The organism is Micromonospora sp. NPDC049101 (genome assembly GCF_040648675.1).
Lineage (GTDB): Bacteria > Actinomycetota > Actinomycetes > Mycobacteriales > Micromonosporaceae > Micromonospora.
Genome location: NZ_JBEZED010000021.1, coordinates 1 through 56,431, shown reverse-complemented (window position 1 = coordinate 56,431; position 56,431 = coordinate 1). Strand labels below are relative to the sequence as shown.

General features: G+C 72.4%; 53 protein-coding genes (1 of these 53 cut by a window edge). 28 read left to right on the top strand and 25 right to left on the bottom strand.

All coding sequences use genetic code 11. From position 1 onward, the window contains the following. Together coxB and AB0B57_RS25785 are read left to right on the top strand one after the other, a co-directional pair. A protein-coding gene (gene coxB, locus AB0B57_RS25790) for a cytochrome c oxidase subunit II (protein WP_357074832.1) crosses the window boundary here: on the top strand, positions 1 to 171 show its 3' end. The gene continues 801 nt to the left of window position 1, outside the view; 171 of the gene's 972 nt are visible here — the last part of the coding sequence; its start codon lies beyond the left edge, outside the window; it ends in the stop codon at positions 169 to 171. Positions 172 to 180: 9 nt separating this feature from the next. Then, positions 181 to 606, top strand: coding sequence for a cytochrome c oxidase subunit 4 (locus tag AB0B57_RS25785; protein WP_354942519.1), 426 nt, complete (start codon positions 181 to 183; stop codon positions 604 to 606). A 135-nt stretch (positions 607 to 741) separates the two neighbouring features. Here AB0B57_RS25785 and AB0B57_RS25780 read toward each other — a convergent pair whose 3' ends face one another. The 4 genes from AB0B57_RS25780 to AB0B57_RS25765 form a co-directional block, all read right to left on the bottom strand. Further along, a complete protein-coding gene (locus AB0B57_RS25780; protein WP_357074828.1) occupies positions 742 to 948 on the bottom strand; it encodes a hypothetical protein in 207 nt (68 codons plus the stop codon). Between the two features lie 892 nt (positions 949 to 1,840). Beyond that, positions 1,841 to 2,902, bottom strand: a complete 1,062-nt coding sequence (gene trpD, locus AB0B57_RS25775; RefSeq protein ID WP_357074825.1) for an anthranilate phosphoribosyltransferase — start codon at positions 2,900 to 2,902, stop codon at positions 1,841 to 1,843. A gap of 89 nt (positions 2,903 to 2,991) precedes the next feature. Then, positions 2,992 to 3,387, bottom strand: a complete 396-nt coding sequence (locus tag AB0B57_RS25770) for a hypothetical protein (RefSeq protein ID WP_088988339.1) — start codon at positions 3,385 to 3,387, stop codon at positions 2,992 to 2,994. A gap of 263 nt (positions 3,388 to 3,650) precedes the next feature. Then, entirely contained in the window at positions 3,651 to 4,580 is a 930-nt protein-coding gene (locus tag AB0B57_RS25765) for a cytochrome c oxidase assembly protein (protein ID WP_357074973.1), read from the bottom strand. A 99-nt stretch (positions 4,581 to 4,679) separates the two neighbouring features. Between AB0B57_RS25765 and AB0B57_RS25760 the strand changes: the two genes are divergently transcribed. The 5 genes from AB0B57_RS25760 (at position 4,680) to AB0B57_RS25740 (ending at position 9,856) form a co-directional block, all read left to right on the top strand. Beyond that, positions 4,680 to 5,279, top strand: a complete 600-nt coding sequence (locus tag AB0B57_RS25760) for a heme-copper oxidase subunit III (protein WP_124820713.1) — start codon at positions 4,680 to 4,682, stop codon at positions 5,277 to 5,279. 70 nt (positions 5,280 to 5,349) lie between these two features. Further along, on the top strand, positions 5,350 to 6,186 hold the full coding sequence (locus tag AB0B57_RS25755; protein ID WP_357074821.1) for a cytochrome c: 837 nt from the start codon (positions 5,350 to 5,352) through the stop codon (positions 6,184 to 6,186). 64 nt (positions 6,187 to 6,250) lie between these two features. After that, positions 6,251 to 7,345, top strand: a complete 1,095-nt coding sequence (locus AB0B57_RS25750; protein WP_357074818.1) for a Rieske 2Fe-2S domain-containing protein — start codon at positions 6,251 to 6,253, stop codon at positions 7,343 to 7,345. Beyond that, positions 7,342 to 8,973, top strand: a complete 1,632-nt coding sequence (locus AB0B57_RS25745) for a cytochrome b N-terminal domain-containing protein (RefSeq protein ID WP_357074816.1) — start codon at positions 7,342 to 7,344, stop codon at positions 8,971 to 8,973. The genes AB0B57_RS25750 and AB0B57_RS25745 overlap by 4 nt, the downstream gene beginning before the upstream one ends. Positions 8,974 to 9,166: 193 nt before the next feature. After that, positions 9,167 to 9,856, top strand: a complete 690-nt coding sequence (locus AB0B57_RS25740; protein WP_357074813.1) for a DUF4142 domain-containing protein — start codon at positions 9,167 to 9,169, stop codon at positions 9,854 to 9,856. 62 nt (positions 9,857 to 9,918) lie between these two features. Here AB0B57_RS25740 and AB0B57_RS25735 read toward each other — a convergent pair whose 3' ends face one another. From AB0B57_RS25735 to AB0B57_RS25715, 5 genes are all read right to left on the bottom strand, one after another. Continuing rightward, the gene (locus AB0B57_RS25735; protein ID WP_357074810.1) at positions 9,919 to 10,206 is read right to left on the bottom strand and encodes an Lrp/AsnC ligand binding domain-containing protein; all 288 of its coding nucleotides are present in this window, start codon (positions 10,204 to 10,206) and stop codon (positions 9,919 to 9,921) included. 138 nt (positions 10,207 to 10,344) lie between these two features. Continuing rightward, positions 10,345 to 11,214 carry a sugar phosphate nucleotidyltransferase gene (locus tag AB0B57_RS25730; RefSeq protein WP_357074807.1) on the bottom strand — a complete coding sequence of 290 codons (870 nt, stop codon included), beginning with the start codon at positions 11,212 to 11,214 and terminating at the stop codon, positions 10,345 to 10,347. Next, positions 11,211 to 11,753, bottom strand: coding sequence for an NUDIX domain-containing protein (locus AB0B57_RS25725; RefSeq protein WP_357074804.1), 543 nt, complete (start codon positions 11,751 to 11,753; stop codon positions 11,211 to 11,213). Before AB0B57_RS25725 ends, AB0B57_RS25730 begins: the two co-directional genes overlap by 4 nt. A gap of 52 nt (positions 11,754 to 11,805) precedes the next feature. Then, entirely contained in the window at positions 11,806 to 13,599 is a 1,794-nt protein-coding gene (locus AB0B57_RS25720; protein ID WP_357074971.1) for an HD domain-containing protein, read from the bottom strand. A 128-nt stretch (positions 13,600 to 13,727) separates the two neighbouring features. Continuing rightward, entirely contained in the window at positions 13,728 to 15,482 is a 1,755-nt protein-coding gene (locus AB0B57_RS25715; protein ID WP_357074802.1) for a DEDD exonuclease domain-containing protein, read from the bottom strand. Between the two features lie 127 nt (positions 15,483 to 15,609). Here AB0B57_RS25715 and AB0B57_RS25710 point away from each other — a divergent pair, with 127 nt between their 5' ends. From AB0B57_RS25710 to AB0B57_RS25695, 4 genes are all read left to right on the top strand, one after another. Next, entirely contained in the window at positions 15,610 to 17,064 is a 1,455-nt protein-coding gene (locus AB0B57_RS25710) for an NYN domain-containing protein (RefSeq protein WP_357074799.1), read from the top strand. A 223-nt stretch (positions 17,065 to 17,287) separates the two neighbouring features. Next, complete coding sequence (locus AB0B57_RS25705) at positions 17,288 to 17,506, top strand: hypothetical protein (RefSeq protein WP_357074796.1); 219 nt, start codon at positions 17,288 to 17,290, stop codon at positions 17,504 to 17,506. A gap of 102 nt (positions 17,507 to 17,608) precedes the next feature. Beyond that, positions 17,609 to 18,868 (top strand): M48 family metallopeptidase, encoded by a 1,260-nt coding sequence (locus AB0B57_RS25700; RefSeq protein WP_357074793.1) that lies wholly within the window; start codon positions 17,609 to 17,611, stop codon positions 18,866 to 18,868. After that, complete coding sequence (locus AB0B57_RS25695; RefSeq protein ID WP_357074790.1) at positions 18,865 to 19,989, top strand: glycosyltransferase family 4 protein; 1,125 nt, start codon at positions 18,865 to 18,867, stop codon at positions 19,987 to 19,989. The genes AB0B57_RS25700 and AB0B57_RS25695 overlap by 4 nt, the downstream gene beginning before the upstream one ends. A gap of 7 nt (positions 19,990 to 19,996) precedes the next feature. Here AB0B57_RS25695 and AB0B57_RS25690 read toward each other — a convergent pair whose 3' ends face one another. The 7 genes from AB0B57_RS25690 to AB0B57_RS25660 all read right to left on the bottom strand — a co-directional run bounded on the left by AB0B57_RS25690 (position 19,997) and on the right by AB0B57_RS25660 (position 28,362). Then, complete coding sequence (locus tag AB0B57_RS25690; RefSeq protein WP_357074787.1) at positions 19,997 to 20,659, bottom strand: lysophospholipid acyltransferase family protein; 663 nt, start codon at positions 20,657 to 20,659, stop codon at positions 19,997 to 19,999. Positions 20,660 to 20,679: 20 nt separating this feature from the next. Continuing rightward, positions 20,680 to 21,264, bottom strand: coding sequence for a TetR/AcrR family transcriptional regulator (locus AB0B57_RS25685; RefSeq protein ID WP_357074785.1), 585 nt, complete (start codon positions 21,262 to 21,264; stop codon positions 20,680 to 20,682). A 169-nt stretch (positions 21,265 to 21,433) separates the two neighbouring features. Beyond that, complete coding sequence (locus AB0B57_RS25680; protein WP_357074968.1) at positions 21,434 to 23,092, bottom strand: bifunctional diguanylate cyclase/phosphodiesterase; 1,659 nt, start codon at positions 23,090 to 23,092, stop codon at positions 21,434 to 21,436. A gap of 79 nt (positions 23,093 to 23,171) precedes the next feature. After that, positions 23,172 to 23,981, bottom strand: a complete 810-nt coding sequence (locus AB0B57_RS25675) for an SAM-dependent methyltransferase (protein ID WP_357074782.1) — start codon at positions 23,979 to 23,981, stop codon at positions 23,172 to 23,174. Positions 23,982 to 24,168: 187 nt separating this feature from the next. Continuing rightward, positions 24,169 to 24,837: a response regulator transcription factor gene (locus tag AB0B57_RS25670; RefSeq protein WP_007072219.1), complete on the bottom strand. Its 669-nt coding sequence runs from the start codon at positions 24,835 to 24,837 to the stop codon at positions 24,169 to 24,171. 7 nt (positions 24,838 to 24,844) lie between these two features. Then, entirely contained in the window at positions 24,845 to 26,533 is a 1,689-nt protein-coding gene (locus AB0B57_RS25665; protein WP_357074779.1) for a GAF domain-containing sensor histidine kinase, read from the bottom strand. Between the two features lie 14 nt (positions 26,534 to 26,547). Continuing rightward, positions 26,548 to 28,362 carry a long-chain fatty acid--CoA ligase gene (locus AB0B57_RS25660; protein WP_357074776.1) on the bottom strand — a complete coding sequence of 605 codons (1,815 nt, stop codon included), beginning with the start codon at positions 28,360 to 28,362 and terminating at the stop codon, positions 26,548 to 26,550. Positions 28,363 to 28,481: 119 nt separating this feature from the next. Between AB0B57_RS25660 and AB0B57_RS25655 the strand changes: the two genes are divergently transcribed. The 6 genes from AB0B57_RS25655 (at position 28,482) to AB0B57_RS25630 (ending at position 33,851) form a co-directional block, all read left to right on the top strand. Beyond that, positions 28,482 to 28,937 (top strand): SRPBCC family protein, encoded by a 456-nt coding sequence (locus AB0B57_RS25655; RefSeq protein ID WP_357074773.1) that lies wholly within the window; start codon positions 28,482 to 28,484, stop codon positions 28,935 to 28,937. A gap of 31 nt (positions 28,938 to 28,968) precedes the next feature. Beyond that, the gene (locus AB0B57_RS25650; protein ID WP_357074770.1) at positions 28,969 to 29,673 is read left to right on the top strand and encodes a hypothetical protein; all 705 of its coding nucleotides are present in this window, start codon (positions 28,969 to 28,971) and stop codon (positions 29,671 to 29,673) included. Positions 29,674 to 29,744: 71 nt separating this feature from the next. After that, positions 29,745 to 30,692 carry an ROK family glucokinase gene (locus tag AB0B57_RS25645; protein ID WP_357074767.1) on the top strand — a complete coding sequence of 316 codons (948 nt, stop codon included), beginning with the start codon at positions 29,745 to 29,747 and terminating at the stop codon, positions 30,690 to 30,692. Positions 30,693 to 30,703: 11 nt separating this feature from the next. Continuing rightward, on the top strand, positions 30,704 to 31,396 hold the full coding sequence (locus tag AB0B57_RS25640) for an endonuclease/exonuclease/phosphatase family protein (protein WP_357074765.1): 693 nt from the start codon (positions 30,704 to 30,706) through the stop codon (positions 31,394 to 31,396). Between the two features lie 115 nt (positions 31,397 to 31,511). Further along, complete coding sequence (locus AB0B57_RS25635) at positions 31,512 to 32,921, top strand: NAD(P)-binding domain-containing protein (protein WP_357074762.1); 1,410 nt, start codon at positions 31,512 to 31,514, stop codon at positions 32,919 to 32,921. Positions 32,922 to 33,056: 135 nt separating this feature from the next. Beyond that, the gene (locus AB0B57_RS25630; protein ID WP_357074965.1) at positions 33,057 to 33,851 is read left to right on the top strand and encodes an alpha/beta fold hydrolase; all 795 of its coding nucleotides are present in this window, start codon (positions 33,057 to 33,059) and stop codon (positions 33,849 to 33,851) included. A gap of 86 nt (positions 33,852 to 33,937) precedes the next feature. On the opposite strand, the gene AB0B57_RS25625 is transcribed toward AB0B57_RS25630, so the two are convergent. The 3 genes from AB0B57_RS25625 to AB0B57_RS25615 form a co-directional block, all read right to left on the bottom strand. Then, positions 33,938 to 35,461, bottom strand: coding sequence for a trehalose-6-phosphate synthase (locus tag AB0B57_RS25625; RefSeq protein WP_357074758.1), 1,524 nt, complete (start codon positions 35,459 to 35,461; stop codon positions 33,938 to 33,940). A 164-nt stretch (positions 35,462 to 35,625) separates the two neighbouring features. Beyond that, positions 35,626 to 36,486: a DUF308 domain-containing protein gene (locus tag AB0B57_RS25620; protein WP_357074755.1), complete on the bottom strand. Its 861-nt coding sequence runs from the start codon at positions 36,484 to 36,486 to the stop codon at positions 35,626 to 35,628. Between the two features lie 250 nt (positions 36,487 to 36,736). Further along, positions 36,737 to 40,264: an adenylate/guanylate cyclase domain-containing protein gene (locus tag AB0B57_RS25615; RefSeq protein WP_357074962.1), complete on the bottom strand. Its 3,528-nt coding sequence runs from the start codon at positions 40,262 to 40,264 to the stop codon at positions 36,737 to 36,739. Positions 40,265 to 40,401: 137 nt separating this feature from the next. Between AB0B57_RS25615 and AB0B57_RS25610 the strand changes: the two genes are divergently transcribed. Further along, complete coding sequence (locus AB0B57_RS25610; RefSeq protein WP_357074752.1) at positions 40,402 to 40,659, top strand: hypothetical protein; 258 nt, start codon at positions 40,402 to 40,404, stop codon at positions 40,657 to 40,659. Between the two features lie 107 nt (positions 40,660 to 40,766). On the opposite strand, the gene AB0B57_RS25605 is transcribed toward AB0B57_RS25610, so the two are convergent. Continuing rightward, on the bottom strand, positions 40,767 to 41,459 hold the full coding sequence (locus AB0B57_RS25605) for a Crp/Fnr family transcriptional regulator (RefSeq protein ID WP_007463121.1): 693 nt from the start codon (positions 41,457 to 41,459) through the stop codon (positions 40,767 to 40,769). Positions 41,460 to 41,729: 270 nt separating this feature from the next. Here AB0B57_RS25605 and AB0B57_RS25600 point away from each other — a divergent pair, with 270 nt between their 5' ends. The 5 genes from AB0B57_RS25600 (at position 41,730) to AB0B57_RS25580 (ending at position 45,418) form a co-directional block, all read left to right on the top strand. Beyond that, positions 41,730 to 42,227 (top strand): polyadenylate-specific 3'-exoribonuclease AS, encoded by a 498-nt coding sequence (locus tag AB0B57_RS25600; protein WP_357074959.1) that lies wholly within the window; start codon positions 41,730 to 41,732, stop codon positions 42,225 to 42,227. A gap of 78 nt (positions 42,228 to 42,305) precedes the next feature. After that, on the top strand, positions 42,306 to 42,809 hold the full coding sequence (locus tag AB0B57_RS25595) for a pyridoxamine 5'-phosphate oxidase family protein (protein ID WP_357074749.1): 504 nt from the start codon (positions 42,306 to 42,308) through the stop codon (positions 42,807 to 42,809). 172 nt (positions 42,810 to 42,981) lie between these two features. Continuing rightward, complete coding sequence (locus tag AB0B57_RS25590) at positions 42,982 to 44,010, top strand: 6-phosphofructokinase (RefSeq protein WP_357074956.1); 1,029 nt, start codon at positions 42,982 to 42,984, stop codon at positions 44,008 to 44,010. A 74-nt stretch (positions 44,011 to 44,084) separates the two neighbouring features. Then, on the top strand, positions 44,085 to 44,903 hold the full coding sequence (gene proC, locus AB0B57_RS25585) for a pyrroline-5-carboxylate reductase (RefSeq protein WP_357074746.1): 819 nt from the start codon (positions 44,085 to 44,087) through the stop codon (positions 44,901 to 44,903). Between the two features lie 164 nt (positions 44,904 to 45,067). Continuing rightward, entirely contained in the window at positions 45,068 to 45,418 is a 351-nt protein-coding gene (locus tag AB0B57_RS25580; RefSeq protein WP_357074743.1) for a DUF2203 domain-containing protein, read from the top strand. 115 nt (positions 45,419 to 45,533) lie between these two features. Here the strand turns inward: AB0B57_RS25580 and AB0B57_RS25575 are convergent, their stop codons facing one another. The 3 genes from AB0B57_RS25575 to AB0B57_RS25565 form a co-directional block, all read right to left on the bottom strand. Beyond that, positions 45,534 to 46,211, bottom strand: coding sequence for a class F sortase (locus tag AB0B57_RS25575; protein WP_357074740.1), 678 nt, complete (start codon positions 46,209 to 46,211; stop codon positions 45,534 to 45,536). Next, entirely contained in the window at positions 46,208 to 47,077 is an 870-nt protein-coding gene (locus tag AB0B57_RS25570) for a DUF4397 domain-containing protein (protein WP_357074736.1), read from the bottom strand. The genes AB0B57_RS25575 and AB0B57_RS25570 overlap by 4 nt, the downstream gene beginning before the upstream one ends. Positions 47,078 to 47,224: 147 nt before the next feature. After that, positions 47,225 to 47,896 (bottom strand): methyltransferase domain-containing protein, encoded by a 672-nt coding sequence (locus tag AB0B57_RS25565; RefSeq protein WP_357074733.1) that lies wholly within the window; start codon positions 47,894 to 47,896, stop codon positions 47,225 to 47,227. Between the two features lie 117 nt (positions 47,897 to 48,013). Between AB0B57_RS25565 and AB0B57_RS25560 the strand changes: the two genes are divergently transcribed. Further along, positions 48,014 to 49,615, top strand: a complete 1,602-nt coding sequence (locus AB0B57_RS25560; RefSeq protein ID WP_357074731.1) for a glycosyltransferase 87 family protein — start codon at positions 48,014 to 48,016, stop codon at positions 49,613 to 49,615. Positions 49,616 to 49,642: 27 nt separating this feature from the next. On the opposite strand, the gene AB0B57_RS25555 is transcribed toward AB0B57_RS25560, so the two are convergent. Next, a complete protein-coding gene (locus AB0B57_RS25555; protein WP_357074728.1) occupies positions 49,643 to 50,317 on the bottom strand; it encodes an NADPH-dependent F420 reductase in 675 nt (224 codons plus the stop codon). Positions 50,318 to 50,676: 359 nt separating this feature from the next. Further along, positions 50,677 to 51,165 (bottom strand): glutathione peroxidase, encoded by a 489-nt coding sequence (locus tag AB0B57_RS25550; protein ID WP_357074725.1) that lies wholly within the window; start codon positions 51,163 to 51,165, stop codon positions 50,677 to 50,679. Between the two features lie 169 nt (positions 51,166 to 51,334). On the opposite strand from AB0B57_RS25550, the gene AB0B57_RS25545 reads away from it, so the two are divergent. The 4 genes from AB0B57_RS25545 to AB0B57_RS25530 all read left to right on the top strand — a co-directional run bounded on the left by AB0B57_RS25545 (position 51,335) and on the right by AB0B57_RS25530 (position 56,245). Continuing rightward, on the top strand, positions 51,335 to 52,966 hold the full coding sequence (locus tag AB0B57_RS25545) for a glycosyl hydrolase family 18 protein (RefSeq protein WP_357074723.1): 1,632 nt from the start codon (positions 51,335 to 51,337) through the stop codon (positions 52,964 to 52,966). A gap of 182 nt (positions 52,967 to 53,148) precedes the next feature. Further along, positions 53,149 to 53,691: a nuclear transport factor 2 family protein gene (locus AB0B57_RS25540; protein WP_357074720.1), complete on the top strand. Its 543-nt coding sequence runs from the start codon at positions 53,149 to 53,151 to the stop codon at positions 53,689 to 53,691. A gap of 68 nt (positions 53,692 to 53,759) precedes the next feature. Further along, positions 53,760 to 55,166, top strand: coding sequence for a class II 3-deoxy-7-phosphoheptulonate synthase (locus tag AB0B57_RS25535; protein ID WP_124853452.1), 1,407 nt, complete (start codon positions 53,760 to 53,762; stop codon positions 55,164 to 55,166). Between the two features lie 50 nt (positions 55,167 to 55,216). Then, the gene (locus AB0B57_RS25530) at positions 55,217 to 56,245 is read left to right on the top strand and encodes a GntG family PLP-dependent aldolase (RefSeq protein ID WP_357074716.1); all 1,029 of its coding nucleotides are present in this window, start codon (positions 55,217 to 55,219) and stop codon (positions 56,243 to 56,245) included. Positions 56,246 to 56,431 lie beyond the last annotated feature (186 nt).

Sequence of the window (56,431 nt, the reverse complement as noted above, 5' to 3'; positions counted from 1 at the left end):
CCGGAGAAGTACGACCAGTTCCTGGCCGCCAAGCAGAGCGGCAAGTCGACCCAGGACGCGCTGACCCAGATCGGCGAGCAGCCGTACGCGACGACCACGCAGCCGTTCGAGACCCGGCGGACGCAGGACAACTTCAACCCGGACAAAGCTCCGGCCCGCACGGGAAGCTGAGGCAGCCGCATGAAGACCGAGTGGCGTATCTTCCTGATCATTGCCGGGTTCCTCGCCGGTGCCACCATCCTCTACGGCGCGTGGACGCACGGAGAGTCGGGCGGCGTCGAGTGGGTTGGCACCGTCGCCCTGCTGCTGTCGTTCCTGCTCTGCTCGATGTGCGGTGGCTTCTTCTGGTTCGTCTCCCGCCGCATCGACCTGCGCCCGGAGGACCGTCCCGACGCCGAGATCGCCGACGGCGCCGGTGAGGTCGGCTTCTTCAGCCCGGGCAGCTACTGGCCGTTCGGTCTGGCACTGGCCGCCGCGATCGCCGCGCTCGGCATGGTGTTCTGGCAGTACTGGCTGATCGGCGCCGGTCTGTTGGCGGTCGTCTTCTCCGCCTGCGGGCTGCTGTTCGAGTACTACAGCGGCACCCGGCGCACCGCCGAGCACTGATCCACCCGGTCGCCGTCACGGCCGACCCGTACGTCACGAAGGCCCGCATCCCCCTGGGAGCGGGCCTTCGTCGTAGCCCGACCCGGGCGGTGCGGGGTGGTGCTGGTCGGGGCGGTGCTGGTCGGGGCGGTGCGTTCAGGCGGCGCGGCGATGGGCGGGCTGGTGGCGTCGGCGCTCGGCCAGCCGGGTGACCGGAAAGGCGACCGTGGCGATCACCACGGCGGCGCCGCAGCCGGTGCAGATCAGCTCGGGACAGTCGGTGTCGTGGCCGTCGACGCAGGGCGGCGCCTCGAACGGCGCCACGTCCTCGCAGACATCGCAGTAGAGCTCGCGGTGCGACACGGGTGTCTCCTTCTCACTCCAGGTGAACCGCCCCCGGATGCGACAACGACGCACAACGGAAGCGGAGAACCACTCGCCTGTAGTTTTCCACGCGGGTCCGACAAATCTCCGGCCAGCGCTGGCGGGGAGGCCCGACACGGGCTCACCGCCGTCCGCGTGGCTCGGCCCAGCCGCAGGACGGGCGCGGGGTGTCGTCACTCGGCCGCGTGCAGGAGGCTGGGCGCGGGAGTCTCATGTCGCGAGGCCCCGTCGCAGGGCGCTGCGGCAGAGCCCCGTCGGAGGCGCTGCTGCAGGGCCTCGTCGCAGGGTCCCGTCGCAGCGCGCCGCTGCAGACACCCGTCGGACGGTTCCTCCCGTCGCAGGGTTCCCGTCGCGAGGCGTCGCCGCAGGGTCCCGCCGCAGAGCCGGGCACAGGTCCAAGCGCAGGGTTCGGCCGTAGGGCCGAGCCGTAGGGCCGAACCCGCAGGGCCGGGCAGCATGATCCACTCGCGTTCATTGAAATCGCGGTAATCGGGGCGGTGGGACACCGCCGATTCAAGAAAGTCGAGTGGATCAAGGACCGGGCGGCAGTCGGACACCACGGATTCAAGGATCCCGAGTCGATCAAGGGCTGGAGAGCGGCGGACGGTGAGTCGGAGAGCGGCAGGCGATCGGTCGGCGCGGTGGCGCGGCGTCGGGCAGGTCGGGGGCGGCCCGGCGGTGGGCGGCGGGGCGCGTCGGTGGGTCGGGGGCGGCCCGGCGGTGGGCGGCCGGGCCCGGCGGTGGGTCGGCGGGCGGCCCGGCGGTGGGCTGCGGGGCGCGTTGGTGGGCGGCGCGTTGGTGCGGGGCGCGTCGGTGGGCGGCGCGTGGGTGGGTCGGTGGGCGGCGGTGCTGGCCGGCTTGCGGGTCGCGGTCAGACGGGGGTTGATGCGAGGGCGGCGGCGGTCTTGATCCAGCGGTCCAGGGTCGCGGCGGCCGCGCCGGAGTCGATCGACTCGGCCGCGCGGTGCATGCCCGCGCGCAGCGCCTCGGTCAGGTCGCCGTCGAGCGGACCCTGGGTGGCCAGCGCCGCGGCGGCGTTGACCAGCACCGCGTCCCGGATCGGACCCGCCGCACCGGCCAGCAGGCGATGGGTCACGCCGGCGTTGTACGCGGCGTCACCGCCCCGCAGGTCCTCGAGGGTGGACCGGGGCACCCCCAGATCCGTCGCGTCCAGCACGGCCTCGCGTACGGTGCCGCCCTGGGCTGCCCAGACGCGGGTCGGCGCGGCCGTGGTGAACTCGTCCAGGCCGTCCTCGCCCCGCATGACGAGCACCGAGTCGCCGCGGGCGGCGAACACGCTGGCCATCACCGGGGCCATTCGGGCGTCGAAGCAGCCGACCGCGCCGGAGCGGGGGCGGGCCGGGTTGGTGAGCGGGCCGAGGAAGTTGAAGAAGGTGGGCACACCCACCTCGCGGCGGACCGGGCCGGCGTGCCGCATTCCGGGGTGGTGTCGGGCCGCGAAGCAGAACCCGATGCCTGCCTCCTCGACGCAGCGGGCCACCTGTTCGGGGTCGAGGTCCAGCGGGATGCCGAGGAACTCCAGCAGGTCGGCGGTGCCGCACAGGGAGGAGGCGGCCCGGTTGCCGTGCTTCACCACGCGTACGCCCGTGCCCGCGACCACGAGCGCGGTCATGGTGGAGATGTTGACCGTGTGGGCGAGGTCACCGCCGGTGCCGACCACGTCGAGCGCGGTGCGGCGCGTCTCCTCGGGGAGCACCACCGGGACCGCGCGACCCAGCATCGCCTCGACGAGACCGGCCAGCTCGGCGGGGGTCTCGCCCTTGGCCCGCAGCGCGATGGCGAAGCTCGCTGTCCGCACCGCGCTCGCCGAGCCGGTCATGATCTCGTCCATCGCCCAGGCGGTGTCGGCGGTGGACAACTCCTCGCCGTGCAGCAGCGAGGTGAGCAGGTGCGGCCAGGTCCGATCGCCCATGGCGGGCCTCCCGAGCATGCGAAGTGCGGGTGGGCTGGAACGGGCGTCGGCGGATCCGACGCCGTGACGGTGCCGGATCGCTGGGGACGTCAGGCGGGTGCGTGCGTCCGCAGCAGCTCGGCCACCGTGCCTCCGGTGGTCACCGGGTCGAGCGGGTGCACCAGCGTGGCGTCGACCTCGGCGTACGCGGCGAGCCATCGGTCGGCGGCGCGGGCGATCACGAGGCAGGTGGGGGGAGCGTCGTCCCGGTCGTCCTTGATCTGCCGGGCGATGCCGATGCCGCCACCCGGGCTCGCCTCGCCGTCGAGCAGCAGCAGGTCGATCTCGTAGTCGTCGACCAGCCGGATGGTCTCCGCGTAGGTCGACGCGTCGACGAACTCGATCTGCAGGCCGGGCGCCGGTCGGGTGCCGACGGCCAACCGCATCCGATCACGGACCTGCGGGTCGTCGCTGTAGAGCAGGACGGTGCAAAGACGATCGCTCATGCCGGCACTCCGCTTCGCCGAACGGTCCGGGTACCGGCCGTTTCGTGATATCCCATGGCCTCGAGGCGGCCTCGGCCGGGAGCCGGACGGTGAGCGGTGCCGTCGTGGGGCACCATCGCACTGCGCGTGACGGTTCGTTCGCTGTGCTCACTCATTGGCCGGGCCTGCTCCCACCTCGTAGCTGCCCGCCGATCGTACCGGTCGGGGTGACGTAGCCGACATCCCGCCCGCCGCCACCCCTCGGGGCGTACCGTCCGGGCAGCTCAGGCGGCCGCGGCGTCGGCGGCGCGGTCGCGGGCCTCCTGGCGGTCGAGCTCGCGGTCGACCCGGCGGGCCTCGCGCTCGGACTGTTTGACCCACTGGACGACCAGCACCGCGAGCATGGTCACACTGACGAACTCGCCGCCGGCCCAGAGGATGCCGCCGGCGACCACCTGGTCCGCCTTGGGGTCGGCCCAGCTCAGGTTGAGCGACGGGTACCAGTCGCCGCCGAAGAGCGTGGTGCTCTGCATGATGGTGAGGCCGAGCACGGTGTGGAACGGCACCGAGAGCAGCATCAGCAGCGCCCGCGCCGGGTACGGCCAGCGGCCGGGCAGCGGGTCGAGGCCGAGTAGCGGCCAGAAGAACACGCAGCCGGTCATGATGAAGTGCGCGTGCACCAGCTCGTGCGCCCAGGCGTGCTCGAGGGTGAAGCGGTACAGGTCGCTGAAGTACAGCACGAACGGGTTGACCACGAAGATGGCGAACGCCACGAGCGGGAACGTGTAGACCCGGGCGACGCGGCTGTGCACGATCGCCAGCAGGCGCTTGCGCGGCCCGACCGGCAGGGTCCGCAGCGCCAGGGTCATCGGCGCGCCCAGCGCCAGGAAGATCGGCGCCACCATGGACAGCACCATGTGCTGGATCATGTGTACGGACAGCAGGGCGGTGTCGTACGCGTGCAGCCCGCTGACCGTGACCAGCGCGATGCCACCCAGCCCGGGGCCGAGGAAGAACACGGTGCGGGCGACCGGCCAGCGGTCGCCCCGCAGGCGCAGCCGGTACACCCCGTAGAGGTACAGGCCGGCGGCGAGCACCAGGCCGAGGGCCAGCCAGCTGTCCAGCCGGGTCTCGGTCAGCACCGCGCCGACGGTGAACGGCGGCGGGGCCGAGGTGGCGGCGAAGATCGAATCGACGTGCAGCACGCTTTTCAGGCTAGGCCAGGCGAACCGGACCCTGACGGTCGGGCCACGGAAGGCGCAGGTTTGCCACCCCGCTGATCGCCGGCCCCGGTCAGGGGCAATAATGACGGCGTGACTGCGGCCCCAGCCATTGACAAGAGCCGGATCCACTCTCTGACCCGACCGAACATGGTCAGCGTCGGGACGATCGTGTGGCTCTCCAGCGAACTCATGTTCTTCGCGGCGTTGTTCGCGATGTACTTCTCGATCCGCGCGGCTGCGCCGGAGCAGTGGGAGAAGCACACCGAGGCGCTGAACATCCCGTACGCGACCACCTTCACGGTGATCCTGGTGCTGTCCTCCGTGACCTGCCAGCTCGGCGTCTTCGCGGCGGAGAAGGGTGACGTGCACGCGCTGCGGCGCTGGTTCACCGTCACCTTCGTGATGGGCCTGATCTTCGTGCTCGGCCAGCTGAACGAGTACCGGCACCTGGTCGAGGACGGCATCAAGATCAACGGAGACGGGTACGGGTCGGTGTTCTACCTGACCACCGGCTTCCACGGCCTGCACGTGACCGGCGGTCTGATCGCCTTCATCATCTTCATGGTCCGCACGACCATGGGCCGGTTCACCCCGGCGCAGGCGACCTCGGCGATCGTCGTGTCGTACTACTGGCACTTCGTCGACGTCGTGTGGATCGGGCTGTACGCCATGATCTACTGGCTTCAGTGATCTTGCGCGTCACATTCCGCGCTGCTGCTCCGTCCCCTGAGACAGGTCCAACCGGTTAAGGACACCGCTCATGACTTCTGACAACGACCGCCGACGCGGTCTGCTCGCGCGGTTGCGCGAGCGGCCCGCCGCGCGCAGCAGGGGCCGCCGCCGGCTGGGCGCCGCGGTCCGGCTGATCGCCGCGCTGATGCTGGCCGGCGGCGCCTACACCGTCTTCGCCCCCGGTGCCCAGGCGCAGGACAACCCGCAGCTGACCGGCGCCGCCGCCGAGGGCAAGGCGCTGTTCGACGTGAGCTGTGTGACCTGTCACGGCCGCAACGCCCAGGGCGTCGAGGGTCGCGGGCCGAGCCTGGTCGGCGTCGGCGCGGCCTCGGTCGAGTTCCAGGTCAGCTCCGGGCGGATGCCGCTGGCCCGCCAGGAGGCCCAGGCGCACCGCAAGCCCCCCGTCTTCACCGACGAGCAGACCCGTCAGCTCGCCCAGTACATCCAGGAGCTCGGTGGCGGCCCGGTCGTGCCCGCGGGCGACGACCTCCACGAGGACGGCAACGTCGCGTCCGGCGGCGAGCTGTTCCGGATCAACTGCTCGCAGTGCCACGCGTTCGGTGGTGGTGGCGGCGCGCTCTCCTCGGGCAAGTTCGCCCCGAGCCTGCACCCCGCGACCGACCGCCAGATCTACGCGGCCATGCTGAGCGGCCCACAGAACATGCCGGTGTTCGGCGACAACCAGCTTCGGCCGGAGCAGAAGGCCGACATCATCGCCTACATCCAGGAGACGCTGAAGCACGACCAGGACCCGGGCGGGTTCAACCTCGGGCGGTACGGCCCGTCCACCGAGGGCCTGGCGATCTTCCTGGTTGGCATCGTGGCGCTCGTCTTCGCCAGCCTGTGGATTGCGGGCAAGTCGTGACCGAGCGGATCATCCGATTCAGTGCTGTGGCGCCGCTCGGCGCCACCCGTAGCGAGGTGACGGCATGAGCACCCACACCGAGCACCCGGCCCCGCAGGGCCAGGAGCCGCTCGACCTGAACGACCCCAAGCTGACCCGGTTCGACATCGTTCGCGAGGGCGCGCGTCGGGACGACATCGAGATCGTCCACTACGAGCCGCAGGTGCTGCCCGGCACCAAGGCGGAGCGCCGGCTGACCCGCGTGGTCGCCGGGTTCTTCCTGATCACCGGTCTGGCCGCGACGGCCTTCCTGGCCATCTACATCTGGTGGCCGTGGCAGTACGAGCCGGGCCGAGGCGGCGACAAGTGGTACACGCCGCTACTGGGTGCCACCCTCGGCATCGCGCTGCTGGCTGTCGGCTTCGGCATCCTGACCTGGGGCAAGAAGTTGCTGCCCAAGGAGGTCTCGATCCAGGACCGGCACGAGGGCCAGGTGGACTCCGAAGGCCGCACCATCACCGGCCAGACCATGCTCTACATGGCCGACGAGCTGGGCGTGAAGCGTCGCCCGCTGCTCGGCATCTCGCTGCTGGCCGGTCTCGCGCCGGTCGCCGCGGTCGCGGCGGCGCCGCTGGTCGGCGGTCTGATCTCCCAGCCGCACAAGAACAACCAGATGTTCACCACCGGGTTCGCCCCGGCCGAGGGTGGGCAGAAGATCCGGCTGGTCCGCGAGGACGGCCGCCCGGTTCGCCCGGCGGACGTCAGCGCCGGTGGCCAGTTGACGGTCTTCCCCGGCATCGAGCACGGTGTGAGCAACATCCACGCCGACTCCCCGACGCTGCTGATCCACCTGCGGGACGCGGACGCCCAGAAGTCGCGGGAGGCCAACTCGCGGCCGAGCGTCGGCCACGGCGACTACATGTGGGGCAACTTCGCCGCGTTCTCCAAGGTCTGCACGCACGCGGGCTGCCCGGCCAGCCTGTACGAGCAGCAGACCAACCGGCTGCTCTGCCCGTGCCACCAGTCCCAGTTCCTGATCACCGACAACGCCCGGCCCATCTTCGGCCCCGCCAGCCGGCGGCTGCCGCAGTTGCCGATCGAGGTGGATTCCGAGGGCTTCTTCGTGGCGAAGTCCGACTACACTGAGACCGTTGGGCCTGATTTCTGGGAGCGGCCATGAAGCGTCGAAAGTTCGACCTTGCGGCGACGCCGGGCAAGGCCGCGGTGGGAGTGGACGACCGCTTCCAGGTGGCCACCCCGCTGCGCAAACTGCTGAACAAGGTCTTCCCGGACCACTGGTCCTTCCTGCTCGGCGAGATCGCGCTGTTCTCGTTCATCGTCCTGTTGCTGACCGGTGTGTTCCTCACCTTCTTCTACGAGCCGGCGATGACCGAGGTGGTCTACAACGGCAGCTTCGCGCCGTTGCAGGGCACCCCGATGTCCGCCGCGTACGCCTCCAGCCTGGACCTGTCGTTCGACGTCCGCGGTGGTCTGGTGATGCGGCAGATGCACCACTGGGCGGCGCTGCTGTTCATGGCCTCGATCGTCGTGCACATGCTGCGGGTCTTCTTCACCGGTGCCTTCCGCAAGCCGCGCGAGACCAACTGGATCATCGGTTCGCTGCTGTTCTGGGTCGGCTTCCTGGCCGGCTTCACCGGCTACGGCCTGCCGGATGACGGCCTGTCCGGCACCGGCCTGCGGATCGCTTCGGCGATCATGCTGTCCATCCCGGTGATCGGGTCCTGGGTCACCTCGTCGATCTTCGGTGGCGAGTTCCCGGGCACGATGATCATCAGCCGGATGTTCATCGCCCACGTGCTGCTCATCCCGGGTCTGCTCGTCGCCCTGATCAGTGTCCACCTGGGCCTGGTCTTCAAGCAGAAGCACACCCAGTGGCCCGGCCCCGGCCGGACCAACAACAACGTGGTCGGCGAGCGGATGTTCCCGCGGTACGCGTTGAAGCAGGGCGGCTTCTTCATGGTCGTCTTCGGCGTCATCGCGCTGCTGGGCGGTCTGCTCCAGATCAACCCGATCTGGCTGTTCGGCCCGTACGAGGCGTGGGTGGTCTCGGCCGCCAGCCAGCCCGACTGGTACGTCATGTTCCTGGACGGGTCGACCCGACTCATGCCCGCATGGGAGATCAACATCCCGATCGGTGACGGGTACGTCATCCCGCCGCTGTTCTGGCCGACGGTCGTGCTGCCCGGCATCATGGTGGGCCTGTCGACGATGTATCCGTTCCTGGAAGCCCGGCACCTCAAGGACCGCAAGAGCCACAACCTGCTCCAGCGTCCCCGCGACGTTCCGGCGCGGACCGCGGTCGGCGCCATGGCCGTCGCGTTCTACATCGTGCTGACGCTCTCCGGCGGCAACGACGTGATCGCCGACAAGTTCCAGATCAGCCTGAACGCGATGACCTGGGCCGGCCGGGTCGGTCTGCTGGTGATCCCGCCGATCGCGTACTACGTGACATACCGGCTCTGCCTGGGTCTGCAGCAGCACGACCGGGAGGTGCTCGCGCACGGCGTGGAGACCGGCATCATCCGGCGCCTGCCGGACGGTCGGTTCGTCGAGGTGCACCAGCCGCTCAGCGCGTCCAACGGGCACGCGGACGGCCACGGCGAGCTGGAGTACGTCGGCTGGGTCGTGCCGAAGAAGATGAACCGGCTCGGGGCACTCGGCCCGGCCATCCGGGGCTTCTTCTACCCGATCGAGAAGCCGGTCGAGGCGCCGGTCTCACCGGGGCACCCGCCGGTCGAGCCCCGACCCGAGCGCGAGGAGATCACCAGCGGCGACAGCCGCCGCTGACCAGCCCGAACGCACCGTTACGTGGCGCCCGCCGGATTCCGGCGGGCGCCACGTCGTATTCGCACCCACCGCCCATCCGGCCAGGAGTCGGACGGCCACGGCGGGACCGGTCGACCCCGCGCGACGGGCGATCGCAGGAATAACCCCGGTGAGCCGGGTATCCGTGCGGTCCAACGTCTCAAGGGGGGGAAGCATGTTGGGTATCAAACGCCTCGGCCTGTTGGCCGCGCTGGTACTGGTCGGGGTCGCGCCGGCTGCGGCCGCGCAGGCCGCGGCACAGCCGTCGACGCAGGACAGCCAGTACCTGCAGGCGGTACACCAGGTCAACCTGTTCGAGATCACCGCCGGTGACCTGGCTCAGCAGAAGGGTCAGGACCAGGGGGTCAAGGACCTGGGCGCGATGCTGAAGACCGACCACACCCAGCTGGACCAGACGGTGCAGCAGACCGCGTCCCAGCTCGGCGTGGAGTTGCCGAACGAGCCCAGCGCCGATCAGCAGGCGGTCATCGACAAGCTGAACAACGCCAGCGGTGCGGAGTTCGACAGGCTCTGGGTGACCAGTGAGCTGGCTGGCCACGTCCAGGCCATCCAGGCCACCCAGACGGAGATCTCGCAGGGCTCCGAGCAGTCGGTGGTCCAGTTGGCCCAGAACGCCCTGCCGACGCTGCAGGCGCACTACGACGAGCTGGTGCAGCTCGCCAACAAGCTGGGCATCCCGGTTCCGCAGACCAGCGCCAGCGGTACGCCCAGCCCGGGCGGCACCGGCACCGAGTCGCCCGCTCCGGGTGGCACCGGCACCGAGTCGCCAGCTCCGGGGGGCACCACTGACTCCCCGGCACCGGGTGGCGGCACCACCGAGACGCCGGCTCCCAGCGTGAGCTGACGTAGCGACAGCAGACGGCCGGTCCGCCCCGTGGGGTGGACCGGCCGCCGTGCGTGCGCTTGTCAGTCGGCGCTGGCCAGGCCGATGGCGAACGCCTCCTCCAGGTCGTGCTGGGAGTACGCCCGGAACGCGATGTGCGACTCGGTGTTGAGCACGCCCGGCACCTTGGAGATGCTGCCGGCGATGACCTGGGCGATCTGGTCGAACTCGCGGACCCGGACGATGGCGATGAGATCGACGTGCCCGGCCACCGAGTAGACCTCGCTGACGCCGGAGAGGCTGGCCAGGGTCTCCGCCACCTCGGGGATCGCGTCGGTGGCACAGTCGATCAGCACGATTGCGGTGATCACGGGACATTGCTCCGTTCGTCGGCGTCGTCGCCCATGCTAGATGTTCCGGCGGGGCCTGGCGCCCTGGCCGTCGCCGTTGCCGCCCCACCGGTCCGCCTGGCGCTGCGGGCCAAGGCTGGCGCTGCGGGCCAGGGCCGGTCAGCCGTGTGCGGTGGCCGCGACGGTGCTCCCGTCCGCCGTCCGGATCACGTCGCGCAACCGCTCGCCGTCCGGCACGACCGCACCCGGCCACACCACGGTGCGGCACACGTCGCCGGCCACCCGCGCGCCCGCGCCGACGACCGACTCCACGCAACGACCGGTCACCGTGGCAGACCTGTCGACGAGGACGCCCCCGGCGGCGGCGTGCAGGTTGGCCGCCAGGTAGTCGGCGGGGGTGCCGGTGTCGTAGAAGGTGCCCCGGTAGGGCACCACCTCCAGGGCGCCCGCCGCCTCCGCCGGGCGCCAGAGGGCGCGGACCAGGTCGGAGAAGACGACCGGCAGATCGCGGACGAGCCGCCAGGGCAGCAGCGAGAAGCCGGTGAAACAGTGCCCGGAGAAGGTGCCCGGCGCCGCCGGGTCCGCGGCGGGCTGGCCGAGCAGACGTACGGTGTGGCCGTCCCACCCGTCGAGCAGGGCGGCCACGTCCGGGCCCGGCGCGGCCGCCGGGTCGGCGAGGTACGCGTCGGCGTTGCCGACCAGCACCGGCCGCCCGTCGATCCAGTCCCGCAGGTTGGACACCCCGCCCGCGGTGCCCAGCGGATCGCCCGGCTCGACGGACACGTGGGCGCGGTCGCCGACGCGCGCGACCACCTGGTCGCCGAGGTAACAGGCGTTTACCGCGACCCGGTCGGGGCCGGCCAGGCCGAGCCCCGCCACCCGGGCCAACGCCCGGTCCAGCAGCGGCACGTTGCCCACCGGGCAGAGCGCCTTGGGCACCCGCTCGGTGAGGGGGCGCAACCGGGTGCCCTCGCCGGCGGCGAGCACCACCGCGCAGACCTCGGCCGGCACGGCAGCCCCGCCGGTCATGGCAGGTCGTCGGGGATCGGGGGCGGGTACTGACCGGCCAGCGGCCCGATGTCGTAGTAGGCGAGCAGCCGGGCGGTCGGCCAGGTCAGCTTGGGCAGGTCGTCCAGGGGGTGCCACGCGGCCTCGAAGACCTCCGCGCCGTCGACCGCCAGCTCGGTGCTGGACGCCGGCACCTCCGTCTCGAAGACCATGTCCACCCAGCCCTTGGCGTGCACGATCGCGTTCGGCACCGCCGGGCGTAACCGGGACGGGGGGAGTCGGACGCCGGATTCCTCGAACAGCTCGCGGGCCGCACCCACCACCGGGGGCTCGCCCCGATCCAGGAGGCCGGCGGGCAGCGACCAGCCCTTGCCGGGCGGCTGGCGCAGCATCAGCAGCCGACCCGCGCCCGTCGCCTCGGAATCGCGGACCAGGGTGACCGCGCCGACGATGTACTTGGGCATCGCCAGCTTGACCAGGCGCCGACGCACCGGCAGCGGCAGCCGGTAGAAAGCCTGGTAGAAGACGGCCCGACCGGTGGCGCGGGAACGGGGGATCATGACCCCAGGCTAGTGGTCGCGAATGTCCCTCGGACGCGCTGGGCCGGCAGGGTCACTGTCGATGGTCGACCAGGTCGATGAGCTGGCGTACGACGGTGTCCGGTTCGATCACCCGATCGAAGACCGCGACCAGCAGGGTCTCCAGGTCGGGATAGCCCAACTCCTCGGAGAGGCGCAGCAGCGGCAGGTCACTGGCGAGGCCCCGGTTGTGTTGACGCAGGGCGAGCCCGATGGTGGCCCGGCCGAGGCGGACCTTGTCGCTGATCGTGATGCCTGGCTCGGTGTGCTCGGCGAACCACCTGTTGATCTGCATCTGCGCGTTGGGCGACTTGACGAAGCTCAGCCACTCCCGGCGGGGGCCCCGCGACGCCACACCGGCCTCGAAACCGTTGTCGCCGTCGTTCTCGGTGAAGATCTCCACCACGTCGCCCTCGTCCAGCTCCGAACTCAGCGGGGCCAGCCGACCGTTGATCCGTGCGGCGAGACAGTGGTCGCCCCGCTCGTTGCCCAGCTCGTACGCGAGGTCGACAGGGGTGGCGCCGCCCGGCAGCACGACCTGCCGCCCATCGGCGAAGACCTGGATCTGGCCCTCGGCCAGGTCGCAGCGCAGCGACTCGTAGAACTGCGCCGGGTCGGCGGCGTCCGGCTCCCAGTCGAGCACGCGGCGCAGCCAGTCCAACTGCTCGGCGCGGGCCGCCGCGCTGCCCCGACCCGACTGGGGGAAGCGGAAGTCGGCGGCGATGCCGTACTCGGCCGAGCGGTGCATCTCCTCGGTGCGGATCAGCACCTCCACCGTGCGGTCCTGCGGGCCGCAGATGCTGGTGTGCAGCGAACGGTAGAGGTTGTTCTTCGGTGAGGCGATGAAGTCCTTGAAACGGCCGGGCACAGGGCGCCAGGTGCCGTGGATCGCGCCGAGTGCGGCGTAACAGTCGGTGGCCGGGCCGTCGACCACCACCACGATGCGGGGCAGGTCGAACGGGGCGGTGTGGCCGCCGGCGATGGTGTCCTTCCAGATCGAGTAGAGATGTCGGGGGCGGGGGCTCACCACGGCGTCGACCCGGCTGCGCTTGAGCGCGACCCGGGCACGGGTGACCACCGCGTCGAGGTACGTGTCCCAGCCCGGCCGGTCGTGCACGTGCCGGGCCAGTCGGGCGTGCTCGTCGGGCTCCAGGTGCAGCAGCACCACGTCGTCCAGCTCGCGCTTGAGGGTCTGGATGCCCAGCCGGTCACAGAGCGGGACCAGCACCTCCTGGGTCTTGCGGGCGATGCGTTCCCGCGACGACGCCGAGCGCACCCCGAGGGTGCGCATGTTGTGCAGCCGATCGGCCAGTTTGATGATCAACACCCGGACGTCCTTGGCGGCCGCCACGATCATCTTGCGGATCGTCTCCGCCTCGGCGGCCTTGCCGTAGAACGCCTTGTCGAACTTGGTCACCCCGTCGACCAGGTGGGCCACCTCGCCGCCGAAGTCCTCGGAGAGCGCCTGCAGGGTGTAGCGGGTGTCCTCCACGGTGTCGTGCAGCAGCGCCGCGACCAGGGTGGTGGTGTCCATCCCCAGCTCGGCGCAGATCTGCGCCACCGCGAGGGGGTGGGTGATGTACGGTTCGCCGCTCTTGCGGAACTGCCCGCGGTGCATGTTTTCCGCGATCGTGTACGCACGGCGCAGCACGGCGGGGTCGGTGCCGGCGTGGATGCCCCGGTGGGTGCGCACCAGTTGGGTGACCGGGTCGGAGTCGGTGGTCGGCCAGCTGAGCAGCGACCGTAGTCGGCGGGTGAGCGGCAGCTCGCCCGGCTGTGTCGGCAGGGCGCCCCCCAGGGCGGCGCCGTGTCCGGCGTCGACGTCCACGAGGGACACCTCCTCACCCCGGCTCCGTGGCGCCGGCGGCCGGCGACAGGGAGCAGGCCCACGAATCGGGCAGGACTGCACTTCCTTAACAGCCTAAGCGAGTCGACGTAGTCCGATCGGTCAGTTGGTCATGAGCGTTCGGTCGAGAGTTGGTGGGACGCGCCGTTGTCGGCCTTCGCCAGCAGGTCACGGAACCGCGCCGCGCCTCTGACCGGCGAGGACCAACCGGAGGACATCTCCACCAGTCGGGTCTCCGGTCGTTCCAACCAGGACAGGATCCGCTCGGACTCCTCCGCGGTGGCCGCCGGCACCGGGCCGTGCCCGCCCGACACCGTCTCGGCGGTGGCCCGGATGGCGGTCAGCGTGGGCCGCGGGTGCGCGCCGGGCGGGGACACCCCCGCGCCGGCCAGCCGGCCGTGCCGCACCAGCGCCAACTCCCAGCCACCCCGGGCGGCCGGCCGGGCCGCGGCCAGCTCGACGATCCCGGTGAGCGCGGCCAGCCGCTGCATCCGCACGGTGGCCCGCAGCACCGCCGCCAGCCGGGACCGCACCACGGCGGCCTCCTCGTAGCGCTGGTCGGCCGAGAGCACGTCGATCCGGGCGAGCAGCGCGTCCACCACCGGCTGCGGGTCACTCGTCGTCGCTGTGCGGAACGGACGGGCCGCGCTGTCGTCGTACTCCTCGGGGGTGATCTTGTGCTCGCAGGGTGCCGGGCAGCGACCCAGCTCGGCCAGCGCGCAGGCCGGCGTGATCGTGCGCAGCGAGAGCCGGTGCGTGCACTGGCGCAGCGGCACCGCGTCGTGGAAACCGGCGGCGGCCAGCTCCGCGGCCCGCCGGGAGGTGAACGGCCCGAGGTACGCGGTGTCGGTGGGGGAGAGGGCGCGGACGATCGAGAGCCGCGGATAGGGACCGTCGGTCAGCTTGAGCCAGACCATCCGTTCCGGATATTTCGACCGCCGGTTGTACGGCGGGGCGTGCGCGGCGATCAACCGCAGCTCGCGGACCTCCGCCTCCAACGAGTGCGCGCACTCCACCGCCTCGACCCGCTCGGCCGCCGCGAGCATCTCGGAGATCCGCGCGCGCTTCTCGCCGGCGGTGAAGTAGCTGCGCACCCGGGTGGCGATGTCGACGGAGGTGCCCACGTAGAGCGGACGGTCGTCGGCGGCCCGGAAGACGTAGACCCCGGGAACCTTGGGCAACCCGTCGGCCAGGTGCCGTTTGCGACGTTGCGTCGGGGTGACCGCCCGGGCGAACTCGATGGCGTCGCCGACCGTGTCCACCTGGTGCCCACCGAGCCGACCGATCAGCCCGTGCAGCACGTCGACTGTCGCTTTCGCGTCGTCGAGGGCGCGGTGGCTCGGCTGGGTGGCGGTGCGGAAGTAGGCGGCCAGGGTGCCGAGCTTGCGGTTGGGCACCTCGTCGCGGGTCAGCACCCGGCGGGCCAGCGCCGCCGTGTCCAGCACGCGCGGGTTGGGCCAGCGGTAGCCGTGCTTGGCGCAGGCGGCCTTGAGGAAGCCCACGTCGTACGGGGCGTTGTGGGCCACCAGCACCGCGTCGGCGATGAACTCCAGGAAGCTCGGCAGCACCTGCTCGATCGGCGGCGCCGGCACCAGCATCGCCTGGGTGATGCCGGTCAGCACGGTGATGAACGGCGGGATGGGCTGCCCCGGGTTGACCAGGGTGGCCAACACGCCCAACTGCTCGCCACCGCGCACCCGGACCGCGCCGATCTCGGTGATGCCGCCGCCGTCCGGCGCGCCGCCGGTGGTCTCCAGGTCGACCACCACGAAGGTGGTCGCGTAGAGCGGCAGCGCCGGGTCGACCCCGCCCACCGCCGGGTCGAAACCGGCCAGTGACTCCTGGACGTACTCCGCCTGTGCCATCGCCGGCACGCTAGCGCCACCGTCCGACACTCCCGTCGCAGCCGTCTCACCAGTCACCATGGGGCTAGGATGAGAGATCGGCTCACTCACCGGGCGGTGGGCCCGGTCGCGGTGGGAGACTTGCCACATGCCCCTCACCGAGCCGCACGACGACCACCTCCCGCAGGAGGATCCGGTCGCGCTCGACGGTGCGGTGGGCAACCCGGACGACAACGTAGTCAGCGGGACATCAGGCGCATCCGATCCGACCGTGCAGGGCGACGGCCCCACCGTCGAGCCGGAGCCGACGCTGCCCGAGCCGGTCCGGCAGCGGATCGTGACGCTGACCGCCGCGGTGCTGCCCACCCTGCCCGGCGACGAGGTGCCGGTGCCGTTACGTCGGGTGGCCAAGTTCGCCCCCAACCGGCGCGCCCGCCTCGGTGCGCCGGCCATCGCCGCCCAGCTCACCGCCGACCCGCTGTTCCGGCAGCGGGTCACCGCCCGGGTCCTGGCCGACGCCGGCGACCTCGGCGCCGCCGTCGTCGAGGGCACCGCCCCGGCCGCCGCCGACCCGGTCGAGGTCGCCGCGCTCGCCTACCTGGCCCGGCCGCGCGGTTGGCGGGAGCTGATCGACGCCAGTGGTGCCGCCGTGCGCGCCGAGGCGGACAGCGCGGTCGTCGCCGAACTGGTCCGCGAGGCCGAGCAGCGGGCCACCCGTGCCGAGCACGACCGGGCGGTGGCGCGGGTCGAGGCGGAGAAGCTCCGCGACGAGCTGGCCCGCGTCCGCGAGGAGTTGGGTCAGCTCCGCGAGGAGTCCCGGCAGGTCGCCCGTACCCTGCGGGAGACCCAGGCCCGCGAGCGCAAGGCCACCGAGTTGCTGGCCACCGAGCGCGGCCGGGCCGCACGTGCCAGCGCGGACGTGGACGCCGAGCTGCGCCGCGCCCGCGCCCGGCTGGCCGAGGCGGAAGCCGCCGCCGGGGTGGCCCGGGCCACCGCCAAGGAGGCCCGCTCGGTCGACGACGCACGGCTCTGGCTGCTGCTGGAGACCATCGGCCAGGCCGCTGTCGGGTTGCGCCGCGAGCTGGCGCTCGACCCGGTCGACAAACTCCCCGCCGACTTCGTCGCCGACGCGTTCGCCGAGCAGCCGGGCACCGCCCCGGCCAGCCCCGCGGCACGTGCCCGCGACACCGACGACCCGGCTCGACTCGACCAGCTGCTCGCATTGCCCCGGGCGCACCTGGTGGTGGACGGCTACAACGTCACCAAGCGCGGCTTCGGCGAGATGTCCCTGGAGCAGCAGCGCAAACGCCTGATCACCGGGCTGGGCGGGATCGCCGCGCAGACCGGCGACGAGGTCACCGTGGTCTTCGACGGCGCCGAGCGGATGCACGGGCTGCCGCCCGCGCCGCGCGGCGTACGGGTGCTGTTCTCGCGCAAGGGTGAGACCGCCGACGAGCTGATCCGCCGGCTGGTCCGTGCCGAGCCGTCGGGGCGGCCGGTGGTGGTGGTCTCGTCGGACCGCGAGGTCGCCGACGGGGTACGCCGGCACGGCGCCTACCCGCTGGGCGCCGACTCGCTGCTGCGGCGGCTCGCCCGCTCCTGACACCCTGCCCGGACGCCGTGATCGACACGGCTTTCCTGAGGTCGGGGTGTCCGGCCGGTGGGGATGGCCCGATTTCAGGGAACTGGAGTCGATCTCGCCCCCAAACGGCCGGTCGGACGCGGTTTCTGTCGTACCCGGTGGTTAGCGTCGATGTGACCGACGGTGCTCGGGTGGCGACGACGAGGCGCGCCGACCGTGCATCGCGAGCGATCAGGAGGGCTTGATGCTCATCGACTGCGACGGGTGCGCGAGGCAGGCCGACGGCTGTTCCGGCTGCCTGCTGGCCGCCCTGTTCGACGAGACGTCCCCGGCGGCCGGTCTGGTCGCCGCCGAGGTCCAGGCGATCGAGGTGTTCGCGCGGGCCGGGTTCGACGTGGAGGTGCTGGCCGCGCCAGAGCGTCCCGGCGCGGCTCGCCAGCGGGCTGTGCGCCGCATCGCCTGAGCGCGACACCGCGCCCGGAAGCGAGCTTCTCGCGGGCCATAGGATGAGCGGTCACGGCGGGAGGAGCGGCGCAATGAGCGGGACACGACGGGCAGTGACGCGATGACCCCACGGGGCTGGGCGCTGCTGACGCTGGCCGGGTTGACCGTCGCGCTTGTCGTGATCGCCGCGCTGTTCATTCCGTGGCACCGGCCGCCGGCCCCGCGCGCCGACCAGCTCGCCGCGCTGCGTGACCTGCCGGCCGAGCAGGTGGCCAGGGGGCGGGAGTTCCGGGCCGCCCTGCGTCCGGGCGGTTACGCCGCGCTCGCCGTGGGGCTGCTGGTCGCCCTCGCGCTCGGGTTGACCCCGCTGGGCAGCCGCCTGGTCGAGCTGGTGGGCCGGCCGTTCGGGGGGCACTGGGCCGCGCAGGCGGTGCTCGGTGGGCTGGCCGTGGTGCTCGTCGCCGACCTGGTGACGCTCCCGTTCGCCGCCTGGCGCCAGAGCGTGCTCACCCGCTACGGCCTGAGCACCAACGGCTGGAGTGGCTGGGCTGTCGACCTGCTCAAGTCGTACGCCGTCAGTGCGGTGATCGGCGCGGTGGCGCTCGTCGGCTTCTACGCGGTGATCCGGTTCGCGCCCCGCTGGTGGTGGGCGTTCGGGGCGGCGGGCGCCGCGCTGCTGGTGGTGCTGCTGTCGTTCGTGCTGCCGGTGCTGGTGGAGCCGGTCTTCAACAAGTTCACCCCGATGGAGCAGGGCCCGCTGCGCACCGAGCTGATGAGCATGGCCGCCCGCGACGGGGTGCCGGTGCGCGACGTGCTCGTCGCGGACGCCTCCCGCCGCACCCGGGCGGTCAACGCGTACGTCTCCGGTCTCGGGCCGACCCGGCGGGTGGTCGTCTACGACACGCTGCTGCGCGAGGCCACCCCGGGCGAGGTGACCGCGGTGGTGGCGCACGAGTTGGGGCACGCGAAGGACTCCGACGTGGCGGTGGGCACGGTGACCGGGGCGCTGGGTGCGGCTGCCGCCGTGGTGGCGCTCTACCTGCTCGGCTCGTGGGGGCCGCTGCTGCGACTGGCCGGCGTCGACTCGGTCGCCCAACCACGCGCCTTTCCGTTGCTGGTCGCCCTCGTGACGGTGGCCGGGCTGGTCGCCACGCCGGTGCAGGCGCTGATGTCACGACGGGTGGAGGCACGCGCCGACGCGCACGCGCTCGCACTGACCCGTGACCCGGAGACCTTCGAGTCGATGCAGCGTCGGCTCGCTTCGGTCAACCTGGGCGACCCCGATCCGCCGCGCTGGGAATACCTCTACTCGGCCTCACATCCGTCCACCGTCGAGCGGATGGCCGCCGCCCGCGCGTACGCCCGGAAGGCCGGCCGATGAACCGCACGCTGCTGATCACCAACGACTTTCCGCCCCGACCAGGCGGCATCCAGTCCTTCGTGCACAACCTCGCGGTGCGGCAACCGGCCGGCTCGGTGGTCGTCTACGCGTCGAGCTGGCGCGGGGCCGCGAAGTTCGACGCCGACCAGCCGTTCGAGGTGATCCGGGAGCGCACCCGGGTGCTGTTGCCCACCCCGTTGATCGCCCGCCGGGCGGCGCGGTTGGCTCGCGAGTACGACTGCGACACGGTGTGGTTCGGTGCGGCGGCCCCGCTGGGGCTGCTCGCCGCCGGTCTGCGTCGGCGGGCCGGCGTCCGCCGGGTGGTGGCACAGACCCACGGCCACGAGGTTGGTTGGGCGGCGCTGCCGGCCGCCCGGCCGGCACTGCGGCGCATCGGTCGGGGTGTGGACGTCACCACCTATCTCGGCGAATACACGCGCACCCGGTTGGCGCGCGTGCTGGACGGGGTGACCGAGCTGCACCGTCTCGCGCCCGGGGTCGACGTGGACACCTACCACCCGACCGTCGACGGTGAGCAGGTCCGGGCCCGGCTCGGGTTGACCGACCGTCCGGTGGTGGTTTGTGTGTCCCGGCTGGTGCCGCGCAAGGGCCAGGACATGCTGATCCGGGCACTCCCGGAGATCCGCCGCCGGGTGCCCGACGCGGCGCTGCTGATCGTGGGCGGCGGACCGTACCGGGCGACGCTGGAGAAGCTGGCCCGACAGGCCGGTGTGGAGCGGGACGTGGTGTTCACCGGTTCGGTGCCGTCGGTCGAGTTGCCGGCGCACTACGCGGCCGGCGACGTCTACGCGATGCCGTGTCGCACCCGCAATCGTGGCCTCGACGTGGAGGGGCTCGGCATCGTCTACCTGGAGGCGTCCGCGACCGGCCTGCCGGTGGTGGCCGGCGACTCCGGGGGCGCACCGGACGCGGTCCGCGAGGGGGAGACCGGCTACGTCGTCCGCGGGCGGGACGTGGCCCAGCTCGCCGACCGGGTCGCCCGGCTGCTCGCCGACCGGGACCTGGCCCGCCAGCTGGGCGCCGCCGGTCGGGCGTGGGTGGAGCGGGAGTGGCGCTGGGAGGCGCAGGCGGACCGGATGGCGGCGCTGCTCGCCGGCTGATCGCCGTTCAGCTCTCTCGGGCTGGCGCGTAGTGCGGCACGTACTCCTGGCCGGTGAGCTTCTGGATCTCCGCCATCACCTCGTCGGTGATCGTCCGGATGTCGCGCGGCCCGTGGATCCGGTCGGCGACCGGGATCGGCGGGCCGAATCGCAGGGTGACCGGGTGTCGACGGGGGATCCGCGCGTCGACCGGCAGCACCTCGGCGGTGCCGAGCACGCCGACCGGAATGATCGGCACCCCGGCGTCGCGGGCCAGCCGGGTCATCCCGACGCGGCCCCGGTAGAGCCGCCCGTCGGGGGAGCGGGTGCCCTCCGGATAGATGGCGACGAGGCCACCGGCGCGCAGCACCGGTACGGCGGCGTCGAGGGCGCGCAGGGCGGCCCGGCCGTCGGCGCGGTTGACCGGGATGGCGCCCATGCCGGCGACGATCTGCCGGTTGAGCCAGCCACTCGGCCCGCCGCCGTTGAAATACTCGACCTTCGCCCAGAAGGTGACGTGTCGGGGCGTCGAGGTGACGAGAAACCATTCGTCGGCGACGGACAGGTGGTTGCCGGCGAGGATCGCGCCGCCGTGCCGGGGCAGATGCTCCAGCCCTTCCACGTGGGGCCGCCAGCCCACCCGCATCGCGGTGCCGACTGTCAGTTTGGCGACGTCGTACAGCAGGGGCACAGGTCCTCCGGGGTCGGGTCTCAGGTCGGCGCCGGGCCGAGGTGGGCCTCCAGCGCGGCGCGCAGCAGGGTGTCGTCGTCGGTGGCGCCGGTGGCCAGCGGCAGGCTGCCCCAGGCCCAGAGTTGGGCGATGCCGTGCAGGTTTGCCCAGAGCGCGCCGGCGAGCACCGCCGCGGGCGCGTCGGTGGGCCGACGCACCCGCGCCACCAGGTCGGCCAGGACGGTGAACAGCGGCAGGCTCGTCTCACGCAGCCGCAACCGGCCGCTGTCCAGCAGGTCGTGGCGGAACATCAGCTCGAACATGCCGCGGTGGGCCGCCGCGAAGTCCAGGTACGTCCGGGCCAGTGCGGTCAATCGGGTACGCGGGTCCGCGTCGACGTCGTGCAACGTTCGCTCGACCCGGGCGGTGAGGTCGGCGAAGCCCTCCCGGGCGATGGCGGAGAGCAGGTCGACGTGGGTGGGGAAGTAGCGGCGCGGTGCGCCGTGGGAGACCCCGGCGCGGCGGGCGATCTCCCGCAGCGACACCGCCGACTGGCCGTCGCGCAGCACCAGGTCCACTCCGGCGGCGACCAGGCGCGCCCGCAGCCCCGTCTCGTCCGCCGCCATGGAGACTGTCTACCAGGGTGGCGTAGACGCTGTCTACCGCCGATCGACGTGTCGCGGCATGCCGGGGAAGCCGGAATCAGCGTGATGCCCGTGAGTCATCAAGATGCCTGTGTGGCATCACGCGCAACGGACAGACCCGAGCCAGGCCCATCCGTCGGGCGTGGGAGATTCAGCGGATGCGGGCCAGGATCCGGTCGGCGGGGGCCGGGCGCCCGAAGTGCCAGCCCTGGCCGGCGTCGCAACCGATCGCCCGCAGCCGCTCGGCCTGCCCGGCGGTCTCCACGCCCTCGGCGGTGACCGTCAGGTCCAACGCGTGCGCCAGCGAGACCAGCGAGGCGAGGATCCGCTCGTCGGTGCGGCCGACCGACGGCGACCGGAGGCCGGCCACGAACTCCCCGGCGACCTTCAGCTCGGTCACCGGCAGGTCCCGCAGGTACGCCAGGTTGCTGTAGCCGGTGCCGAAGTCGTCGATGGCGATCCGGACCCCGAGGTCGGCCAGCACCCGCAGGGCGCGTACCGGCTCCTCGGCGGTGCTCATCATCGTGCTCTCGGTGATCTCCAGTTGGAGCCGCTCCGGGGGCAGGCCGGTCTGCCGCAGCAGCGAGCGAACCTCCTGCACCAGACCGGGCCGGTGCACCTGCCGTACCGCCAGGTTGACGCTGACGAACGGTGCGGCGGCGTTGCCAGCCGACCAGGCCTCCGCCTCGCGGCACGCCTCGGCCAGCACCCAACCGCCCAGTTGGACGATCAGGCCGGTCTCCTCGGCCAAACTGATGAAGCTGTCCGGACGCAGCACCCCCAGCTCCGGGTGACGCCAGCGGACCAGCGCCTCGACGCCGACCAGGCTGCCGTCGCGAAGTGAGGTCAGCGGCTGGTAGTCGAGGTAGAACTCGCCCCGCTCCAGCGCGGCCGGGATGGCCGCGGAGAGCGCGTACCGGGCCAGCTCGCGTTGGTTGCGCTCGGCGTCGTAGAGCGCCCAGCGCGCACCGCCGGCGGACTTCGCCCAGTGCAGGGTGCTGTCCGCGGCCCGCATCAGGTCACTGGGGTTGGCTCCGGCCACCGGGCGCTCGACGATGCCGATGCTCGCCGAGATCTGCAGCTCGTGCCCGTCGACGAGCGCCGGTGTCCGGACCGCGGCCAGCGCGGTCTCGGCCAACGCCGCCATGTCGTCGGTGCCGGCGCTGCTCTCCACCAGGATCACGAACTCGTCCCCGCCGAGGCGGGCCACCAGGTGCTCACCCATGGCCTTGCACAGTCGTTCGGCGACCGTGACCAGCAGTTGGTCACCGACCTGGTGCCCCAGGGTGTCGTTGACGACCTTGAAGCGGTCCAGGTCGAGGAAGAACACCCCGACCCGCCGCGCACCCCGGCCGGGCTCGTTGAGCGCAGCGGTGAGCCGCTCGGTGAACAGCGTCCGGTTGGGCAGGCCGGTGAGCGGATCGTGGGTGGCCTGGTGCCGGAACCGGGCCTCGCTGGCGCGCAGCGCCCGCTCGGCCTGCGTCCGGGCCCTCATCGCGGCTCGGCGGATCGACTCCTGCTCGTCGAGGGTGCGGTCGCGCAGCGCGCGGGCGTAGCCGGTCGCCACGGCCGCCAGCAGCCGGGCCAGCCGGTCCTCGACGTCCTCGGCCACCAACCCGAGGTCACGCACGAACCGAAGCTGGATGACCTCCACGGTACGACCCAGCCCCTCCGCGGAGGCGATGTGCGCGGCGACCAACTCGGCACCGACCCGGTGCCCGGCGCGCAGGTCGAACGGCTCCGTGAGCAACGCGCCGGCCAGTTGGCCGGTGAGCCGGTCCAGCAGGGTCTCCAGCTGGGCCTGGGTCATCGGCAGGTAGCTGGTGCCGGAGACCGCCTTCGCCCACGCCCGGGCGAACGTGCCCGGGCGGGAGACGGCGTCGGGCGACTCAGCCACCGAGTCGCCCGACGCCGCCCATGAAGACCGCGCGCTCGGCGTCCTCCGCGCTCTCCGGGGTGTCCGGTCGCCACTGGGGCACCCACACCACGCCCGGGTCGAGCAGCTCGAACCCGTCGAAGAGCGCGGTCAACTCGGCCCGACTGCGTATCCACAGAGGGTTGTCGGTGCGCCGGTAGACCCGCTCCGCCTCGGCGCGTTCGTCGTCGCTGCGCCCGTCGTCGCTGGCCTGCGACAGCACCAGGTAGCTGCCGGGGGCCAGGGCGTCGCGCAGCGTCCGCAGCAGCTCGGCCGGCCGGTCGTCGTCCGAGACGAAGTGCAGGACGGCCACGACCATCACGGCCACCGGTTGGCTCAGGTCGAGCAGCTTGCGGGCCTCCGGGTGGGCCAGGATCGCCTCCGGACGCCGCAGGTCCTCCTGCACCACCACCGCCCGGTCGTTGCCGGCGAGGATCTCCCGGCTGTGCGCCACCGCCACCGGGTCGACGTCCACATAGACCACCCGCGACTGCGGGTCGAGCCGCTGGGCGATCTCGTGCACGTTGCCGACGGTCGGGATGCCCGAGCCGATGTCCAGGAACTGCCGGATCCCGGCCTCGGAGAGGTGGTGCACGGCCCGCCGCAGGAAGGCCCGGTTGGCCTGGGCCATCAGCGGCGCCTCCGGCACCGCCGCGACCATCGCCTGCGCCGTGGCGCGGTCCGCGGCGAAGTTGTGCGAGCCACCGAGGTAGTAGTCGTACATCCGCGCGACACTCGGGCGCTCGATGTCGATGGTGTCGGGTGCCCAGTCTGGCCGCTGCATGCGTTCACCCCTTGAGTCCGCGTCGCGGGCGTCGTCGCCCGCGCGGGTATTGTGCACCCGCCACGCACGCCAGACCATAGCGCGCGGGTGGTTGCCCGCCGACGTCGGTCGATGCGCGACGGTCCGCGCTGGCCGAAGCTGGCGCGGACCGTCGGTCGTGCTTTCCCGCCACCGGAGCGGGGGTAGATCAGAACTTCGGCGCGTCCGGTGCCTCGAGCAGGCCGAGCCGCAGGGCGGTCATCAGCGCCTGGGCCCGGTTGGCCGCACCGAGCTTCTCGTAGAGCTTGGAGATGTGCGTCTTGGCCGTGGACTCGCTGACGAACAGCTGCTTGGCGATGCCCGCCACGCTCATCCCGTCGGCGAGCAGCCGCAGCACCTGCCCCTCCCGGGGAGACAGCTGCGGGCCGGACGGCGCGAGCCGGCGCTTCATCGCCTCGGCCAGATCGGCGGCGGTGAACGCGCTGGGGGAGGAGGCGGCGTGCCGCGCGGCGGCCACCACCTCGTCGGCCGGGGCGGTCTTCGGCACGAAGGCACTCGCACCGGCCTCCAGGGCGCCGAAGAGCTGGTCGTCGCCGGCATACATGGTCAGCACCACGATGCCCATCGACGCACTGGACTTGCGCAGCGCGCGGGTCGCCTCCAGGCCACTGCCGTCGGGCAGCCGCAGATCCATGATCACCACGTCCGGCTGCAGGGCGCCGGCCTGGCGCACCCCCTCCGCCGCGGTGGCGGCCTCACCGACGACCTCGAACTGCCGGTCGCGCTCGAAGGCGTGGCGCAGGCCCTTACGAATCAGGTCATGATCGTCAACAAGGAGGACCTTGGTGCGGGTGGCCGGTGTCGGACTTGTGGTCATCCTCGGGTTACTCCCCTTCTGGTGCTGCGCTGTCGCGCACGTTATCTCGGCGGGACGAGGTGCCGACAACCACGGCCACGGTTGTGCCGCTGGGTTGCCGCGGCCTGATCTCCAACCGGCCCCGGATACGTTCCGCCCTCTCGGCCATGATCGCAAGACCGTACCGTCCGTCGGGGCGCTGGTCAGCCATCCCCTGACCGTCATCCGACACTTCTATTTGCGCGTACGGTGGGTCGACCTCGCACGTGACCCACAGATTCGAGGCTCCGGCGTGCTTGCGCGCGTTGGTCACCGCCTCCTGCGCGATGCGCAGCAACTCGGCCTCGGTGGCGGCCGGCAGCCGGGCGGTGGACTCGTCAAGCGAGAGGTGCACCCGCAGCCCACCGGAGGCGCCCACGGTGCGCGCGTACTCGGCGATCGCCGCGGCCAGCCCGCCCTGCCGGTCCACCTCGCTGCGCAGCTCGAAGAGGCTCAGCCGCAGTTCCTGGATCACCCGGGTCACCTCGCCGCGCAGCGTACGCAGGGCCTCGGCGGTCTCGTCGGCGTCGTCGAAGACGGTGGCCATGGCGTTGTCGATGCCGTAGCCGACCATCACCAGCTCCTGCGCCACCCCGTCGTGGATCTCCCGGGCCAGTCGCTGCCGCTCCTCGTTGGTGGCCAGCGAGCGCACCTCGTCGAAGAGCAGCGCCGCCTCCAGCCGCAGCGCGGCCGGGCGGGTCAGCGCGGTCACCCGGGACACCACCGGCGGTGGGTACGCGTGCGCGGTATCCGCCTCCAGCACCACCAGCCCCACCGTGCGCACCCCGGCGACCAGCGGAACGATGAGCGCGGACACGTCCGCGCCCCGGTGCGAGCGCGACTGCGACCGGGCGGCCGTGGTGGCCTGCTGGCTGGCCCAGGCGTCGGCGATCGCCGAGTCCGCGTCCAGCGTCGTCTCCCAGTCCACCCGGTCGACGCCGGCCTGGGCGAGCACCACGAGCCGACCGCCGCCGCTGGCCGACAGCACCGCGCCCCGGTCCGCCTGGGCCACCGTACGCAGCTCCTCCAGCAGGTGCTCGGAGATGCCGCCCGGGTCCAGGGTGGCGCCGGGCAACTGGCGGGCCACGGTCCGTAGTTGGGTCAGCAGTCGGGTCGCCTCGGCGTACGGCTGGGGTTTGCCCTCACCGCGGACCACCAGCACCCGGTGCAGGGTGCCGGCGGCGTAGAGGCCCAGCACCGCCAGGATCAGCCACTGCGCGCAGACCGCGAGGTAACCCGGCTGGCCGAGCTGGACCCCTCCGTCGACCTCGGTCAGCGCACCGCTGACCAGCAGGGTGGCGGCGCTGACCGCGAGCAGCGCGGCACCTTCGCGGAAACGGCGGCGCAGCGCGGTGACGGTCACCGGGACCGCCAGGTAGGGCAGTACCGCCGACGCGCCGAGCCCGTCGACCGTGCCGATCGACGCCACCGCGGCCACCTGGCTCGCGGCCAGGCCCAGCACCACCACCTCGGCCACCCGACTCAGCGGCGCGATCAGCGGGTGCTGCGGCGCCAGCAGGGACGGGAGCCCGGCCACCGCCAGCAGCGCGATCCACCACAGTTGGGTGACGTCGCGGGTGGCGAAGAGGGTCAGGATGGCGATCAGCGCCAGCATCACCAGGCGGGCGGCCGCGGCGAGGGGATGCGGGTGCGGTGCGGTGGTCGTGGATGCGGGCACGTGACGGATGGTAGTCAGCCTCGGTAGATGTCGGCGATTTCCGCCGCGTACGTCTTGTGGACGACCTGGCGCTTGACCTTGAGCGACGGGGTCAGCTCGCCGGTCGCCTCGGTGAAGTCGTGCGGCAGGACCCGGAACATCTTGATCGCCTCGGCCTTGGAGACGGCCTGGTTCGCGGTGTCGATCGCGGCCTGGATCTCCCTGCGCAGGGCCTCGTGCTCGCGCAGTTGCTCGGCGGGGGTGTCGGCGGGCATGCCGGCACCTTCCAGCCAGGCCGGCAGCGCCTCCTCGTCGACGGTGACCAGCGCCGCGATGAACGGCTTGCGGTCGCCTACGACGACACACTGGCTGATCAACGGGTGTGCCCGGACCAGGTCCTCCAGCACGGCCGGGGCGACGTTCTTGCCGCTGGCGGTGACGATCAGCTCCTTCTTGCGCCCGGTGATGCTCAGGTAGCCGTCGGAGTCGAGCTGCCCCAGGTCGCCGGTGCGGAACCACCCGTCGGTGCTGAGCGACTCGGCGGTCGCCGTCTCGTTGCGCCAGTAACCCTGGAAGACCAGCTCGCCCGAGATCAGGATCTCGCCGTCGTCCTCGATCCGCACGGTCACGCCGGGCAGCGGGCGGCCGACGGTGCCGATCCGGGTGCCGGTCGGCAGGTTCGCGGCGGCGGCGGGCGAGGTCTCGGTCAGGCCGTAGCCCTCCAGGACCGTCACGCCGATGCCCCGGAAGAAGTGACCGAGCCGGGCGCCGAGCGGCGCGCCGCCGGAGATGGCGTCGCGGCATCGCCCACCGAGCGCGGCCCGCAGCTTGCCGTAGACCAGCCGGTCGAAGACCACGTGCTGGGCGCGCAGCGCCAGGCCCGGCCCGCCGGGGGTTTCCAGAGCCTCGCTGTACGCGATGGCGACCTGCTCGGCGCGGGCGAAGATGCCGCCCTTGCCGTCGGCCTCGGCCTTCTGCTTGGCCGCGTTGTAGACCTTCTCGAACACCCGGGGTACGGAGAGCACGAAGGTCGGCCGGAACGCCTGCAACTCGGCGACCAGGTTCTTGGTGTCGGCGCAGTGCGCCATGGTGGCCCGGGCCTGCACGACGCCGATCTGGATCAGCCGGGCGAAGGCGTGCGCCAGCGGGAGGAAGAGCAGGGTGGTCGCGCCGGCGTTGAACAGGTTGGGCAGCACCGGCACCGCGTTGGCGATGTCGGCGTACATGTTGCGGTGGGTGAGCACGCAACCCTTGGGCCGGCCGGTGGTCCCGCTGGTGTAGATGATCGTGGCCAGGTCGTCGGCGCGGACCGCCTTGCGTCGCCGGTCGACCTCGGCCAGCTCGACCGTGGCACCGGCCTTGACCAGCTCGTCGACCCCACCGAGGTCGATCTGCCAGACCTGGGCCAGGTCGGGCAGCCGGTCTTGGACGTCGGCGATCAGGGCGGCGTGCGCGTCGGTCTCCACCACGACGGCGACCGTGTGGGAATCCTCGATGATCCACGCGGCCTGCTCGGCGCTGGACGTCTCGTAGATCGGCACGGTGACCGCGCCGATGGTCCAGATGGCGTAGTCCAGCAGCGTCCACTCGTAGCGGGTGCGGCTCATCAGCCCGACCCGGGTACCCGGTTGGATGCCGGCCGCGATCAGCCCTCGGGCCACCGCGATCACCTCGTCGCGGAACTGCAGACAGGTCACGTCGGCCCAGGCGGTGACGGTGCCCTCGGCGCCGGGGACGGGGCGGGCGAACTGGACGGCGTCGGGCGCGACCTCGGCGTTGTCCCAGACCGGATCGGTGAGGTTGGCCGCGTCGCCAACGGTGACGATCGGCGGGACGGAGAACTCGCGCACCTGCACTCCTTCGTGCTCGCACTGGCCGGGCCGGCCACCACCTACGGACGGCGGCTGCGTCGAAACCTACCTGGCGGGCGGTCCGGGTGGGACAAGCAGGAGGCGGGTAGCCTCCCCCCATGGCGGACTCCTCCACCCAGTCGATCATCATCGGCGCCGCACCGGATCGGGTGACGGCGGTCATCTGCGACTTCGCGCGCTACCCGGAGTGGACCGAGGCCGTGCGGCGCGCCGAGGTCGTCGAGGAGTACGAGGACGGCTACGCCAGCCAGGTGCGCTTCACCATCGACGCCGGGGTGATGGCCGACGAGTACGTGCTCGCCTACTCCTACGCCGAGGACCTGTCCCGGATCGAGTGGCACCTGGTCGCTCCCTCGAAGATGCAGAAGTCCCAGCGCGGCTCGTACGACCTGGTGGGTAACCCGGACGGCAGTACGACGGTGACCTACACGCTGGAGGTCGACCTGTCGGTGGGGATGCTCGGAATGTTTCGGCGCAAAGCCGAGAAGATGATCATGGACACCGCGTTGAAGCAGCTCAAGCGCCGGGTAGAAGCAACCGGTGCGGCGCAGTGACGGGTCCGGTGGCACGGTAGAGGAGCCAACTGTGGGCGGAACGGATCCGGGTTCGGCCCGGGAAGAGGCGGAGCGGCTGGTCGCCACCCTGCTCGCGGGGGCACGACTGGCCTCCGCCGGCTCGGCGGGCGGCGCGTTCGGCTCGCTGGGTGCGGTGTTAGCCGGTGTCCTCGGTCACAGTGCCGACCCGGAGGGCCGGCCCGGCACCGGCGGTGCTTTCGCCACCGGATCGGCCGAATGCTGCGTCTGCCCGGTCTGTCGGGGCATCGCCGCGTTGCGTGATCCGAGTCCGGAATTCGCCGAACGCCTCGCGACCGGCGCCGGTGACCTCGCGGCGGGCGTCGCCAGCCTGCTCCGCGCGTTCTCCCCGGCGGAGCCGCCCACGACGAGCACATCGTGGCCGACCTCCGCGCCGACCTCCGCGCCACCGTCGGCACCCGCGGCGAGCACCGACGATGTGCTCCCGGAGCCGGCCCCCGACGACCCGTCCACCGCCGCCGGCGAAAACCACGTGTGGCGCGATGCCACCCGTACCGGGCATGATTCTCAGCCGGCGCCGGAGCGGGATGTCTGGTCGGTCGCCACCCGGACGGCGGACCCACTCGCCCCGGCCGCCGCACCACCCGTCGACGACGCCGGGCCGGCGACCGTACCGGCACCGACCACTCGTCCCGCGGTGCCCGCCTCGCGGGTGCCGGACGACACCGGTGCGCAGGCACCGGGCGACGGCGCCTGAGCGCGGGACATCCCGACCCGGACCGGCAGGCCGCCGGCACCCGGGTCGGACAGCAGAGGGGAGCGGCAGCGGTGACGCTGACCATCGGAGTCGACGTCGGTGGCACGAAGGTGGCTGGCGGTGTCGTGGACGACACCGGCACGGTCCTCGTGCAGAGCCGACGGGACACCCCCGCCGATGACGTCGGCAAGACCCGCGACGTCATCATCGAGCTGGTCGGCGAGTTGACGGCCGGGCGGACGATCGAGGCCGTCGGCATCGGCGCGGCCGGCTGGATCGACGCCAGCCGCTCGACCGTGCTCTTCGCTCCCAACCTGGCCTGGCGGGACGAACCGCTGCGCGAGTACGTCAGCACGGCCGTCGGCCTCCCCGTGATCGTGGAGAACGACGGCAACGTGGCCGCCTGGGCCGAGTTCCGCTACGGCGCGGCCCGCGACGCCGACGATTCCATGATCATGTTCACCATCGGCACCGGCGTGGGCGGCGGCATCGTCCTCGGCGGGGAGCTGATGCGGGGTGCGCACGGCATCGCCGCGGAGCTCGGCCACATGCTGGCCGTGCCGGACGGGCACCAGTGCGGCTGCGGCCGGCTGGGCTGCATCGAGCAGTACGCCAGCGGCAGCGCCCTGGTGCGCTTCGCCCGAGCCGGCGCCCGACAGGAGCCCGACCGGGCCGCCGCACTGCTGGACCTGGCCGGCGGCGAGGCCGAGGCGATCACCGGCCACATGGTGACCGCCGCCGCGCAGGGTGGTGACCCCGTCTCCGCCGAGGCGTTCGCCCAGATCGGTCGTTGGCTGGGCACGAGTCTGGCCGACATGGCGCAGATCCTCGACCCGCAGACCCTGGTGGTCGGTGGCGGTGTGATCGACGCCGGGGACCTGCTGCTCGGTCCGACACGCCGCTCGTACCTCGACGCGCTCGCCCAACGCGGTCGCCTGCCGGTGGCCGAGGTGCTCCCGGCCCAGCTGGGCAACAGCGCCGGGGTGATCGGCGCCGCCGACCTGGCCCGCCGGATCTGAGGCGGTCCGCGATGGGCGTGCCGCTGCGTGTGGTGTCGTACAACATCCACGGCCAGCGCGACGACACCGCCGCGCTGGCGGCGGTGGTCCGGGCCGCGCGGCCGGACGTGGTGATCGTGCAGGAGGGGCCGCGCCGGTTCCGGTGGCGGCAGAAGTCCGCCACGTTGGCCGAGTCGTTCGGCCTGGTGGTGGCCGCCGGCGGGCTGCCCGCGCTGGGCAACCTGCTGGTGACCAGCCTGCGGGTCCAGGTGCGCGGCACCCGCTGCCAACGTTTCCCGCTGACCCCCGGCCGGCACCTGCGCGGCGCCGTGTACGCCGACTGCCGGGTCGGCGACGCCCACGTCACCCTCGCCGGCTCGCACCTGTCCACCGACCCGACCGAGCGCCCCGCGCAGGCCGCCGAGTTCAAGCGCGGGCTGGACGCGGCGACCAGCCCGGTGGTGGCCGGGGCGGACCTCAACGAGGGCCCGGACGGGCCGGCGTGGGCGACCGTGTCGCGCGGGTTGACCGACACCGCGGTGGCGGCCGACCGGGCGGACCGGCTCACCTACTCCTGCGCCGACCCGCGCCGGCGCATCGACGCGCTCTTCGTCGACCCGCGGATCACAGTTGTCGACTACGACGTGGTGGACACCCCGCAGACCCGCCGGGCCAGCGACCACTTCCCGGTCCTGGTCGACCTGCTGCTGCCCGCCGCCGGCTGACCCCGACCCCGGCCCGACCGTCGACGCGTCCGCCTCAGGACTGGACATCCGGCTCCGTTGTGGAGAGGATTTCGCGGCGACCGGCACGCCTGCCGTACCAAAAGGAGATGTCCCGGTGTCCACCTCCACCGACCACGGCCGGCCCGACCCGGAGGCGACCCCGCCCGCGCGCGGCGGCGACGATCGCCCGGTCTCCGACCGGGGTGACACGGTCTGCGTCATCGGGGCCGGGGCCAGCGGTCTGACGGCCATCAAGAACCTGCGCGAGCACGGGTTCGGTGTCGACTGCTACGAACGGGAGACCGGCGTCGGCGGCGCCTGGAACTGGCGGCACGACCGCAGCCCGGTGTACGCCAGCACCCACCTGATCTCGTCGAAGCCGTTCACCCAGTTCCCCGACTTTCCGATGCCGGACTCCTGGCCGGACTACCCGCACCACAGTCAACTGCTGTCGTACTTCGAGCGGTACGCCGACCACTTCGACCTGCGCTCGCACATCTGGTTCGGCACCGAGGTGGTCCGGGTCGAGCCCGCCGAGGGCGACCGGTGGGACGTGACCACCCGCTCCACCGGCGGGTACGGCCCGGAGCGCACCTCCCGGTACGCCGCCGTGGTGATCGCCAACGGGCACAACTGGTCGCCGAAGCTGCCCCGCTACGAGGGCCTGGAGGAGTTCCGCGGCGAGATCATGCACGCCTCGTCCTACAAGGACCCGGCGCAGTTGCGCGGCAAGCGGGTGCTGGTGGTCGGTGCCGGCAACACCGGCTGCGACATCGCCGTCGAGGCCGCCCAGCAGGCGTCGCGGTGCTGGCACTCCACCCGGCGCGGTTACTGGTACGCGCCGAAGTACGTGCTCGGCCGCCCCGCCGACCAGGTGAACGACACCCTGTTGGCGCTGCGCGTGCCGCTGCGGGTGCGGCAGTGGCTCTACCACTGGACGATGCGGTTGACCGTCGGTGACCTGACCCGCTTCGGTCTGCCCAGGCCCGACCACCGGGTGTACGAGACGCACCCGATCGCGAACAGCCAGCTCGTCTACTACGTGGGTCACGGTGGGATCGGCCCGGTGCCCGACGTCGCCCGGTTCCGCCCGTACGCGGTGGAGTTGGCCGATGGCCGGGAGATCGACCCCGAGGTGGTCGTCTTCGCCACCGGCTACCTGCCGCGGTTCGAGTTCCTCGACGCGTCGGTGTTCGCCGACAGCGCCGGGGCGGGTCGGCCCACGCTGTGGCTCAACGCGTTCACGCCGGGTCATCCGACCCTCGCCGTCGCCGGCCTGTTGCAGCCGGACTCCGGGTTGTTCACCCTGTCGCACTGGCAGACGGTGCTTTTCGCGCGGCTGCTGCAGGCACGTCGGGACCGGCCGGAACGGGCCATGGCGTTCGCGCGGCGGGTACGGGAGCGGGCCGGGGAGCGGTACTCCGGGCCGGTCAAGGACAGCAGCCGGCACTGGTTCGAGGTCGGTCACGCCGACTACCTGCGCGCCGTCCAGCGCGCCTTGCACGACCTGGAGAGCAGCAAGTGAGCGCGAGGAGTGAGCTTGCGAGCCCCGCAGTCGCGAACGAAGGGTTGGCACGGTGAGCGCGAGGAGTGAGCTTGCGAGCCCCGCAGTCGCGAACGGAGGGTTGGCACGGTGAGCGCGAGCGGTGAGCTGCGGATCATGCGGAGCCGGGAGTGGTCCCGTCCGGTCCGGCCGGCCCGGCGGGAGGTGCTCAGTGCCCTTCCCGAGGTGGAGGAGGGGCGGCCGCCGCTGCTGTTCGTTCCCGGGTTCGGGCACGGTGCGTGGGCGTTCGCCGAGCACTGGTTGGGTCATGCGGTGTCGCGGGGGTTCCCGGCGTACGCGATGAGCCTGCGCGGGCATGGTGCCAGCGAGCCGGCGCCGGAGGCGACGCTGCGGGCGTACGCGCACGATGTGGTCCAGGTGGCCGCGGGCCTGCCGCGCCAGGCGGTGCTGGTGGGGCACGGTGCGGGGGCTCTGGTGGTGGCGCACGCGTTGGCCCGCTACCCGGCGCGCAGCGCGGTGCTGGTGGCGCCGGTGTTCGGTGGCTGGGGAGTGCTGGGCGCGGCGTTGCGCCGCAATCCGGCGGGCACGGTGCCGGCGGTGTTCGGTGGGCCGTTGCGGCTCAACGGTGGGCAGTTGTTCAGCCGTGAGTTGCCCGACGAGGAGGCCCGGCGGTATGTCGGGCGGCTCGGCCGGGCGGGTCGGCGGGCGCAGTGGGCGCTGCTGGGTGAGCCGGCGGCTGAGCCGGCGGTGGGTGCCCCGCCGGTGCTGGTGTTGGGCAGCCCGGACGACCGGGTGGTGCCGGCGTCGACGTTGACCCGGGTGGCCCGCCGCTACGGTTCGGCTCCGCTGCTCTTTCCCGGGATGGGCCACGACCTGATGCTGGACGCGCGCTGGGCGGAGCCGATCGACGCGATCCTGGACTGGCTGGAGAAGGAGCCCACGGCGCACTGAGCACCCGCGCCCGCCCAGGTCGGGGTCGCCGCCGTCGGCTGATCGCCGGCGCGGGCGGGTGGGTGCTCAGTCGCCGGGGTGGGCGGTCAGCCGGCCGTCTGGCGGGTGGCCGCGGTGGGCGGAGTGGTGGGTTGCGGCACGCGGGCGTCGTCGTCGGGGCGAGTGTCGACGGGTTGGGTGTCGTCGGGGCCGGGATCGGCGCTGCTCAGGCGGCTGGCCAGGGCGCCGCGCTCGTCCAGCGCGCGCAGGTAGGATCGGGCCCAGGCCCGGATGTCGTGCTCCTCCAGGTGGGCGCGCATGGCCCGCATCCGCTGGGTGGTGTCGGCCGGGCTGGCCCGCAGCGCGGCGCAGAGGCCCTGCTTGAGCCCTTCCAGGTCGTGCGGGTTGACCAGGTACGCCTGGGACAGCTCGGCGGCGGTGCCGGCGAACTCGCTGAGCAGCAGGGCGCCCGTGTCGTCCACCCGGGCGGCCACGTACTCCTTGGCGACGAGGTTCATCCCGTCGCGCAGCGGGGTCACCGCCATCACGTCGGCGACCCGGTAGAGCGCGGCCAACTCGGCCCGGTCGAAGGGCTGGGTGAGGTAGTGGATCGCGGGCTCGCCGACCCGGCCGAACTCGCCGTTGATCCGACCCACCTCGCGTTCGATGCGCTCCCGCAGGATCTGGTACTGGCCGACGCGTTCCCGGCTCGGCATCGCGACCTGCACCAACACCGTGTCGCGGACCTTGACGTCGCCGCTGGCGAGCAGTTCGCTGTACGCCTTGAGTCGCTGTTCGATGCCCTTGGTGTAATCCATCCGGTCCACGCTGAGGATGACCTGCCGGGGATCGCCGAGGTCCTGACGGAGTCGGCGGGCGCGCGCGGCCACGTCCGGGCGGGCGGCGAGCGCGCCCATCTCGGCGGTGTCGATGGAGACCGGGAACGCGCCGATGCGCACGACCCGGTCGTCGATGCCGATCCGCCGGTCGGTGGCCGGCAGGTCCAGCACCCTCGTCACCAGTTGGGCGAAGTTGTGGGCCGCCTGCACCCGTTGGAAGCCGACCAGGTCGGCGCCGAGCATCCCGCGCAGCAACTCGGCCCGGCGCGGCAGCTGCATGAAGAGCTCCGGCGGCGGGAACGGCACGTGCAGGAAGAACCCGATGCGCAGGTCGGGACGGAGTGCGCGCAGCAGACCGGGGACCAGTTGCAGGTGGTAGTCCTGCACCCAGACCACCCCGCCCTGCTCGGTCACCGCGGCGGTCGCCTCGGCGAAGCGTTGGTTGACCCGCTGGTACGCCTCCCACCACCGTCGGTGATGCTGCGGCTGTTCGACGGCGTCGTGGTAGAGCGGCCAGAGGGTGGCGTTGGCGAACCCCTCGTAGTGGTCGCGCAGGTCTTCTGGGCTGAGCGCGACGGTGTGCATGCGGACGCCGTCGACGTCCGGTAGGGCGGGGGCGGGCCCGGTGCCGCCGGCCCAGCCGACCCAGGTCGCCGGGGTGTGCCGCAGGAGCGGGTGCAGCGCGCTGACCAGCCCACCGGGGCTGCGCCGCCACTCACAGGCTCCGTCGGGGGCCTGGCTGTCGTCGATGGGGAGGCGGTTGGCGACCACCACGAGAGAACTCTGTCGCATCTCGGGCATTCCGATCAGCAGAGGACTGACCGCCACGAGCAAGGGAAAACCGGTCAGTCAGCGGGGGAAGTGACGTACAGCGGTATTCCTACTGACAGTAAGTTACACCACTGTTACGCGCACGGCGGGTCGGCGGCGTCCCGGGATGCGGGCCAGGGTTGGACCTAGACGACGGCGCCGTTGTCCGGGTCGTCCTCGTCCTCGTCGCCGGGTCGCAGTCGCCAGATCAGCGTGACGAAGCCGGCCAGGATGCCGGTGAACCCGAACAGGGTGACCGCCGAGCGGTCCACCGGGATCAACCACGGGAAGAGGAAGAGCACGAACCCGACGACCACGCCGAGCACACCGACCACCGCGTACTTGCTGATCCGGGGGAACGGTGGCGGTGGGGGCGGGTGGTAGCCCTCGTCGTCCTCGTCGTCGGGCAGATCGGCCCCGAAGGTGTCCAACCCGTCGAGCAGGGACGGCTCGTCCGCCCGGGTGTCGCGCCCGACGGAGATCCCGGAGAAGTCGGTGGCGGACGGGAGCCGGCGGGTGTCGGTGGCGGTCGGGCCGGGCTCGTCGGTCCCCGCGCGGGCCAGCGGGCCGGTGGTCGGCTCGTCCCGGGCGTCCCGTGCGTCGCGGTCGTCCACGTCCTCCGAGGCCGGCCACGGGTGCTCGCCAACCGTGGAGGAGGCGTGGAAGCCGGCCACGATCCGTGCCCACTCGGCGTCGATGTCCGGTTCGTCGCGGGCGGGCGGCTGCTCGGGGGTGCTCTCGTCGGCGAGCTGGGTCAGGTAGTCCCGTGCGGTGGCCAGGTGCGAACGGTCGACGTAGAGCCGGTCGACCGGCCGGGCCGGAACGGTGGTGGTGCGGGTGACCGGGTTGAGGTCGGCGGAGGGCTGCAGGTAGGCGGCGATCCCGCCGGCGGCCAGCACGTCGAGCAGGTGCTCGCCGACGCGCGGATCGACGTCGCCGACGACGGCGTACTCGTTCGCGTCGAGCCCGTTGTCCCGCCGTCCCCGGCGGGCACCACCCGCTGACACCCGGACATCCCCCTTAACGCGCCTCGCGGCGCGACCCTCGACGCCCGTCCGCACGCCGTGCTCTGAATCGTGACACGTCAGGGCATGGTTCCGGGAGTGCGTTGTGTCGCGTCTTCCAAAGTCACGGCTGCCGCCGCAGGTCGCGACCGGGGTCCTTTGTCCGTTCTTGCGCGACCAGCGCCATCTCGGTGCCGGTTGGCCGTCTGGCCGTACTGCCGCCGGAGCACGGTCCCCGACGCGGGCGTTGGTGTCAGGGCAGGCGCAGCAGGGTGGGGGCGTGGTGGCGGGTGGCGAAGTCGTGCAGGCGGGCGCGGGTCGTCGCGGCGGCGGACGGGTCGGTCTCGGTCAGCGGGCCGATCGCCAGCGCCATCGTGATGATCTCGTCTGTCACGTCGGTCATCCGGGCGTAGCTGGCCGCCGCCGACCTCAGCAGGCGCGCGGCGCCGGCCGCGTCGCCGGTGTGCCGGGCCAGCGTGGCGTCGGCGACCTGACCGGCGGCGCGAGCCCACGGGGTCGTCCGGGGCGCCCGGTCGAGCATCTCCCGGACCAGCCGGGCGGCGTCCGCGCCGAGCACCCCGGCGACGTGCCCCACGGCCGGCACCCACTCGGCGAACGGGATCATCCGGGTCCGCCGCCAGTCCTCGTCCAGCTCGGTCAGCAGCGCCATCGCCTCGTCCCGGCGACCCTGCACGGCCCGGCAGAGCGCGGCGTGCGCCAGGGTGGAGCGCAGCACCCGGTGGAATCCGGTGCGCCGCGCCGCGACCAGCGCCTGCTCGACCAGGTCCCCACCCGTGCCGCCCGGCTGCGCGGTGCCGGCCGGTTCCGCCAGCGCCGCCGGTCCCGCCATCCCGGCCGGTTCCGCCAGCGCGTCCGGCCCGGCGCCGGCCAGCCCGCGCATCCAGCCGGAGACCGCCACGATGTGCAGGTCCCACTCCGCGGTCGGCCGGCGGGTCGACTCGGCCCACATGGCCAGCGCGGCAGTCCAGTCGCCCGCGTAGTACGCCCGCGCCCACTGGTCGGCGAAGCTGGTCGCCAGGCTGTGCTCTCCGCCCAGGTCGAGGGTGAGCTGCTCGTCCACCAGTCGGGCCGAGCCGGCCAGGTCGCCCTCCTCCTGCAACGCCCAGGCCAGGTTCTGCACCGCGCGACGTCGACTGGTCAGCCGCTCCACCCGGCAGTGCTCGGTCACCTCGACCAGCTCCGGGTACGCCGAGGCGGAACCGGCCAGGTAGCGCGCGACCGCCAGAGTGATCCGCGCGTTGGCCTGCACCTCGCGCAGTTGGAGCCGCTCGGCGAGGGTCGCCGCGGCGCGGGCCGCCGCGCACGCCGGGTCGGTCTCGGCGTTCAGCATGTGCACGCGGGCCAGCTCCAGCAGGGCGCTGGCCTTCTCCTGGCTGTCCGGTAGTTCGCTGTAGATGCCGATCGCCTGGTCCAGGTAGTGCAGGGTCGCGGCCCGGTCGGCCCGGCTCCACGCGGCGGTGGCGAGCAGCGTCCACGCCCGCGCCGCACCCGTCCGGTCGCCGGCCGCCGCGAGCCGCTCGGTCAGCCGGGTGAGTGTGTCGGTGCCGCCGGCCACCAGGAAGGCGTCGCCGTCGCGGTAGAACGCCAGCTCCGCGTCGAACAGCTCCAGCGCCGGGTCCGGGCCGACGTCCAGGGTCAGCGCCCGCCCGACCAGCGCCGCCGCGGTGTCCAACGCGTGCAGCTCGTACGCCCGGCGGGCCGCCCGGTGCAGCGCGGCCCGCGCGGGCGGGGCGTAGGGGGCGGTGTCCAGCCCGACGGTCCGGGCGATCTCGTGCGCCGCCCAGCGGTGGTTGGCCAGCACCTCGGCCAGGTCGTGCTGTCGGCCGTCGGCGAGCTGCGCCATCCAGTCGGCGGTGCGCTGGTGCCGCAGCACCCGCTCGGCCCGCGGTAGCCGCTGGTAGCAGACGTCCCGCACCAGGATGTGCCGGAACCGGTACTCGGACTGGCCGGGCATCGTCGACGTGCCCTGCTCGTACACCAGGTCGCGCCGCTGTAGCCGGTCCAGCGCGCGCTCCACCCACTCCACCGGCCGCCCCAGCGCCGTAGCCACCGGCGCGGCCCAGAACTGCACGCCGACCACCGCGGCGGCCTGGAGCACCGCCCGGTCGGCCGGGTCCAGCAGGTCGAGCCGGTTGGCGATGACCGCCTGCACCGTACGCGGCATCTCCGCGCCACCGTCGGGGTCGAGGCGGGAGGCCGAGCGCGCCGCGTCGAGCAGCCCGCCGTCGAGCAGCATCCGGGCGTACTCCTGGGCGTAGAGCGGATTGCCGTCGGCGAACTCGATGAGCGGGGTGCGCGCGGTCGTGGGCAGCGTGGACTGCCCGAGCAGCAGCGAGTACAGCGTGTCGATGTCGGTGTCGTGCATCGGCGGCACCGAGATGGACATCGCGCCGCTGATCGTGGCGGTCCAGGCCGGGTGCCGTTCCCGCAGCTCCGGGCGGGCGGTCGCGACGACCAGCAGCGGTACGCCGCGTGCCGTCGCGCCCAACTGCTCGACGAAGGCCAGCATCGCCTGGTCCGCCCAGTGCATGTCCTCGAAGGCCAGCACTGTCGGCCCGGTGGTGGCCAGTGCGATCAGGAAACGCCGCCAGGAGGCCTCGGTCTCGCCCGGGGTGAGTCGTTCGCCGGGCACGCCGATCAGCGGGCCGAGTGCCTCGGCCAGCCGGGTCGCGTGGGGGTCGGCGAGCTGCCCCAGCCGGGCCCGCAGCCGCTCCCGCAGGGCGGCCGGGTCGTCGACCTCCGGTACGCCCACCCAGCTCTTCACGATGTCCGCCAGCGCGGCCCAGGTGACGTTCTCGCCGAACGGCGGGCACTGCCCGACCAGCCAGGTGACCGGCGGGCCGGGCAGCCGGCCGGCGTGCCGCTCAAGCTCGCGGAGCAGCCGGCTCTTGCCCACACCGGCCGGGCCGAACACCGTCACCAACTGGGAGGTCCGCTCGGTCACCGTCCGGTGTAGCGCGTTGATCAGCAGGCCGCGCTCGTGTTCCCGGTCCACCATCGGCGTCAGCTCGGCCGTGCGCAGGTCCCGGTCCGGCCGGACCTGCACGGCCAACCAGATCCGGCTCACCGCGGACCGGCCGCGCAGGGTGACCGGCGGCTGGTCGGCGTACTCCATCTCGTGCCGGGTGGCCGACCAGGTGCTCTCGTCGACGACGACGCCGCCCGCCGGGGCGAACGCCTGCAACCGGGACGCCGTGTTGACCACGTCCCCGGTGACGAAGGCCTGCCCGCCGTCGCGGGTGGCGGAGAGGTCGACCAGGGCCTCGCCGGTCGCGATGCCGACCCGGAAGCCGAGCGGCGGCTGCGGGCCGTTGGGCTGGTGGGCCAGGCTGCGTTGCAGCTCCAACCCGGCGCGCACGCACCGCAGCGCGTCGTTGTCGGTGGCCACCGGTGCGCCGAAGAGCGCCATCGCCGCGTCGCCGATGTACTTCTCGACGACCCCGCCGTACTGGTGCACGATCCGTCGCACGGTCGCGAAGTAGGTCTGTTGCAGACCGTGGGCCTGCTCCGGGTCGGTCCGTTCCGCGTAGCTGGTGAAGTCGACGATGTCGACGAAGAGCACGCTGACCTGGCGGCGATCCTCCTGCACCACACCGACGTGGTCCCGCAGGGGCTGGCCACAGCCGGTGCAGAAGTTGACCTCGGTGCTGTTGGCGTGCCCGCAGTGCGCGCAGGTGACCGCGAGCGGCTGGCCACACCCGCCGCAGAAACGGTCGTCCGGCCCGGCCGCGCGGGCGCAGTGTCCACACCTGAGGTCGATGTTCAGCTCCGTGGGCGAGATGGGTCAGTATCGCGTCCACCCGGGCCAGTCGGGAACCCGACGTGTGGGCGGGCGACGCCATCGATCGGTCGGAGTTAGTGTTCCGTACCAGGAAGTTTCATGTCAGGGAGAGTGCCGTGCAGGTGCGACTGTCCGCCTCGTGGACCGATCCGGGTGGTATGCGATGGGCTCCGGGCGACACGATAGACGTCGATGCGGTCACTCTCGCCGAGCTGGAGGAGCAGGGCATGGTGGAAGAGCCGGAAGGCCAGGGGGGCGGGTCGGGAAAGACCACGACCACGTCGTCGAGCACGTCCACGGCTGACAAGCCGACCGACCCGAAGAAGATCGGGCCGGGCCCGGGCGCGCCGCCGGCCGACGACACGGACAACTGATCGGCCGGATGTGGCCGGCGGACCCACGGGTCTGCCGGCCACAGCCGTGCGTGGGCACCGGGAGGGCTCGCGGTACGCGAAACACGCACTGACCCGGGCCCGATCGGTCAGCGGTCGTTCATGCCGGCGCGTCGGCGCAGCGCGGCCACGTCGGTCACCACGATCCGGCGACCCTCGGTCCGCAGCCAGCCGCGGCTGGCGAACGAACCGATCGCCTGGTTGACGCTCTGCCGGGACCCGCCGGCCATCTCGGCCAGCTGACTCTGGTTGAGCTCGATCGTGATCATCGGTGCCTGGCTCTCGCCGGCCAACCGGACGAGCGTCTTGGCCACCCGACCGGGCAGGTCGAGGAAGACGTGGTCGGCGTTCTGCTCGGTGAGCCGGCGGATCAGCCCGCCCAGCGAGCGCATCACCGCGTCCAGGATGCGGGGGTTGGAGTGCACCAGCTCCATGAACGCGCCGCGCGAGAGGGCCAGCGCCGCGCAGTCCTCAATGGCCTCGGCCGAGGCGGACCGGGTGGACGCGTCGAGCAGGGAGACCTCGCCCAGCACGTCCGGTGGACGGATCACCGACAGCACGGCCCGCTCGCCGGTGGGCGCGGTGCGAAAGACAGCCACCGCGCCGCGGCGCAACACGATCAGTGACTCACCCGGGTCGTTCTCCACGAAGAGCAACTGGCCCTTGCGGTAGGTGCGCGGGACGGCGGCGGCGATGACGCGCTGCCGCACCTCGGGCTCCAAACCAGCGAACATCTCGACACCCGTGAGCGCGTCACCCGGCTCCGGCAGGCGCATCTCCACGGCCCAACCCCTCCCCGGTCATGGACCACAAACTCGCTCACCGGGTGAACCTGATGGCCCTGACAAGGTGAACTGACACCGATTCGGCATCCGGTAGCGGTACACATCAGATCATGACGGTCCGGTCGCTTGCTGTACACCCCTCGAAGCACTTCCGTGACCGTCGTGAGCTGCCGCGTACTGTCATTGAAGTGCCGAACGGGCCTGTCACCAGCGGTGCGGCGCCCCCCGGCGGGCACGGCCGGACGGCGGTGGGCGAGGATGGCCGGAATGGTCTATCGCTATTTTTACGACTGCGAGTTCATCGAGGACGGCACAACTGTCGACCTCGTCTCGATCGGTGTCGTCGACGAGTACGGCCGCGAGTTCTACGCGGTCTCCACGGAGTTCGACGACTCCCGAGCCGTGCCCTGGGTGCGGCGCAACGTGCTGGACAAGCTGCCGTCCCCGGCGGACCGGGCCTGGCGGTCGCGGGAGCGCATCCGTGACGACCTGTACGACTTCCTGGTCGAGCCGGTCCGGGACCGGCCGGGGGAGCAGCTGGAGCTGTGGGCCTGGTACGCCGCGTACGACCACGTGGTGCTCGCCCAGCTCTGGGGTGCGATGCCGGCGCTGCCCCGGGAGATTCCCCGGTACACCAAGGAGCTGCGCCAGCTCTGGGACGACAGTGGTCGGCCGACCCTGCCGGACGCGGACGCGGCCCGGCACGACGCTCTGGTCGACGCCCGGCACAACCTGGCCCGCTGGCGGGCGATGACCGCCCGCTGAGTGCCGGCCGCACCGCCGTAGGTTTGACCGGTTCTGTCCCGGGCATCGGTTCGACGAACCGAAGCGGAGGAGAGTGCCATGAGCAATCAGCCGACCAGCGCCGCCGACGCTCGAGCCCGGGTCACCGAGCTGGCCCGGGCCGCGCGGATCTGCATGCTCACCACGACCGCTCTGGACGGGCGGCAGGTGAGCCGGCCGATGGGGCTACAGGAGGCCGAGTTCGACGGCGAGCTGTGGTTCTTCGCCTCCGCCGACTCGGCCAAGGTCCGCCAGCTCCGGGTCAACCCGGAGGTCAACGTCGCCTTCTCCGACCAGAAGCACCACGCCTGGGTGTCGATCTCCGGCACCGCCACCGAGGGCTTCGACCGGGCACGGGCCGAGCGGCTGTGGAACCCACTGCTCAAGGCGTGGTTTCCCGACGGGCTGGACACCCCGGGCCTCACGTTGATCAAGGTGCACGCCAGCTCCGCCGAGTACTGGGACTCGGCGAACAGCGCCGTGGTCAACCTGCTCGGCTACGCGAAGGCCGCGGTCACCGGGCGGCCGCCGAACGCCGGCGAGAACCACGAGGTGACGTTCTGAGCAGCGGGGCGCGGGCCGCTCGCGCCGGGGCGCGCTGTCGTCGTACCGGCGGGCCGACTACAGTGCGCAGTGACGGCCCGCCCCGGGCCGGCAACGGCGCCGATGGTCTGATCTGACACATATCCTGGGGCAATTCGGGCTTTACCTGATGCTCCAGGAGGATGAGCGGATCATGCGTATCGGCGTGCTCACCGGCGGCGGCGACTGCCCCGGTCTCAACGCGGTCATCCGGGCGGTGGTCCGCAAGGGCGTCGCCACCTACGGTCACGAGTTCGTGGGCTTCCGCGACGGTTGGAAGGGCCCGCTGGAGGGTCTGTCCCGGCCCCTCGGCATCGCGGACGTCCGTGGCATCCTGCCCCGCGGCGGCACCATCCTCGGCTCGTCCCGGACCAACCCGTTCAAGATCGAGAACGGCGTCGAGCGGATCAAGGACAACCTCGCCACCCAGGGCGTCGACGCGCTGATCGCGATCGGCGGCGAGGACACCCTCGGCGTGGCCACCAAGCTCTACGAGCTGGGCGTGCACGTGGTCGGCGTGCCGAAGACGATCGACAACGACCTCGGCGCCACCGACTACACCTTCGGCTTCGACACCGCGGTCAACATCGCGATGGAGGCCATCGACCGCCTGCACACCACCGCGGAGAGCCACCACCGCACCCTGGTCGTCGAGGTCATGGGCCGGCACGCCGGCTGGATCGCCCTGCACGCCGGCCTGGCCGGCGGTGCCAACGTGATCCTGCTGCCGGAGCGGCAGTTCGACGTCGACCAGGTGGCCGGCTACGTCGAGAAGCGCTTCCAGCACCAGTACGCCCCGATCGTCGTGGTCGCCGAGGGCGCCCAGCCGCTGGACGGCCAGATGGTCCTCGCCAACCAGGAGCTGGACTCGTTCGGCCACGTCCGCCTCGGCGGCATCGGCCAGTGGCTCGCCGAGCAGCTGGAGGCCAAGACCGGCAAGGAGGCCCGCACCGTGGTGCTGGGTCACATCCAGCGCGGTGGCACCCCGACCGCCTTCGACCGGGTGCTCGCCACCCGCCTGGGCCTGCAGGCCATCGACGCGGTCAACGACGGCGACTGGGGCAAGATGGTCGCGATGCAGAGCACCGACATCGTCCGGGTGCCCCTCGCGGAGGCCACCCGCGAGCTGAAGACCGTGCCGCTGGAGCGGTACGTCGAGGCCGAGGTCTTCTTCGGCAGCTGATCAACCGGTCGGACGGCGCGGCGGGCCGGCGGGTCCGCCGCGCCGCGACCACAGGCGAGGGGGTACGAGCCGAGATGTCAGCCGGTGTGCACACGGTCGCGGTGATAGGCGCGGGCAAGATCGGTGAGCTGATGCTCTCCGGGCTGCTGCGCTCGGGATGGCCGGTGGACCGGCTGCTGGCCACCGCCCGCCGGCCGGCCCGAGCCGAGGAGCTGACCGCCCGCTACGGCGTACGGGTTGTCGACAACCTGACCGCGGTGGACGAGGCGGAGGTGCTGGCGGTCTCGGTGAAACCGCAGGACGCCGCCGCGCTGCTCGACGAGATCGGCCCCAAGGTGCCGGCCGACAAGCTCGTCATCTCGCTCTGCGCCGGCCTGCCCACCAGCTTCTTCAACCGCCGGCTGCCCGAGGGCACCCCGGTGGTCCGGGTGATGACCAACACTCCGGCGCTCGTCGACGAGGCGATGACGGCGATCTCGGCGGGCGCGCACGCCACCGGGGCGCACCTGGCGTTGGCCGAGGAGATGTTCAAGCCCCTCGGCCACACGATGCGGGTGCCCGAGTCGCAGCAGGACGCGGTCACCGCGCTCTCCGGCTCCGGGCCGGCCTACTTCTACCTGCTGGTCGAGGCCATGATCGACGCGGGGATCCTGCTGGGGCTGCCCCGGCAGGTGGCGCACGAGCTCATCGTCCAGAGCGCCGTCGGTGCCGCGGTGATGCTGCGCGACTCCGGCGAACACCCGGTCAAGCTGCGCGAGGCGGTCACCTCGCCGGCCGGCACCACCATCTCCGCGATCCGCGAGTTGGAGAAGCACGGCGTCCGGGCGGCGCTGCTCGCCGCGCTGGAGGCTGCCCGGGACCGCGCCCGCGAGCTGGCCGCCCAGGCCGACTGAGCCTGTCGCGGGCCGGACGTGCCTGCCCGGGACCTGGCCGCGCCGGCCGACTGGGCCTGTCGCACGACCGGACGTGCCTGCCCGGGACCTGGCCGCGCCGGCCGACTGGGCCTGTCGCACGTCGCGGGCCGGACGTGCCCCGGTGCGTGCCGCATACTGGCCCGGTGTTCACACTCGCCCAGGCCCGACACCTGGTGGCCACCCTGCAACCGCGCGTCGACGAGCTGGTCCGGGTCCGCGCCGACCTGGCCGAACTGCGCGTCGACCTGGCCGACCACGGCGTCAGCGCCCTCGGCGGCCTGGCCGAGGTGAAGGGGCTGGAGGCCCGGCTGCACGCCGTCGTCGACGAGCTGCACCAGCACGACATCCAGGTCAAGGGCATCGCGCCGGTGCTGCTCGACTTTCCCGGCGAGCGGGCCGGTCGGCCCGTGCTCTGGTGCTGGCTGGAGGGGGACTCCGACGTGCGCTGGTACCACCGGGCCGAGTGCGGCTTCGCCGGCCGCCGCCCCATCTGACGCCGGTGCCGTCCCGCACCCCTTGATCCACTCGGGATCACGGAATCCGCAGTGTCCGCACGCGGCGGACACCCCGATCTTCAGGAACGCGAGTGGATCACGCTGGATGCGTCGCTCAGCCCGCCCTGGACGTCGGTAGGACCGGGTCGACGGCCTCGCTCACCGCGAACACCACCACGTTGTCGACATAGTGGCCCCGCCGCCTGTCGAAGTCACCCCCGCAGGTGACCAGGCGCAGCTCCGCGCCGGGCGTCGGCCCGTAGACCGTCGCCGTGGGAAAGCGGTCCTTGCGGGTCCGCAGCGACCCGGTCACCCGGAACGACAGCCGCTGCCCGCCGCGCCACACCTCCACCCGGTCACCGGAGCGCAGCTCACCGAGCCGGGCGAACACCGCCGGGCCGCGCCGCGAGTCCAGATGGCCGGCGAGCACCGCCGGGCCGGTGTCTCCCGGGGCCGGACCACCGCCGTACCAGCCGGCGACGCCGAAGTCGTCCGGCGGGACCAACGCGCCCGCGCGGTCCAGGCCCAGCACGGTGAGCGCGGAGTCGACGCCGATGCGCGGCACGCGTACCCGGGTGGGTGGACCCTGCGGCACGGGCGCCGCGGCCACCGACGGGCAGTTGTCGGTGCAGCCGGGGTGCCAGCTCGCCACCGGCGGCGGGGCGTCGGTGCCGGCCAGCCCGACCCCGGTGCCGGCGGCCAGGCAGACCGCCGCACCGGCCGCGACGAACGCGGCCAGCGGCATCCGACGGTCGCGGTGCCGCCGGATCGACAGGTCCGGCCCGGCGCTCACCAGGTGGTGCGCCGCCGCCGACGCCAGAACAGCAGGGCCACCGCGCCGGCCGCCGCGGCCAACCCGCCGGCCACCAGGGGGTACGCGGTCAGCCCGCCGCCCGCGGTGCCACCGGCGCCGGTGTCCACCCCACCGGCCGGGACGACGGTGCCGCCCTCGGCGTCGCGGCGCAGCTCGGCGGTGAGCCCGCCCTGCTTGGCGTCGAGCACCAGCAGCGAGTAGACCGCGCCGCCGGTGAGCCGGACCTCGGCGTTGGTGCTCGGCCCGTCGGCACCCGTCAGCCGCAGCCGCCAGCTGCCCGGCTCGACCTGCTCATACTCGGTCGTGGTCGCGAACTGCACGTCGTCGGCGATCAGCGGACCGTCCGCGGCGGCCACGTCCAACACCGGGGTACGCACGGAAGCCTGCACGACACGCACCTTGGCGCGGCCCTGCGTGGGCGCGCTGAGGTCATCGTTGAGCACCCGCAGCCCCAGGTCCGCGTGCCGGCCGACACCGGCCACCGTGTACGCGTCGCCGCTGGTCACCGCGACCTCCGTGGTGAGCACCGGGGGGTCGCTGGCGGGAGCGCCGGCCTCGCGCATCGCCACCGCGTACCGGCCGGGCGCCAGCTCGAAATAGTCGGAGACCACCCCGTAGCCGACTCCGGGGAAGACCCTCGGTTTCGCGGCGTCCGGCGCGGCCAGGTAGACGTCGACCGCCGGCGTGTCCGGGGAGAGGTGGGCGAGCCGGACGTAGCCGACGGTGTCCGCGCCGGCCGCGGCGCTGGCCGGCCCGGGCGTGCCGGCGGCGGCGAGGGCGGTGGTGATCAGGAGCGCGCCGGACCCGGCGAGCAGCCGGCGGGGAAGGGTGCGGAGCGTGTACATGTCGCCTCCGGAAGCACTTTCGGTGAGCGGGCGGCAACCCAGAGAACAGGGTCCCGTGCGCGGGACTGCAACGCAAGTTGCCAACGAGATGTTTCTCGACGTGTCCCGACCGGATTCCGGCGTGTCGGCCTGGGTGGGGGCGTTTCGCTACCGCTCTCGGATCGCGAGGAGGCCGAACAGGTCGGGGACCCCGCCCGGGCCCGCCTCGGCGACCCGGAGCAGCCGGAGACCCGCCGCCACTGTGGCGTTGACCAGGTCGGCGAGGGGGATGTGCCAGGCGCCGACGCGTACCCGAACGCCGTTGGTGTTCCAACTGTCGAAACTGCGCGACCGGTCCGCGTACCGCGCGTCGACGACGACGCCCGGATGCTGGCCCCAGTCGGCGAACGCGCCCACGAAGCACGGGTGCACGCCCACGTGTACGAAGCGCCCGCCGGGGCGCAGCACCCGGGCGACCTCGCGCAGCACGGCCGGGTAGTCGGGCAGGTCGGTGCTGGACAGCACACACATCGCGGCCGGCAGCGACGCGTCGCCGAACGGCAGGGCTGTCGCGTCGCCCCGGGTCACCGGCAACCGCCTGCTGGCGTGCCGCAACTGCCCGCCGGACAGGTCCACGCCCACCGGCGTCCAACCCAGATCCGCCGGCACCGACGCGTGCGCGCCGGTGCCACAGCAGACGTCCAGGCAGACACCCTCGCCCGCGCCCAGCAGATCCGCCACGGTGGCGTGCACCCGCCGCAGATAGTCGCCACCGCCGGAGATGAAGTCCTCGTACCAGTCCGCGTGGGCGTCGTACGCCGGTGTGCCCGTCGATCCCATCGGTCGATGCTAGGGAGCGGAGCCGGTCGGGTCGTGCCCGTTCTGCCGAGGGCAGAGGCGGCCGGCGTCCGCCACCACGGGCCGCCGGGGATCGTCGCGTTCGCCTATTCTCGGTCGATGCGGGATCGCCGGGTGGCACTGGTGTGGGCGGCCTTCGTCGTCGTCGCGCTGGTGTCCTGCGTGCTCGTGCTGCGGCGCGAAGACCGCCTCTCCGACCTGCACATCTACTACGGCGCGCTGTCCGACCTGCACGCCGGGCGCCCGCTGTACGGGTTCGTGGCGGCCAACGGCGGCCCGTTCACCTATCCACCGTTCGCCGCGCTCGTGTTGGGCCCGATCACCGCCGTGCCCGAGGGCGTACTCCAGGGGATCTGGCTGGTGGCGACGTGCGCGGCGGTCGTCGCCATCGCCGGGGCGGTCGGTGTCGCGCTGACCACCCGGCCGTCCCGACGACCGCTCGTCGTGGCGGTGGCGGCCACGGTGCTGATGCTCTCCGCACCGGTGCAGAGCAATCTGCGCTTCGGCCAGGTCAGCGTCTTCATCGTGCTGATGGCCCTGCTCGACGGGATGGGCGTCGGTCCGCCTCGACTGCGCGGGATGTTGGTCGGCGTCGCCGCGGCGATCAAGCTGACCCCGCTGCTGTTCGTGGTCTACTTCCTCGCCACCGGTCGCTACCGGGACGCCGGTCGCGCGGTGGCCACGTTCCTGGCCTGCGCGGCACTCGCCGCGGTGGTGTTGCCCGCCGAGAGCTGGACGTACTGGACCGAGGCGGTGCGGCAGACCTCTCGGATCGGCAACCTCGCCTCGCTGGGCAATCAGTCCCTGCACGGGATGCTGCTGCGCGTCGGCGTCGACGAGGCGACGTTGCCCCTGATCTGGGCCGTTCTGGTGGCGCTGGTGTGCGCGGCGGCGCTGCTGCGGGCCCGACAGTTGGCACGGCAGGGCCGCCCCGGGCACGCGGCCGTGCTGGTCGGCTGCGCCACCGTCGCCGCGTCCCCGGTGTCCTGGACCCACCACCAGGTGTGGCCGGTGCTCGCCGCGATGCTGCTGATCGGCGCGTCCGGCGTCACCCGACGCGCCGCCGGCGTGGCGTTGCTCGCCGCCATGGTCGTCTCGCTGGGTGCGGTCCTCAGCCCGGTGTCGACACGGCCGGGTGTGCAGTTCCTCTTCGAGAACGCCCGCGCGATCGGTGTGTGCCTGCTGTGCCTGGTCGGCTTCGGCGGCGTCGCGGTCGCGGTCACCCGCACGTCGCGCCGGCCGGCCGGTGGGCGGGGCTGGTTGCGGGTGGGCGTCTCGGCCACGGTGGCCGTGGCGTTCTTCGCCGTGCAGCCGCTGCCGGCCGGAGCGGACCCCACCTTCAAGGCGTACGCCCTCGGCGACGTGGTCAACCCGCGATACTTCTTCGTCTGCCGGGGCCCGGTCGAGTGCGCCGCCTACGGCACCGACGCGCCGGTCACCTTCGGCACCCGCGCCGAGAAGACAAAGGTCCGGGTCAACGGCGTGGTCTCCGCGCAGGTGACCCGCCTGGAATATTATTCCGCGCCCGGCGGGGCGCCCCGGGTCATCCCGTTGCTCGACGCGTACCCGGGGAGCCGGACGTTCTCGTTCCGCTCGGCGAGCATGGCGCAGGGGCGGCTCGTCGCGTACGCCTCGGACGGCCAGCCGATCGCCAGCTACGACGACGAACTCGCCGCCGCTCTCCGGACGGCCACCCGGTAGGCGGTCGGGGGAGCGCGGCGGCGGAGCTCAGCGGGTCGCGGCGGCCAGGGCGGCGCGCAGCTTGTCGGCGTCGCCCGGTGCCGGGTGCTCCCAGTCGGTGGGCGTGGCGGAGTAGAGCGTGCCGTACGCCGGGGTGTCCGGCTGGTAGCGCCAGCCCTCGGCGAGCGGGCCGACGTCCACCGCGTCGTAGCCGATCCGGTCCAGGAAGGCCGTCACCTCGGCCTTCGCGGCGGCGTCGTCACCGGCGATCGCGAGGGCACTGCGGTCGGCGGCACCGGACGGCCGGGGGAGTGCGGCCAGGCCCTTGAAGTAGATGTTGTTGAAGACCTTGACCACCCGGGCACCCGGCAGGTGCTGCTGGAGCAGCTCGCTGCTGGTGGTCTCGCCCGAGTCGAGCTCCGGGAAGGTCCCGTCGCGCTGCGGGTAGTAGTTGTTGGTGTCGATGACGATCTTGCCGGCCAGTGGCTCCACGGGCACCGCGCGGTACGCCTTCAGCGGCACGCTGACCACCACCAGGTCGCCGACCTGTGCCGCGTCCTGTGCCGTGCCGGCGCTCGCGTGCTCGCCCAGCTCGTCAACCAGGTCCTTCAGCGTCTCCGGGCCGCGCGAGTTGCTCAGCACCACGTCGTAGCCGGCGTCCACGGCCAGCCGGGCCAGGGTGCCGCCGATGTTGCCGCTGCCGATCAGTCCCACAGTTGTCATGCTCGTTCCCAACTCCGTCCACCCACGACACGTTCCCGACCACTGCGGTGGGTTATTTCGACTGCCCGCCGCCGGGTGGCCGCGCGGACTGCTCGCGGCCTTCCGGTGTCTGGTCGCGCCGCGAGCCCGCCCCGCACACCGTACTGCGCACGCCTGTCGCCAACCGGCTCCCCGGGCAGGCGCCACCCTCCCGTGACGAGCGGTTCGTGCGGGCGGCCGGTCGTCCTGCGGCGGCGACCCGGCAGGATCGCGCTGGATCCTGGCTGTCGTGGCATCCGGAACGGGGGAGGCCACGACAACCAGGTTCGAGCGTGAGCAAGGGGGTGCGGTGGAGCCGGGCGCGGCCGGCCGCTTGACCTTCAGGCGGGGAGGACCTTCTCGACGGCTGCGCGCAGGTCGTCGGACTCGGGGGTGACCGTGGGGGCGAAGCGGGCGGCGACCGTGCCGTCCGGAGCCACCAGGAACTTCTCGAAGTTCCACCGGACGTCCCCGGTGTGCCCGTCGGCGTCCGAAGTGTCCACCAGCGCGGCGTAGAGCGGGTGCCGGTTGGGGCCGTTGACGTCGACCTTCTCGGTCAGCGGGAAGGTGACCCCGTAGTTGACCTGGCAGAAGTCGCTGATCTCGGCGGCGCTGCCCGGCTCCTGCCCGGCGAACTGGTTGCACGGCACGCCGAGCACCACCAGGCCGCGGTCGGCGTAGGTGTCCGCGAGCGTCTGGAGGCCGGCGTACTGCGGGGTGAGGCCGCAGCGGGAGGCCACGTTGACCACCAGCAGCGCCTGGCCGCGGTAGCGGGCCAGCTCGGCGGGGCCGCCGTTGAGGGCGTCGATCGGGATGTCGAAGACGGTCATGGCCCGAGGCTACGCGCCGGCCGTCCCGGGGGATCGACGGCGGGCGGAGGCAGGCGCAATCCCCGCATCAGGGAAATCGAAACATGCGCATCTTGACGAAGTGGTGACGGCGTGAGTACCGTCTCACCATCTCTTTTGGAAAGTTTCCTAACAGTTCGGGAGACGCCTCATGAAAAGATCGCTCCGCCGGGCCCTCTGGGCCGGTGCCGTGGTCGCCGTGACCGTCGCAGCGGTGCCGATGACCACCGCGTTCGGCGCCGGCAGTGTCACCACCACGTTCACCAGGGCACAGGACTGGGGGACCGGTCACGAGACGAGGGTGACCGTCACCAACGGGTCGAGTGCCACAGTCGCCACCTGGCGCATCGAGTTCGACCTGCCGTCGGGCACCACCATCAGCAGCGCCTGGGACGCCGACGTGACAAGCAGCGGCAACCACTACGTGGCGGTCAAGAAGAGCTGGGCCGGCGGCCTCGCCCCGGGCGCCTCGTTCAGCTGGGGTTACAACGGCACGGGCGCCTTCAAGGCCCCGCTGAACTGCACCGTCAACGGCGCGCCCTGCGGCGGCGGCACCCCGACCAGCCCGCCGACCACGAGCGCGCCGACCACCGCGCCGCCCACCACGGCGCCACCCACCACCGCACCGCCCACCACGGCACCGCCGACCACCAACCCACCCAACCCGGGCGGCAAGAAGGTCGTCGGCTACTTCGCCGAGTGGGGTGTCTACGGACGCAACTACCACGTCAAGAACATCCAGACCAGCGGGTCCGCCGCCAAGCTGACCCACATCCTGTACGCCTTCGGCAACACCACCGGCGGCCGCTGCGCCATCGGTGACAGCTACGCCGACTACGAGAAGGCGTACACGGCGGCGGACAGCGTGGACGGCGTCGCCGACACCTGGGACCAGCCACTGCGCGGCAGCTTCAACCAGCTGCGCAAGCTCAAGCAGCTGAACCCGCACCTCAAGGTGATCTGGTCGTTCGGCGGCTGGACCTGGTCCGGCGGCTTCACCCAGGCCGCACAGAACCCGGCCGCGTTCGCCGAGAGCTGCTACAACCTGGTCGAGGACCCGCGCTGGGCGGACGTCTTCGACGGCATCGACGTCGACTGGGAGTACCCGAACGCCTGCGGCCTGACCTGCGACACCAGCGGCCCGAACGCGTTCAAGAACGTGATCAGCGCGCTGCGGTCGCGGTTCGGCTCCAACGCCCTGGTCACCGCCGCCATCACCGCGGACGGCAGCAACGGCGGCAAGATCGACGCCACGGACTACGCGGGCGCCATCGGCAACCTCAACTGGCTGATGCCGATGACCTACGACTACTTCGGCGCCTTCGCCGCCCAGGGGCCGACGGCACCGCACTCCCCGCTCACCTCGTACACCGGCATCCCGCAGCAGGGCTTCAACTCCGACGCGGCGATCCAGAAGCTCAAGAGCAAGGGCGTCCCGGCCAACAAGCTGCTGCTCGGCATCGGCTTCTACGGCCGAGGCTGGACCGGGGTCACCCAGGCCACGCCGGGCGGCAGCGCCACCGGTGCGGCACCGGGCACCTACGAGGCGGGCATCGAGGACTACAAGGTCCTCAAGAACACCTGCCCGGCCACCGGCACGGTCGCCGGCACCGCGTACGCCAAGTGCGGCAGCAACTGGTGGAGCTACGACACCCCGTCGACCATCAACGGCAAGATGACGTACGCGAACAACCAGGGCCTCGGTGGCGCGTTCTTCTGGGAGCTCTCCGGTGACACCAGCAACGGCGAGCTCATCGGCGCCATCAAGGGCGGTCTCGGCTGAGCCGAGGACCGACGCACCACCCACCCGGCGGGGAGGGGTGCGCACCGCCCCTCCCCGCCCGGTGACACCACGGCCCGGTCGACGCCCAGCGTCGGCCGGGCCGCATTAGGTGGGTTGGGCCAGGTCAATGTGGCAGACTCGCGGCTCGGTAGGTCACGATCTCAACCTCGACGGAGGTGGTCATGCGCGCGACCCACCTGAGGCTGGCGGCAACGGCCGCCGCACTGCTGCTGCCGGTGACCCTGGTCGGTTGCGGGATCGGCGACGATGACCGGGACGACGCCAAGGACGAGCCCCCGGTCACGCCGACGCGAACCCCCGCCGAGGAGGCCGCCAGCCGTTCCCGCGAGCGCGTGCAGGCGTACCTCGACGCGATGACCGCCAAGGACGTCGCCGCCGGCCGGAGTCAGCTCTGCGCTCCGCTGCACGAGAGCTTCGACGAGGGTGCCACCGGCCCCAACGGCGACTTCGCCGATCACTTCCAGGTGCCGGAGGCGGCCATCACCGACGTCCGGTCCGGTCCGCTCGGCCAGCAGGTCAGCGTGTCGGTCTCGGTCACCGCCGGCGGCCGCACGGTCGTCCGGCCGTTGGTGTTCACCGTTACCCGCGACGGCAGCGACTGGTGCATCGCCGGGGAGGTGCCGGGCGGGTCACCCGCCGCGCCCGCGCCCGCGCCGACCGCCGTCTTCGTGCCCGTGCAGCCGGGCCAGCCCTCGCCGAACTGATCTCCCATCTGCCGGAACCGTCCCCCTCGCCGCCCAGTCGCCCCAACCGTCGCCGTACGCTTTCTGTCATGCGCCATGAGTGGCATCAGCTGAGCCATCCCGCGGTGAGTAGCCCGGGCCTGCAGACCAGCCGACCGACAGTCGACTCCGCGGAGGACGCCGCGCTCGGCCTGGACCGCTGGCGGGAACTGCCCCGTGAGCAGGTCCCACCGTGGTCCGACCCGGCCGCCGTCGCGGCGGTCTGCAAGGTCCTCGACACCGTGCCGTCGGTCGTCGCACCCTACGAGGTGGACCAGCTCCGGCAGAAGCTCGCCCTGGTCTGCGAGGGCAAGGCGTTCCTGCTCCAGGGCGGGGACTGCGCCGAGACGTTCGTCGACAACACCGAGAGCCACCTGCTGGCCAACGCCCGCACCCTGCTCCAGATGGCGATCGTGCTCACCTACGGCGCGTCCCTGCCGGTGGTCAAGGTCGCCCGGGTGGCCGGGCAGTACACCAAGCCCCGCTCACTGCCCACCGACGCCCGCGGCCTGCCCGCCTACCGCGGCGACATGATCAACTCGCTGGAGGCCGACCCGGCCGCCCGGGTCGCCGACCCGCAACGCATGATCCGGGCGTACGCCAACTCGGCGGCGGCGATGAACATGCTCCGGGCGTACCTCGCCGGTGGGCTCGCCGACCTGCACGCGGTGCACGACTGGAACAAGGGCTTCGTGAAGAACTCCCCGGCGGGGGAGCGCTACGAGGCGATCGCCCGGGAGATCGACCGGGCGCTGGCCTTCATCCGGGCCTGCGGGATGACCGACGACGAGGCGCTGCGAACTGTCACGCTCTACTGCTCCCACGAGGCCCTCGCCCTGGAGTACGACCGGGCGCTCACCCGGGTCTCCGACCGCCGGGCGTACGGGCTCTCCGGGCACTTCCTCTGGATCGGCGAGCGCACCCGGCAGATCAGCGGCGCGCACATCGACTTCATCTCCCGCATCGCCAACCCGATCGGCGTCAAGCTCGGCCCGACCACGTCCCCGGACGAGGCGATCGAGCTGTGCGAGAAGCTCAACCCGGACAACATCCCCGGTCGGCTCACCCTGATCAGCCGGATGGGCAACCACCGGGTGCGCGACGCCCTGCCGCCGATCGTCGCCAAGGTCACCGCCGCCGGGGCCAAGGTGGTCTGGCAGTGCGACCCGATGCACGGCAACACGCACGAGTCGTCGAACGGCTACAAGACCCGCCACTTCGACCGCATCGTCGACGAGGTGCTCGGCTACTTCGAGGTGCACCGAGGTCTGGACACCCACCCCGGTGGCCTGCACGTCGAGTTGACCGGCGAGGACGTCACCGAGTGCCTCGGCGGCGCCCAGGGCATCGAGGACCTCGACCTGCCCGACCGGTACGAGACCGCCTGCGACCCGCGACTGAACACCCAGCAGTCGCTGGAGCTGGCCTTCCTGGTGGCGGAAATGCTCCGTGGCTGACGCCAGGGGTGAGCTGGCGAGCCTCGCGGTCGGCGGCCGGGGGAAGAGCAGTGGCTGATTTTGTGGACCTGCGGTCGGACACGGTCACCCGACCCACCGCCGGGATGCGGGAGGCGATGGCCACCGCCGAGGTCGGTGACGACGTCTACGGCGAGGACCCGAGCGTCAACGCGCTGGAGGCCGAGGTCGCCGCGCTGTTCGGGCACGAGGCGGCGCTGTTCGCCCCGAGCGGGTCGATGGCCAATCAGATCGCCCTGCAGCTGTTGGTGTCGCCCGGCGACGAGTTGCTGGCCGACGCCGACGCGCACGTGGTCACGTACGAGATCGGCGCCGCGGCCGCGTACGGCGGGATTTCCTCGCGGACCTGGCCGGCGGTCGGCGCGGACATCGACCCGGAGCAGGTGGCCCGGATGATCCGGCCGGACGGTTACTTCGCCGTCCCCACCCGTGCGATCGCCGTCGAGCAGACCTACAGCCGTGGTGGCGGGGTGATTCCGCTGGCCACCCTGCGGGAGTTGCGGGGAGTCGCCGACGACGCGGGTGTCGCGATGCACTGCGACGGCGCGCGGATCTGGCACGCGCACGTCGCCGACGGGGTGCCCCTGATCGAGTACGGCCGGCTCTTCGACACGCTGTCGGTGTGTCTCTCCAAGGGCCTCGGCGCACCGGTTGGCTCGCTGGTGGTGGGCAGCGCGGAGAAGATCGAACGGGCCCGGCTGATCCGTAAGCGGATGGGCGGTGGCATGCGTCAGGTCGGCATCCTCGCCGCCGCCGGCCGGTACGCGCTCGCGCACCACATCGACCGGCTGGCCGACGACCACGCCAGGGCGGCCCGGCTCGCCGAGGCCGTCGCGCCGTTCGGGGTGCTCGCCGCTCCGGTGCGTACCAACCTTGTCGCGTTGGACCTGACGAAGCACGCACTGGACGCGCGTGCCCTGGCCGCCGCCGCGCGGGCCGAGGGTGTGCTGGTCTCGGTGCTCGGCCCCCGTACCGCCCGCCTGGTCACCCACCTGGGCCTAGACGACGCCGGCATCGACCGCGCCCGCGCAGCCCTACCCCACATCCTCGCCGCAGCCTAACCCCCCCCGCCCCCCCCGCCCCCCCGCCCCCCGCCCCCGCCCCCCCGCCCCCCGCCCACCCTTGTTGATCATGGGGTTATTGCCGCTCGGATCGGGGTGGTTTCTAGGCTTCAGTGCAACTGATCTTGGTTGTGGTGGAGGTGCTGGTGGCGAGGCCGGGTGTGGTGACGTTCGGGCATCGGCAGG

Coding starts and splice junctions, on each gene's coding strand:
- AB0B57_RS25745 (WP_357074816.1), top strand. CDS start 7,342: ATGAAGCGTCGAAAGTTCGACCTTGCGGCGACGCCGGGCAAGGCCGCG.
- AB0B57_RS25750 (WP_357074818.1), top strand. CDS start 6,251: ATGAGCACCCACACCGAGCACCCGGCCCCGCAGGGCCAGGAGCCGCTC.
- AB0B57_RS25670 (WP_007072219.1), bottom strand. CDS start 24,837: ATGACCACAAGTCCGACACCGGCCACCCGCACCAAGGTCCTCCTTGTT.
- AB0B57_RS25710 (WP_357074799.1), top strand. CDS start 15,610: ATGCCCCTCACCGAGCCGCACGACGACCACCTCCCGCAGGAGGATCCG.
- AB0B57_RS25540 (WP_357074720.1), top strand. CDS start 53,149: ATGCGCGCGACCCACCTGAGGCTGGCGGCAACGGCCGCCGCACTGCTG.
- AB0B57_RS25565 (WP_357074733.1), bottom strand. CDS start 47,896: ATGGGATCGACGGGCACACCGGCGTACGACGCCCACGCGGACTGGTAC.
- AB0B57_RS25550 (WP_357074725.1), bottom strand. CDS start 51,165: ATGACCGTCTTCGACATCCCGATCGACGCCCTCAACGGCGGCCCCGCC.
- AB0B57_RS25740 (WP_357074813.1), top strand. CDS start 9,167: ATGTTGGGTATCAAACGCCTCGGCCTGTTGGCCGCGCTGGTACTGGTC.
- AB0B57_RS25535 (WP_124853452.1), top strand. CDS start 53,760: ATGCGCCATGAGTGGCATCAGCTGAGCCATCCCGCGGTGAGTAGCCCG.
- AB0B57_RS25655 (WP_357074773.1), top strand. CDS start 28,482: ATGGCGGACTCCTCCACCCAGTCGATCATCATCGGCGCCGCACCGGAT.
- AB0B57_RS25730 (WP_357074807.1), bottom strand. CDS start 11,214: ATGACCGGCGGGGCTGCCGTGCCGGCCGAGGTCTGCGCGGTGGTGCTC.
- AB0B57_RS25555 (WP_357074728.1), bottom strand. CDS start 50,317: ATGACAACTGTGGGACTGATCGGCAGCGGCAACATCGGCGGCACCCTG.
- AB0B57_RS25560 (WP_357074731.1), top strand. CDS start 48,014: ATGCGGGATCGCCGGGTGGCACTGGTGTGGGCGGCCTTCGTCGTCGTC.
- AB0B57_RS25595 (WP_357074749.1), top strand. CDS start 42,306: ATGAGCAATCAGCCGACCAGCGCCGCCGACGCTCGAGCCCGGGTCACC.
- AB0B57_RS25545 (WP_357074723.1), top strand. CDS start 51,335: ATGAAAAGATCGCTCCGCCGGGCCCTCTGGGCCGGTGCCGTGGTCGCC.
- AB0B57_RS25685 (WP_357074785.1), bottom strand. CDS start 21,264: ATGGCGGCGGACGAGACGGGGCTGCGGGCGCGCCTGGTCGCCGCCGGA.
- AB0B57_RS25600 (WP_357074959.1), top strand. CDS start 41,730: ATGGTCTATCGCTATTTTTACGACTGCGAGTTCATCGAGGACGGCACA.
- proC (WP_357074746.1), top strand. CDS start 44,085: ATGTCAGCCGGTGTGCACACGGTCGCGGTGATAGGCGCGGGCAAGATC.
- AB0B57_RS25590 (WP_357074956.1), top strand. CDS start 42,982: ATGCGTATCGGCGTGCTCACCGGCGGCGGCGACTGCCCCGGTCTCAAC.
- AB0B57_RS25640 (WP_357074765.1), top strand. CDS start 30,704: ATGGGCGTGCCGCTGCGTGTGGTGTCGTACAACATCCACGGCCAGCGC.
- AB0B57_RS25695 (WP_357074790.1), top strand. CDS start 18,865: ATGAACCGCACGCTGCTGATCACCAACGACTTTCCGCCCCGACCAGGC.
- AB0B57_RS25725 (WP_357074804.1), bottom strand. CDS start 11,753: ATGATCCCCCGTTCCCGCGCCACCGGTCGGGCCGTCTTCTACCAGGCT.
- AB0B57_RS25675 (WP_357074782.1), bottom strand. CDS start 23,981: ATGCAGCGGCCAGACTGGGCACCCGACACCATCGACATCGAGCGCCCG.
- AB0B57_RS25755 (WP_357074821.1), top strand. CDS start 5,350: ATGACTTCTGACAACGACCGCCGACGCGGTCTGCTCGCGCGGTTGCGC.
- AB0B57_RS25625 (WP_357074758.1), bottom strand. CDS start 35,461: ATGCGACAGAGTTCTCTCGTGGTGGTCGCCAACCGCCTCCCCATCGAC.
- AB0B57_RS25705 (WP_357074796.1), top strand. CDS start 17,288: ATGCTCATCGACTGCGACGGGTGCGCGAGGCAGGCCGACGGCTGTTCC.
- AB0B57_RS25785 (WP_354942519.1), top strand. CDS start 181: ATGAAGACCGAGTGGCGTATCTTCCTGATCATTGCCGGGTTCCTCGCC.
- AB0B57_RS25770 (WP_088988339.1), bottom strand. CDS start 3,387: ATGAGCGATCGTCTTTGCACCGTCCTGCTCTACAGCGACGACCCGCAG.
- AB0B57_RS25680 (WP_357074968.1), bottom strand. CDS start 23,092: ATGACCCAGGCCCAGCTGGAGACCCTGCTGGACCGGCTCACCGGCCAA.
- AB0B57_RS25715 (WP_357074802.1), bottom strand. CDS start 15,482: ATGGCACAGGCGGAGTACGTCCAGGAGTCACTGGCCGGTTTCGACCCG.
- AB0B57_RS25700 (WP_357074793.1), top strand. CDS start 17,609: ATGACCCCACGGGGCTGGGCGCTGCTGACGCTGGCCGGGTTGACCGTC.
- AB0B57_RS25630 (WP_357074965.1), top strand. CDS start 33,057: ATGCGGAGCCGGGAGTGGTCCCGTCCGGTCCGGCCGGCCCGGCGGGAG.
- AB0B57_RS25570 (WP_357074736.1), bottom strand. CDS start 47,077: ATGTACACGCTCCGCACCCTTCCCCGCCGGCTGCTCGCCGGGTCCGGC.
- trpD (WP_357074825.1), bottom strand. CDS start 2,902: ATGGGCGATCGGACCTGGCCGCACCTGCTCACCTCGCTGCTGCACGGC.